The sequence below is a fragment of the Clostridium lapidicellarium genome, assembly GCF_041224415.1.
Taxonomy (GTDB): domain Bacteria; phylum Bacillota; class Clostridia; order Clostridiales; family Clostridiaceae; genus Clostridium_B; species Clostridium_B lapidicellarium.
This window is the reverse complement of sequence record NZ_JBGFFE010000001.1, coordinates 115344-173014: the sequence shown is the minus strand read 5'-3', so window position 1 is coordinate 173014 and position 57671 is coordinate 115344. Positions and strand designations below refer to the sequence as shown.

The window sequence follows — 57671 nt, the reverse complement described above, 5'->3', positions numbered from 1 at the left end:
GCCCTGTCATAATTAATTTTTCCTATCAGTGGCTTTTTGCTTCACTTATGGTACTGTACATGATCATTGACAGGCTAGTGGCCTATATTAAAGATAGGAACAAGCTGTTTACATTGATTTACAATATAGATATTGTATTTAAGAACAAATGTAAAACTGTTAGAGCTTTTCTGGACACCGGAAATGAACTTAGAGAACCAGTGACAAACCTTCCCGTAATAATAGTTGAAAGCTCCGTGTTTGAAAATATGGATTTGAAAGGGGAATCCAAGTTTTACATACCGTACAGGGTTATAAATGGCGGGATTGGAAAGCTTCAGGGATTTAAGGCAGATGTGGTGAGAATAGATTTTGGGAAGGAAATTAAATATAGGGAAGCTATAATAGCTATTTGTCAGGAAAAATTAAGTAAACTGGGTGATTATCATGCTCTTTTGTCAAGAGGGATAATTTAAATAATCACGCTTGTATAAATAGTAAAAAACATTTGATATAGTGGGGGATAATTATGCTTAACTTAAAAATATTATTAAATAGGATACTTGTAAAATTTAAATTTCTAATAAAAGATATATATTATATAGGTGGCAATGACGTCTTACCTCCGCCTCTTAGTAAAAAAGAAGAAGAGGAATTGGTCTCAAAACTGGTATCTGGAAATGAAAAGGTTAAATCTACCCTTATAGAAAGGAATTTACGACTTGTAGTCTACATAGCCAGAAAATTTGAAAATACGGGGGTAAATGTTGAAGATCTTGTATCTGTCGGGGCAATAGGGCTTATAAAGGCGGTGAATACCTTTAATCCTGAAAAAAAGATAAAATTGGCTACTTATGCTTCTCGATGTATAGAAAATGAAATACTTATGTATTTGAGAAGAAACAGCAAGGTGAAAGCGGAAATTTCTTTTTATGAGCCTTTAAATGTAGATTGGGATGGAAATGAACTGCTTCTTTCTGATATTCTGGGGACCGGCAATGACGTGGTTTATAATTTTATAGAGGATGAAGTGGATAAACAGCTTTTGGTTATTGCCATGAAAAAATTAAGCGACAGAGAAAAGGAAATAGTGAATTTGAGATTTGGGTTAAATGGCAAAAAGGAAAGGACTCAGAGAGAAGTGGCGGATTTGCTTGGAATATCTCAGTCGTATATATCCAGACTTGAAAAGAGAATAATAAAAAGGTTGAAAAAAGAAATAAATAAAATGTTATAGGGTTGTCTTTAGTATAAAATTTGGCCTCTTAGTAAATACTTAAAATGCTATATATTCTAAAGGGGCTGATTGCATGATGATTAATAAAGTTGAAATTTGCGGTGTAAATACATCAAAATTGCCGGTTTTGAAGGGAAAAGAAATGAAAGAACTCTTGATAAAGATGCAGCAGGGGGATGATAAAGCCAGAGAAAAATTTATAAAAGGCAATTTGAGGTTGGTATTGAGTGTAATACAGAGATTTAATAATAGGGGAGAAAATGTAGATGATTTATTTCAGGTAGGATGTATAGGACTTATGAAGGCCATTGATAACTTTGATTTGAGTCAAAATGTTAAATTCTCAACTTATGCAGTTCCCATGATTATAGGTGAAATACGAAGATATTTGAGGGACAACAATTCCATAAGGGTGAGTAGATCACTCAGAGACATTGCCTACAGGGCGCTTCAAGTCAGAGATAGATTGATAAGGGAGAATAACAAAGAGCCAACTATATCTCAAATAGCTAAAGAGCTGCAAATACCCAGGGAAGAAGTTGTTTTTGCATTGGATGCAATTCAGGATCCGGTTTCTCTGTTTGAGCCCATATACCACGATGACGGAGACGCCATTTATGTGATGGATCAAATAAGCGATACTAAAAATGCAGATGAAAATTGGCTTGAGAATATAGCTATAAAGGAAGCCATGAAAAAATTAAACGACAGGGAAAAACTGATATTGAATTTGAGGTTCTTTGATGGGAGAACTCAAATGGAAGTGGCAGATGAAATTGGGATATCTCAGGCTCAAGTATCCAGACTGGAAAAGACTGCATTGAGGCATATGAGAAATTATATATGATATCTATAATATAAATACAGCAATTTTATGGGGAATATAAATGGGGGGTGTACATAAATATGGAAGATGATCTGTTTTCCCTGGTTAATTTAAGGGATATGGAGGTTATAGACATAAATACCGGTACGAAATTGGGATTCATAAAGGATTTAAAAATAAATTGTGATGAACACAGGATAATATCGATTGTCTTGCCTTCTCAAACCACTAAAATGTCTCTGTTTAGCAAAAACGAAGATGTAGAAGTGCCCTGGGAAGATATAAAAAAGATAGGAGTGGATGTGATTTTAATAGATGGAAAAAAATTATCAGAGAAGGATTGAAAAAATAAGTTGAAAAATACCAGACGAAAAGGTGTATAATTGTTATAATATATTATACAAAGGACGTGAATTGAATTGAAATGCCCTTATTGTGGATACGGGGAAAGTAGGGTAGTAGACTCCAGAGCTACAGATGATAATATGGCCATAAGAAGGCGGAGAGAGTGTCTTAATTGCAATAAAAGGTATACAACTTATGAAAAGATTGAAAACGTACCTATACTTGTTATAAAGAAAAATATGAATAGAGAGTATTTTGACAGAAATAAAATATTGAACGGACTTATAAAAGCATGTCAAAAAAGACCGGTTTCTCGAAAACAGATTGAAGGCATAGCAGATGAAGTGGAAAAAAGGATAAACAATAAAATGGTCACGGAGATAAGATCTTCTGAAATAGGTGAAATGATAATGGAGCGTTTGAAAAAGGTGGATGAAGTGTCTTATGTTAGGTTTGCATCTGTTTACAGACAGTTCAAGGATATAAATACCTTTATGGAGGAGATAAAGAATCTTATTTCCCATAAGGGAGACAAGTAAGTCCATGTGATCAGTCAGAAATATTTATGAAAGGTTGCTCTAAGGTATATTTTAGAACAATCCTTTTTTTATGTCCATTTGGAAATGTTGACTTAGTGGTGTTTATTCGTGATATAATAACTTTGAGTGCTCTAAGAAAGGAGTAGTAATTAATATGAAAAAGCTTGCAATCGGGCCGTATGAATTTATAATTTTAGATCTTAAGGGAGCAAAGGCAGTATTTTCAACAGCTAAGGGAAATTTAAATTTTAATAAAGCAGAGGATGAAGGAAGAAAAAATATTAAAAACTTGAAAAAATGGTTTAAACTGAAAAATGTAGGATTTCTAAATCAGGTTCATGGATGTAGAATTGTCATGTATAATCCCGAGGATGAAATAAAAGACGGAGATGGGATAATTACGTATAGCCCCTGCACGGCTGTAGGTGTTTTTAATGCGGATTGTGTTCCTGTTCTTATATACGATGAAAGGGAAAAGGTAGTGGCTGCAGTTCACAGTGGATGGAGAGGTACACTTGCCTGTATAGTCTCTAAGGCTGTTGAAAAACTTGAAGAGGAATACAGCAGTAAACCGGAAAATTTGCATATATGTGTGGGACCTCATATTCACAGCTGTTGTTACGAAGTAGGGGAGGAACTTATGGATAAGTTTAAACACACACCTTTTTATAGAGACAAGGATATATTTAAAGGTAGAAACCTGGATTTAAAAAAATGTATACTGTATCAGCTGGAGGGGAAAAAAATAAAGAGGGAAAATATAAATTATTTAGATATTTGTACAGCATGTAATATGAAGTTTCAGTTGTATTCTTATAGAAGAGACAGGGGTACTGGAAGGATGTTTTCATTTATTTACTTGGATTAAACTTTAGTCTATAAGGAGGATAAATGTATGTTACAGAGAAAAATATTGATAGTAGATGATGAAGAGCATATCTGCGAACTTATTGGATTTAATCTTAGAAAAAGTGGATATAAGACCATTGCGGCAAATGACGGCTTAAGCGGGCTGAAAATAGCGAGAAGGGAAAAACCTGATCTCATACTGCTGGATGTCATGCTGCCCGAACTGGATGGTTATGAAGTCTGCAAGGAGATAAGAAAGGACAGCGAAATATCTTCTACTCCTGTGATAATGATAACCGCCAGGGGAGAAGAATTTGACAAGGTGCTGGGACTTGAGCTCGGGGCAGATGATTATATAACAAAGCCATTTTCCATAAGAGAAATGGTAGCCAGAGTAAAAGCTGTCTTGAGGCGTTTGGAAGAAAGAAGCACAAATAAGACCTACAGTTTCGGAGATATAAGTGTAGATTTTGACAAACATGAAGTGGTTAAAGATGGACATAAAATTGAACTTACGTTAAAGGAATTCGAACTTCTGAAAATACTCGTAGAAAACAGGGGCAGAGTTATGACTAGGGATTTTTTGTTGGATAAAGTATGGGGCTATGAATATGCCGGAGAAACAAGAACCATAGATGTACACATAAGACATTTGAGACAGAAGATAGAGGACGGTGACAAAGCTCCCAAATATATAGAAACCATAAGAGGAATTGGCTATAGATTCAATTCGGAAGAATAGTTGGTGATAAAATGAGAAAAAAATTGATGCTCTCTATGCTGGTTACTCTTGTATTCAGTATGCTCATAACCACTTTGCTGTTTGTAATTATTGAGAACCGCGAGTATATTGAAAACTTGAAACAGACTCTGAAATTAAATAACCAGATCATAATAGATGTGATTCAATACAGGCTTCCGGAAAATAAAGATGATTTTCCCATAAAGAAATTTAAAGACAATATTATAAGAGAAACTCTTATAGATAAGCACGGTAAAGTTCTCAGCGATTCTGTAGCTTCCAAGGAGAGTATGGGAAATCATAATTCCAGGAGGGAAGTAAAAGAAGCTAGGAAAAATAGAATGGGTTATGATATAAGGATCAGTGATACTACAGGTAAGAAAACGCTGTATTTTGCCACTGTATTTGGGGATGGGTATATAATGCGAAGTGCCCTTACCATGCAGACAATCAAAGGACTCGAGGGGAATTATCTTAAATATTATGTGCTTATAATGTTCTTTTCAGTTATGGTATCATTGATATTTGCTGAAAAGCTTTCAAAATCCATAGTCAGGCCTGTTGAAAAACTTCAAAATGTCACCTCTAGTATAGCGGGAGGAAATTTTAAAAACAGGGTGAGAATAAAATCCAGAGATGAAATAGGACAACTTGCTGCAAATTTCAATAATATGGCGGATAAACTGCAGGCTACATTTGAAGATTCCATGGATAAACGTAATAAATTGGAAGCTATATTAAAAAGTATGGATAACGGTGTGATTGCCGTGGATATGAATTACAAGATAATAATGGTAAACCCTTATGCAGAGAGAATATTTGGAATTCACAAGGACATAATAGGGAAGGATTTACTGGATGGAATAAGGGATTTTGAACTGGAAGATATATTCAAGGATGAAGAAGATAATTATAGAGAAATTAAAATACACTGGCCCAAAGAGAGAATTCTCAGGGTAAAAAGAGCATATATTATCAACGGCAGGGAAAAAATAGGTAAAGTAGCTGTGGTTCAGGATATAACGGATATAAAGAAATTGGAAAACATGAGATCCCAATTTGTTGCCAATGTCTCTCATGAATTGAAGACACCTCTTACGTCTATAATGGGTTTTGCCGAGACATTAAAATATGTGGAAGATGATAAGGATAAAAATAAATTTTTGAATATAATAAACGATGAGGCGACCAGGTTGACCAGATTGATAAATGATATTTTAACCTTATCTCATATAGAAAATGGCAAAATGGACAGATCTAAGAAAATAGATGCAAATCATATAATAGACGATATATGCTATTTAATGAAAAATTCAGCTGACAGAAAACAGATAACTATTAAAAAACAGCTCTGCGAAGCGCCGGAAATATGGGGCGATCCTGATAGGTTTAAACAGATGATCATAAATTTAGTAGACAATGCAATAAAATATACTGACAATGGTGGAAAAGTCAATGTCACTACGGATATTGAAGGTAATGACTATCTGGTTTCCGTAGAAGATAATGGAGTTGGAATTTCAAAAGTACACCAGAAAAAATTATTTGAAAGATTTTACAGGGTAGATAAAGCCAGATCTAGAAGTGCGGGAGGAACAGGACTTGGACTTGCTATAGTAAAGCATATAGTTTTGGCTTTTAATGGAACCATAGAACTTGAAAGTGAAGTTGGCAGGGGGAGCAAATTCACAGTTAGGATTCCCATAGATTTGAATAAAAATTTAGACGAATGATTCAATTTAGGCAGTGGTAATAAGGACTGCCTATTTTTTTATCTCGAATGTTAATTTTAATTAACAATCGTATAATAATATATTAACTTTAGTGGGATATTATAAACAATGTAGTAATAAATTTTGTAAATATTACATATGAATATTTTAAGGAGGTCTAGGGAGTTATGAAGAAAAAAGGTTTGAAAGGCCTTATGCTGATCATGTCTGTTGTTTTGGCAACAGGAGTTTTGGCAGGCTGCGGCGGAAGTAACAGTGGCAGTACAGGAAGCAATGCAAATGATACTAAGAAAGAGGAAGTTTCAGGTTCGATAACACTTGCAGGTTCCACAGCTCTTCAGCCGCTGGCAGAACAACTTGGAAAGACATTCACACAAAAAAATTCTAAAGCAACAGTTAATGTTCAGGGAGGCGGAAGCGGTACTGGATTGAATTTGGCTCTTCAGGGAACGGCGGATATAGGAAATTCTGATGTGACGGCGGAGTCAAAATTGGATGCAAGTAAGGCAAAGCAGCTGGTTGACCATAAAGTATGTGCCATAGGTTTTGCAGTGGTAGTAAATCCCAGCGTTAAAGTTGACAACCTGACTAAAGATCAGATACAGAAGATATTTACCGGAGAGATCACCAACTGGAAAGATGTAGGCGGAGATGATATGAAGATAAACATAATAAACAGAACTAAATCATCAGGAACAAGAGCTACATTTAAAGATACTGTAATGGGCGGTAAAGATGAAAAAGAAGGTCTCGGCACAACCCAGGATTCAAACGGTAATGTTGAAAATGCTATCAAGACCACTCAGGGATCAATAAGTTATCTTGCACTTTCATATTTGACAGATTCAGTCAAGGCAAATGTAAAACCTCTGAAAATAGAAGGAGTGGAAGCTACTTCTGAAAATATAATTGCAAAGAAATATCCATTCTGGTCCTATGAACACATGTATACAAAAGGAGAAGCAAAAGGTGTTGCAAAAGCCTTTATAGATTATACACTAAACAGTGAAAATAAAGATACGATAAAGAAACTTGGTTATATACCAATGGGTGATATGAAATAGAAATTACTTTAAATATTTTGCTGGTTGGCTTTAAGAGGTTGGCCAGCAAATTTAATGTTGAGGTTGGATTAGTATGGAAAAAAAATCATTTATGAATAAGCTTAAAGATGAATATATTGGGAGAGGGTTTGCAACATTCTGCGGTATTATGATCATAATTCTCACCCTTAGCATAATAATTTTTATATCTTCGAAGGGTTTGAATACATTTGTGAAGAGAGGATACCCTTTGATGCATTTTTTATTTACTTCAAACTGGTCTCCTGACGGTAATTCACCTGAACTCGGGGCCGCTATATTTTTTGTAGGTTCTACATTGGTTTCCATAGGAGCTGTCATAATAAGTGCACCTATAAGTATAGCACTTGCTGTGTTTATGAATTTTATTTCCCCTAAAATAGGCTCTAAAATATTACAGCCTTCTCTGGAATTATTCGTAGGTATACCATCGGTAGTATATGGCTGGGTTGGTTTTAGCGTACTTATTCCGTTTTTGAAGAGAAATTTTGGCGGCATAGGATTTAGCTTGCTCGCAGGCATATTGGTGCTGAGTGTTATGATACTGCCGACTATAGCAAGCATTTCAGCAGATGCACTGAGGACCACTCCAAAGGGCTATATGGAAGCTTCCTATGGATTGGGGGCAACTAGATGGCAGACTATATCCAGAGTGATAGTTCCCTCAGCTAAAAATGGGATACTCACAGGAGTTGTACTTGGACTTGCGAGAGCTTTTGGAGAGGCCCTTGCAGTACAGATGGTTATAGGAAATACAATAAAATTTCCTAAAAATCTTTTGAGCCCTACATCTACGCTTACCAGTATTTTAACTATGGATATGGGAAATACAGTATCTGGAACTGCATGGAATGATGCGCTCTGGTCTTTGGCACTGTTTCTCTTGATAGTTTCTTTTGTATTTATTTTGATAATAAGAGCAATAGGAAAGGGAAGTGAAATCAAATGATAGATGCCAAGACGAAGGATAAGATTTGGACGGGAATTTTTTATGCAGTTACGGCTTTTATAGTGATTCTTCTTGTTGCCCTGATAGGATATATATTGTTTAAAGGAATAGGCTTTTTTAAGCCGTCATTTTTGTTTGGAGATGCAAAATTCGGAGAGGCAGGAGGGGGCATCGGCCCTCAGCTTTTTAACTCCTTTTATCTGCTTGTAGTTTCACTTATTATAAGTGTACCCTTTGGAATAGGTGCAGGCATATATTTATCTGAATATGCTAAAAAAGGTTTCTTTTTAAATGCCATAAGGCTGTGTATAGAGACCATGGCTTCTCTTCCATCCATTGTAGTTGGACTGTTTGGACTTCTTATATTTGTAAATGCAACTCACTGGGGGTTCACACTTTTATCCGGAGCACTTGCCATATCGGTTTTGAATTTGCCCGCTTTAACTAGAGTAAGTGAAAATGCCATAACTGCAGCTGCAGCTCCTGTGAAAGAAGCAAGTCTTGGGCTTGGTGCAACTAGATGGCAGACTATATCCAGGGTTGTTCTTCCATCAGCTATACCCCAGATTTTAACAGGGGTTATACTTGCAGCAGGAAGAATATTTGGTGAGGCAGCGGCACTTTTGTATACTGCCGGAATGACTGCACCTAAATTGAATTTCTCATTTTTCAGTTTGACAAACAGCGGCTCGGCATTCAGTGTGATGAGGCCGGCGGAGAGTTTGGCAGTTTATATATGGAAACTCAATTCGGAAGGTATGGTACCTGATGCAGCAGAAATAGCCAATAAGGCATCTGCAGTTCTGGTAATTATGGTATTGTTATTTAACTTTTTAGCAAGAATAATAGGTAAGAAGATATATGAATCCTATACGGGTAAGAAATAGGGAGGGAAACTAATGTATATAATACAGACCGCAAATCTTGATTTATACTATGGAACTGTGCAGGCTCTTAAAAAAGTGAATTTGAAGGTGAAAAAAAATTCAGTTACAGCACTTATAGGTCCTTCTGGCTGTGGAAAGTCCACATTTTTAAGGACTTTAAACAGGATGAATGATCTTATAGATTCAGTTAAAATTGAAGGGGAAGTTTTATTTGAAGACAAGGACGTCTACAGTGATTATGATGTTATAGATTTGAGAAAGAGAATTGGAATGGTTTTTCAGGCACCCAATCCTTTCCCCATGTCCATATACAATAACGTAGCTTATGGACCCAGAATACATGGGGTAAAGAATAAGGGCAAACTGGATGAAATAGTTGAAAAAAGCTTGAAAGGCGCAGCTATATGGGATGAGGTAAAAGACAGACTTAACAGAAATGCACTGGGTCTCTCGGGAGGTCAGCAGCAGAGGCTCTGTATAGCCAGAACTCTTGCAGTTGAACCGGATGTACTTTTGATGGATGAACCCACTTCCGCCCTTGATCCGATATCAACTCTTAAAATAGAGGAACTTATGGACATATTAAAGAAAAAATATACTATAATAATAGTAACCCATAATATGCAGCAGGCCGGAAGAATCTCCGATTATACAGCTTTCTTTCTAAATGGCGAAGTTGTGGAAGACGGCAAAACCGAAAATATCTTCTATAAACCTAAGGACAAAAGAACGGAGGATTATATTACAGGAAGGTTTGGATAGAATTATGGGACAATCTAATATGATTAAATAATTTAAGAGGTGATAGATTATGACAAGGAGGGCATTTGACAGTGAATTAAAAGAGATTCACAATGATGTGCTCAGAATGGGCAGTATAGTTGAAAAGCAAATACATCAATGTGTAGATTCTCTGGTGAATCAGGATGTGGAGCTGGCGGAACAAACTATAGAAAATGATGACCTGGTAGACGACCTACAGAGGGAAATAGAGGATAAGTGCATAAAGATAACTGCAAAAGAACAGCCTCTTGCTATAGATTTAAGGACGATATTTACAAATTCCAAACTCGTAATGGATCTTGAAAGAATGGCAGATCATGCTGTGGATATTGCAAAAATAACTCTGAGGCTTAAGAATGAGAAATATATAAAAAGGCTTATAGATATACCTGAGATGTCGGATATAGTTAATGAAATGATAAAAGTATCCCTGGATTCATATGTGCAGAGGGATTTAGATAAAGCTTATCGGTGCTGTGAACTGGATGACAAAATAGATGCTTTGTTTAAAAGGGTTTTTACCGATATGATAAAGATTGCAGAAAAAGATGACAGCAAGGTAAACCAGATGATACAGCTGGTGCTTGTGTGCAAGTATCTGGAGAGAATAGCAGATCGTGCTACGAATATATGTGAAGGTACCATATACCTTGTTACAGGAGAACAGAAGGATTTAAACGAGTAAAAGTAAAATAAATATATAATTTTTTGAGTTTTGAGCAGTAATGTGCTTGAAACTTTTTTCATTTAATTTTTATTAATTTTATGTTATACTTTATTAGGTCGAAATTAACATTCTCAATAAGTAGGAGGTATATGATGTTTACTTTTACTCCCAAGGAAGATAAGTTTTATATATTTTTTACACAGACAGCTGATATTGCTTACAGGGCATCAAAGCTGTTGTGGAATTTCATGCATGATCTGAAAAATTCAGATGAAAATCTTAGAAAGATAAAGGAAGCGGAACATGAAGGAGATAAAAAACAACATGAAATATTGGAACAGCTAAATAAGACATTTATTACTCCTTTTGACAGAGAAGATATATATATCATAGCTAAGGATATGGATGATATTGTTGATTTAATAGAATCTACTGCCAGCAGGTTTGTTATGCTAAATGTAAATAAATGTACTGAAGAGGCTTTTCAGTTGGCTGATATGATAGTGGAGTCCTGTAAACAAATAATAGTGTTGATGGAAGAATTGAAAAATATGAAAACAAGTAAGAAACTTCCCCGTATTATAATAGATGTAAATAGGATAGAAGAACAAGGAGATGTACTTTCAAGAAAGGCTATTGGAGATATATTCAGATCAAATATGAAAGTTATAGATGTCATAAAGTGGAGAGAAATATATCAATATCTTGAAGATACATTGGATGCCTGTGAGGACTTGGCAAATGTTGTTGAAGGAGTAGTAATGAAAAATGCCTAGTTCTCTAATTTTAACTGTAACAATAGTTGTAGTTGCAATGATATTTGATACTATAAATGGCTTTCACGATAGTGCTAATGCCATAGCCTGCGTTGTGTCTACCAGAGTGATGACTATGAGAGAAGCTGTTGTAATGTCGGCTTCCTTAAATTTTGCAGGGGCTTTCATGAGTGTGAAAGTTGCCCAGACGGTGGGTAATGGCATAGTAAATCCGAATGATATTACACAAATTGTAATTATAGCTGCTTTGCTGGGAGCTATAATTTGGAATCTGATAACCTGGTATTTTGGCATACCGAGCAGTTCTTCTCATGCCCTCATAGGTGGGCTGGTGGGATCTGCTATTGTCTATAAAAGTTCATTTCTAATAGTCAATTGGTCAGGGCTTTTTTGGAAAGTTATACTCTGGCTAATATTGTCACCATTAATAGGATTTATAGCTGGGTTTGCATTTATGAGTTTCATGAATATGATACTTAGAAATACAAGACCGCATACAGTTACAAAAATTTTTTCTAAGGCCCAGATATTTTCAGCCATGTTGATAGCTTTAAACCACGGCGGCAATGATGCACAGAAGACCATGGGAATAATAACAATGACGCTGGTGAGTGCAGGATTTCTTCATGAATTTTCAGTGCCCTTGTGGGTGAAAATATGCTGTGCATTGTCCATGGCATTGGGTACAAGTCTCGGAGGGAAAAAAATAATAAAAACCATGGGAAGTAAAATGGCCAGAATGACTCCTGTAAATGGGTTCTCGGCGGAAATGGGGGCTTCGGCAGTTATATTTACAGCTACTATGTTTGATGCACCTGTCAGCACAACTCATATAATAACTACATCCATAATGGGAGTTGCATCTGCTAAAAGGTTTTCTGCAGTAAGGTGGGCCGTAGCCAAGGACATAGTTGTAACCTGGATATTCACTATACCCAGTTGTGCCGTTATTTCAGGAATCCTTATGTTTCTATTGAGTTTAGTTTAAAAATAGGAGTTTTATACATATGGAAAATAAAATTAAATCTGTAAGACCCGGAAGTATCGCAGAGGAAATGGGAATAGAAAGGGGAGATTGTCTTTTATCTGTCAATAGCATTGAAGTTAAGGATATTATAGATTATAAGTATTTGATGAGTAATGAATATGTGGAAGTGGAGATAGAGAAAAAGGGCAGGGAAATATGGAAACTTGAAATAGAAAAGGAATATGACGAGGATCTAGGAGTGGAGTTTGAAGAGGCTATTTTAGATAAGCCCAGGAATTGCCATAATAATTGTATTTTTTGTTTTATAGATCAACTTCCTCCGGGAATGAGAAAGACCCTCTATTTTAAGGACGATGATTCAAGACTGGCCTTTTTCCAGGGAAATTTTGTAACTCTTACCAATATGGCTGACGAAGATATAGATAGGATAATCAAGTATAGAATTAGCCCTATAAATGTGTCAGTACATACTACCAACCCTGAGCTGAGGGTAAAAATGCTCAACAATAAGTTTGCGGGAAATATATATAGTCGGCTGAAGAAACTTACTGAAAATGGAATAAAGATAAATTGTCAGATAGTACTGTGTCCCGGTATAAACGACGGACTGGAGTTTAAAAAGACCGTAGAGGATTTGTATAAGTTGTATCCGGGAATTGAGAATGTGGCAGTAGTGCCGCTGGGAGTTACAAAATACAGGAAGGGACTTTTTAAACTGAAACAATACGACAGTATTTCTGCAGGAAAGCAGCTGCAAATTGCGGAAAAACTTCAGCACAAATATCTATATGAAACAGGAGCCCCTTTTGTGAGGCTTTCCGACGAATTTTATCTTGTCTCAGGCAGCAAAATTCCAAATTCGAAATTTTATGAAGATTATAGTCAATTGGAAGACGGCGTGGGAGTAGTAAGGATTTTTAGGGATAATTTAGATAAAAATATCGATTATTTGAAAATGGATAGAAGAGGCTCTTTTACTTTTTTGACTGGGGATTTGGCTTACAGGGATGTAAAATTTGCTGCCGACAGAATATCAGAAAAAAATCCGGATATAGCAATTGAAGTAAAAAAGATAATAAATAATTTCTTTGGCAATACTATAACTGTAGCAGGACTTATTACGGCAGCAGATATAATAGACCAGGTTAAAGATGACAGCTTAGGAAAATATGTAATCATACCTGAATGTATGCTTAGGAAAGGATATGAGATTTCCAGGTCGAAAAAGAGAGCGTTTTTGGATGATGTTACTTTAGAGGATTTGGAGAAGGCTTTAGGAAGAGAAGTACTCGTATGTGATTATACAGGAAATGATCTAATAGATATTATAAATGAAAACAGTGAGGTGAAATGACTGATGGGAAAACCTATAGTAGCTATAGTTGGAAGGCCAAATGTTGGGAAATCCACTCTGTTTAACAAACTAGCCGGGAGAAGAATATCCATAGTGGGGGATACTCCCGGAGTCACCCGGGATAGAGTATATGCAGAAGCAGAGTGGTTAAAATATGATTTTACTATAATTGATACAGGAGGAATTGAACCAGAAGACGATGATATAATATCCCTTCAGATGAGAAGACAGGCGCAGATGGCAGTTGAAATTGCCGATGTTATAATACTCATAGTTGATGGGAAAGAAGGGCTTACCGCTTCAGACAAGGAGGTAGCCCAGATGATCAGAAAGAGCAAGAAACCAGTAGTACTTGTAGTCAATAAAATAGACAGCGTGAAACAGGAAGCTTCTGCCTATGAATTTTACAATCTGGGTATAGGTGATCCTATAGCTATTTCAGCTTCCCAGGGATTGGGCCTTGGCGATATGCTGGACAGGGTAGTTGAAAATTTTAAAAACGGCAGCGGAGAACATGAAGATGAAGATTATATAAAGATAGCTTTTATAGGTAAACCGAATGTTGGAAAATCATCCCTTGTAAATAAACTGCTCGGGGAAGAGAGAGTCATTGTAAGTGAAATTCCAGGAACTACAAGAGATGCTGTGGACAGTTATCTGGAAACGGAAGAGGGCAAATTTTTGCTTATAGATACTGCGGGTATAAGAAAAAAGAGCAAGGTTAAAAAAGAAGTTGAAAAGTACAGTGTTATAAGGACTTATGCTGCAGTGGAGAGGGCAGATGTATGCGTGCTCATGCTGGATGCCACCCAGGGTATAAGTGAACAGGATAAGAAAATAGTGGGGTATGCCCATGAACTGGGCAAGTCCATTCTGGTCATTGTAAATAAATGGGATCTTATAGATAAAGATACAAAAATTGTAAATACATTTAAGGACAATATAGAGAAAAATTTTTCATTTATGCCCTATGCACCTTACCTGTTCATCTCTGCAAAAACAGGACAGAGGGTACACAGAGTGCTTAAAACGGTGAAGTTGTGCTATGAAAATTATTGTAAAAAAATAAAAACGGGTGTACTAAATGATATCATAAGCAGGGCAGTTATGATGAAAGAACCGCCTATTGTGGGAAACAAGAGATTGAAAATATATTATGTTACCCAGATAGGAAATAAACCTCCTACTTTTGTATTTTTTGTAAATGATCCCCATTGTATTCATTTTTCTTATGAAAGATATATAGAAAACCAATTGAGAGACAGCTTTGATTTTGCAGGCACTGGGATAAAACTTGAATTTAGAGAAAGGAAGGGTTAGACATGTGCTTGTCTGTATCTTTTTTAGGAGGCGGAAGTTTTGGAACAGCTCTTTCTGTGATGCTTGCCAAGAAGGGAATTGAAGTGAACTTATGGGACAGGAAAGATTCCATAGTGCAGGATATAAATGTGAAAAGGGAAAATATTAAGTATCTTCCCGATGTGGTCATTCCCAATAATGTAAAGGCGTCTGTAGATGCCGGGAAGGTAATTGAAAGGGGAAGCGTTTTAGTTCTATCTGTACCCTCTCAGGCTGTAAGAGAAGTGTGCAGGAATTTTAGACAGTTTATAAAAAAAGATCAGATAATTGTAAATATAGCCAAGGGCATAGAAGAAAAAACGGGAAAGAGGCTTTCTGAAGTTATTGGAGAAGAACTGCCTGAAAACAAGGTAGTAGTACTTTCAGGACCAAGTCATGCGGAGGAAGTTGCCAGGGATATACCTACGACTGTAGTTGTAGCCTCGAAAGACATGAAATGCAGCAGAAAAATTCAGGATCTGTTTACCACAAATAAATTTAGAGTATATACCAATGAAGATATAGTAGGAGTTGAAATTGGAGGTGCCGTTAAGAATATAATTGCACTGGCGGCTGGAATCTCAGATGGGATAGGTTATGGAGACAACTCGAAGGCAGCTCTTATGACCCGAGGGATTGCGGAAATAGTGAGAATCGGCGAGAAGCTCGGAGGCAGGAAAGAGACATTTTCAGGACTTTCCGGGATAGGTGACCTCATAGTTACCTGTACCAGCATGCACAGCAGGAATAGAAGAGCCGGCATACTCATAGGCCAGGGTAAATCGATGAAAGAGGCTGTCAGAGAAGTAAATATGGTGGTTGAAGGGATATCAGCCTGCAGGGCTTTTTATAAGATGAAAAATAAATTGAATGTAGAAATGCCTATAACTGAAGCTCTTTACGGGATACTTTTCAAGGGGGAAAACCCCAGATATACTGTATATGAACTTATGACAAGGGATAAGAAAAATGAAATATAGTTGAAATTAATTTTAGATGTAAGCAAAATAATATGTATAAAATATCTCCAATGAAAATATATATATACTGTTAATATTAGATTATTGGAGGGTATATTTTTGGAAAACTTTAATATATACAAGGATATTGCAGAGAGAACTCAGGGAGACATATACGTGGGAGTTGTAGGCCCTGTCAGAACTGGAAAATCCACTTTTATAAAAAAATTCATGGAAATAATGGTACTTCCCAACATAAATAATTCTTATAAAAAGCAGAGAGCAAAAGATGAGCTGCCCCAAAGCTCTTCAGGAAAGTCAATTCATACTACAGAACCTAAATTTGTCCCCAATGAAGCCATAGAAATAAGTTTAAATGAAAATACCAAATTTAAAGTCAGAATGGTGGATTGTGTGGGATATATAGTTAAAAGTGCATTGGGGTATATGGAGGGAGAAGAGGCCAAAATGGTTACGACTCCCTGGTATGACTATGAAATACCCTTTGAGGAAGCTGCAGAGATTGGAACCAAAAAAGTGATAAATGAACATTCGACTATAGGATTTCTGGTAACTACAGATGGCTCCATAACCGATATAAGCAGAAATGATTATGTTGAAGCTGAAGAGAGAGTGGTAAATGAGCTCAAGTCGATAAACAAGCCTTTTATGGTGATCCTAAATTCACAGCATCCCTATGAACCCGATACTATGGATTTGAAGAAAGAACTGGAGAGTAAATATGATGTGCCCGTTCAATGCATGGATGTACTTAACATGAAGGAAGATGACATAACAAATGTATTTGAAAGAATACTTAAAGAATTCCCAATTAAGGAAATAAACATCAATATGCCGGATTGGATAGAAAAAATGGAACCATCTCACTGGTTGAAGACGGATTTTATAAATTTGGTGAAAGACATGTGTGAAAGCGTATATAAAATAAGGGACATAGTAAAAGCTGTAGATGGATTTTCGGATGTGGAGTTCGTGGGAGAATCCGGCATAAGGGAGATTAATATGGGTGAGGGCACTGCCAATATTGATCTAAAGCCCAAAAAAGATCTTTACTACAAGGTATTGGGTGAAATATGCGGGAAGGAAATTCAAGGGGAAAGTGATCTGTTAACTACGATTAAAGAGATGCACAGTGCAAAAGAAGAATATGACAAGATTTCAACGGCACTTAAAGATGTCAGGGAAACCGGTTATGGTTTGGTTGCCCCCCAGCTTTCGGAAATGAAACTTGAGGAACCTGAAATAGTAAAACAGGGCAATAAGTTCGGGGTAAAGCTAAAGGCCAGTGCACCCTCTTTGCATTTCATAAGGGCTGATATAGAAACAGAGATTTCACCCATCATGGGTACTGAAAGGGAAAGCGAGGAGATGGTCAAATCTCTTCTGGAACAATTTGAAAGTGATCCTTCTAAAATATGGCAGAGCAATATGTTTGGCAAGTCACTGGAGATATTGGTGAAGGAGGGACTTCAGAATAAACTCTATAAAATGCCGGAGGATATTCAGGTTAAAATACAGAAAACACTTCAGAAAATTATAAATGAAGGTAATGGCGGTTTGATTTGTATTATACTTTAGATTTATGGCTTCAGGTAATTGAATTTGATTGTCTGAAGCTTTAAATTTATTTATAAATGTGTCTATTGGAGGAATTTTATGATATAATCGTCTTAAACTATAATTTATAAAATTTATCTTGAAATCATTGTAGACATTTATGTATAATTAATTGTAGACTGGTTTGGTTTTGCGGAAGGATGAAATTATAATGATTAAAAGTATGACGGGATTTGGAAGGGGCTCAGTAGAATGTGACAGACAGAGCTTTACAGTGGAAGTAAAAAGTGTAAATCACAGGTATTGTGATTTAAGTATTAGGATGCCCAAAAGTCTTATGCCTTTGGAAGACAAAATAAGAAAAGTTGTTCAACAAAAAATAAATAGGGGTAAGGTAGATATATTTGTAACTCAGACGGACTTTGGCAATTGTACTACAAAAGCTGTGCTGAATGAAAAATTGGCAGATAGCTATGTAGAGTGTCTAAATAAAATCAAAGGAAAATACAATATAAAAACAGATATATCCCTTGATTTGATTGCCAAATTCCCAGATATAATAACCTTAAAAAAGGAAGAAGATGATCTTGAGAATATTTGGAAATATTTATTACAGGCTTTAAATGATGCTCTTTCCATGCTTATGGATATGAGAGAAAAGGAAGGAAAAAAATTAAAGGACAATATGATTGAGAAATGCGATCACATTCAAATCCTGATGAAAGACATAGAAAGCAAATCTTTTAAGATACCGGAAGAATACAGGGAAAAACTTTCAGAGAGATTAAAGAATTTACTGGGAGAATATCCTGTAGATGAAAATAGAATGGCAATGGAAATAGCGTTATTTGCCGACAAGTCATGTATTGATGAGGAAATTGTGAGGCTAAACAGCCATATAATTCAATTTAAGGGTACTTTAAATGTTGATGAGCCTGTAGGAAGGAAGCTTGATTTTATATTACAGGAGATGAACAGGGAGGCAAATACCATTGCTTCCAAGTCGACAAATTTAGAAATAACCAAATTGATACTAAGTGTGAAAAATGAAGTTGAAAAAATAAGAGAACAGATACAAAATGTGGAATAAACAGGAGGAAATATATGGGTATTAAGTTAATAAATATAGGCTTTGGAAATATTGTTTCGGCAAATAGGTTAGTGGCTATAGTGAGTCCGGAATCTGCGCCAATAAAGAGAATAATTCAGGAAGCAAGAGACAGGGGAATGCTCATCGATGCCACTTATGGAAGAAGGACTAGAGCTGTTATAATAACTGACAGCGATCATATAATACTTTCGGCGGTTCAGCCTGAAACGGTGGCACATAGGTTGTCCTCTAAGGATGAAGACGATGAAATCAGTGAGGTTGAGGAATAAATGCAAAAAAAAGGTCTTCTAATTGTAATATCAGGGCCCTCAGGTGCAGGAAAAAGTACGGTGTGCAAGGCCCTTGTGAAAGAGAATAAATTTTGGATTTCCACTTCAGCTACTACGAGATCTCCCCGGGAGGGCGAAGTGGATGGGATAAATTATTATTTTTTGAGTGAAGAAGATTTTAAGAATAAAATAAAAAAAGATGATTTTTTGGAGTATGCAAAAGTATATGGCAATTATTACGGAACGCCTAAATCACAGGCTTTAAAAGCTATAAAAGAGGGAAATGATGTTGTACTTGAAATTGACATTCAGGGTGCTCTTATGGTAAAAAAGGCTTATCCTGAGGGCGTGTTTATATTCATACTTCCCCCTTCAATGAAGGAGTTGAAGAAGAGGATTATAAACAGAGGCAGTGAAACACCTGAATCTTTTACAACTAGATTTAATTCGGCATATAAAGAAATAAATTATGTATCGAAATACAACTATGTGGTTATAAATGATACTGTAGGCAATGCTGTAAAAAATATAGAAAGTATAATTGCAGCGGAAAAATGTAGAGTGGATAGGGTTAAAGATGAGATATTAAATCCTAAGGAGGGAATTACATATGGACAACTCGATGATAAATCCATCTGTTGTAGATCTGCTAAAAATAGTAAACAATAGGTATGCTTTGATCACTATAGTGGCTAAAAGGGCAAGACAGTTAATTGATGGAGACGAACCCTTGGTGGATATAGATTCGACTAAACCTGTCACTATAGCCATTAACGAGGTATATCAAAAATTGATTTCTTATGAAACTTCAAAAGAGGGTATAAAGTAATGCTGAATACAGGTGAGGGGAAAAATGTAGTTATAGGAGTAACTGGAGGAATAGCGGCCTATAAGGCATTGGACGTGGTTAGCAGACTTAAGAAGAGGGGTTTTGACGTAAATGTCATAATGACCAGATCCGCAGTGAAGTTTGTTTCACCTCTTAGTTTTCAGACCATGAGCCAGAATATAGTGAATGTGGATATGTTTGATGAGCCAAAATCATGGGAAATACAGCATATCTCTCTTGCAAAGAAGGCGGATTTAATAGCGGTTGTTCCTGCAACTGCCAATATAATAGGAAAGGTATCAAATGGAATAGCGGACGATCTTTTGACTACTACAATTATGGCGAGCAGAGCTCCAGTGGTTTTTGCACCTGCTATGAATACCAACATGTATGAAAATCCTATTTTACAGGACAATATAAATAAACTCATGAAATTTGGATATGAATTCATAAAGCCTGCATCAGGAAGACTGGCATGTGGCGACAGCGGGGCAGGCAAGCTTCAGGATACAAATTTTATAACCCAGGTAATTGAGAGCATGCTCTATGATAAAAAGGATCTGAAGGGTAAGAAAGTGCTTGTTACTGCCGGCCCTACCATGGAGGATATAGATCCAGTAAGGTATATAACCAATAGATCCTCCGGCAAGATGGGATATTCTATAGCTGAGGAGGCGAGAGACAGGGGGGCAGAAGTTACCCTTGTTTCTGGACCGACGAGTTTGGAAATGCCATTTGGAGTACAGTTTGTCGGTGTGAGGACAAATGAGGAAATGTTAAATGCAGTACTTGAAAAATTTGATAAGCAGGATATAGTTATAAAGGCGGCTGCGGTTTCTGATTATAAACCCAAGGCCTATTCTCAAAAGAAGATAAAAAAGAATGAAGATGAGCTTTCACTTCCAATGATCAAGGATATTGACATACTTAAAGAGCTTGGAAAATTGAAGGACAATCAAATTTTGGTGGGCTTTGCTGCGGAAAGTAATGATCTTATAAAAAATGCCGCAAAAAAATTGGAAAATAAAAATTTAGACTATATAGTTGCCAATAATATAACGGGTGAAGATACCGGATTTGCCTCAGATAACAATAAAGTTACCATAATATTCAGGGATGGCGATAAAGTTGATTTGAATAAAATGACTAAGAGGGAAGTAGCACGTAAATTGTTTGATATATTGACATCTAGGTTATAAATTTTTTATATTTTTAAGAGGGGCTGAAAATTGAATGCCTCTCTTATTTAATTTAATGTTTATTGTAAAAGGGTGATCAGGTGTATACATATGCAGGAATTATCGTGAATAACAGTTCCGTGAAATTGGATAAGATTTTTACCTATAAAGTACCGGAAAAATTGAAAGATAAGATAAAAATAGGCTTCAGAGTTAAAGTTCCCTTTGGAAAGGGAAATAAAAAAGTGGACGGATTTATAGTAAGGCTTTATGAAAATATATTAAATGACAATAAAATCAAAGATATAATTGATTTTTGCGATGATTTCCCCCTTTTTACGTTAAAAGACTTAGAGCTTATAGAGGAAATGAGAAAGAGGTATCTGTGCACCTATCTGGACTGTATAAAGATGTTTGTACCGAGAGGTATTTTGAAGGGTATGAAGGACAAGGAAGAAAACTTGGTGTACACAGGCAGAGAGCCAGAAAAAAGATTTGCCAGGGATCCATATAGAAAAATATATAAATTGGTGGAAGATGAAAATGGAAAACATACCAAAAATTTTATAAGCGAAAAATATGATGTATCTCTGTCCTCCATAAATACTATGATAAAACACGGTTTTCTCATTACCGGAAAAAGCGTGGTTGGTAGATACGATGATAGAAAATACAGCAGATACTCCAAAAAAATATTGAATAGGGAACAGCAGCTGGCAGTAAATAAGATAATGAATTTAGATAAAAGCATGTTTTTAATTCACGGAGTTACGGGAAGCGGCAAGACTGAAATTTATATGCAGCTTGTGGAGAAGGCTATGAAAGACGGAATGGAATCCATTATATTAGTACCTGAAATTGCACTTACTCCCCAAATGGTAGAAAGGTTTAAGGGAAGATTTGGAAAGGACATAAGTGTATTTCACAGTAAATTATCCGACGGGGAAAGATATGACGAATGGATGAGGGTAAAAAGGGGTCAGGTAAAAGTTGCCATAGGAGCTAGATCGGCTATTTTTTTACCTTTTGAGAATCTGGGGTTTATAATAATAGATGAAGAACAGGAGTGGAGCTACAAATCAGACAGCAATCCCAAGTACAATGCCAGAGAAATAGGGGAGATGAAATGCAGACAATATGGCTGTAAAATGGTGTTGGGTTCAGCTACACCTTCTATAGAAACTTATTATAGATGTACCAGAGGTGAAATTGAGCTTGTGACTTTGAGAAACAGGGCCGATGGGGCAGCTATGCCTAAAATTAGGATTGTAGATATGAGAGAAGAGCTTGTGAATAACAATAAATCCATGTTCAGCAGGATTTTGTATAAATCCATTTGTGACAGATTGAATAGGGGAGAACAGGTAATATTGTTTTTAAATAGAAGGGGATATTCTACATTTGTATCCTGTAGAAAATGCGGCTATGTGTTTAAGTGTAATAACTGTGACATATCTTACACGTACCACCATGATATTGATAAACTCATATGTCATTACTGCGGAAGCAGGATTGACGTGCCCAAAGTTTGCCCCAAATGCGGGAGTAAATATGTAAAGTATTTTGGAGTCGGTACTGAGAAAATAGAAAAGTTGATAAAGGAAAAATTTCCCGGGGCAAAAGTACTCAGGATGGATTTTGATACTACAAGAAAGAAAAATTCCTATGAGAAAATATATAATACCTTTAAAGAGGGCAGAGCCGACATATTGGTGGGAACGCAGATGATAGCAAAAGGGCTGGATTTCAAAAATGTTACCCTGGTTGGAGTGATAGCGGCAGATCTGTCAATTAATCTTCCTGATTTTAGATCTGCAGAAAGAACCTATGAATTGATAACGCAGGTTTCTGGAAGGGCAGGTAGAGGTCAAAAACCGGGAGAAGTAATTGTACAGACCTACAGCCCTGAAAATTACAGCTTGAAATGTGCTGCAAAAAACAATTACAGAGATTTTTATAATAGGGAAATTGTAGTGAGAAAGAACATGAATTATCCGCCATTTTCAGATATTCTTCTTATAAATGTGAGCAGTAAGAATGAGGGCATATTAATAAAAAATATACAAAATGTTGGTATATTTTTGAGGAATATTCTTGAGAAAAATGATAAAATTAAAATGTTGGGTCCGTGCCCCTGTGAAATATCTAAGATAAAGGAATACTATAGGTGGAAGATAATGATAAAGGGAAAAATAAGTTTAAATATGGCACAAAATATAAGAAAAATAGTTTATGATCTGTTAAAAGATGTTTATAATGATATAAGGGTTAGTATAGATATAAATCCTACTAATATGATGTAATTTATAGTTTGGTTTGAGAGGAGAAACGCATAATATGGCTTTAAGAAATATTAGAAAATATGGTGACGATATACTGAGAAAAAAAAGCAGGAAAGTTGATGTTATAAATGATAGAATTAAGACACTGCTTGGAGACATGGTGGATACGCTGTATGAAGAAGACGGTATAGGTCTTGCAGCACCTCAAGTTGGTGTTTTAAAAAGGATTGTGGTAATTGACATAGGTGATGGTGTGTTATATAAACTTGTAAATCCGGAAATTATATATAGTGAAGGCAGTTATATAGATAGAGAGGGATGCCTGAGCATACCTGGAGTGGAAGGCGAAGTGGAAAGACCTCAGATAGTGAAAGTAAAGGCATTGAATGAAGAGGGTGAAAAGATAGTAGTGGAAGGAAAAGATTTGCTTGCCAGGGCATTTTGCCATGAGATAGATCATTTAAATGGTGTACTTTTTATAGATAAAATTGTAAAAAAAGAAGGTGAAGGTGGCAAATGAATATAGTTTTTATGGGAACTCCTGATTTTTCAGTACCATCTTTAAAAAGGCTGATAGAGGAATTCGATGTGGCGGCTGTATTTACACAACCTGATAGACCAAAGGGCAGAGGTAGAAAGATAGCTTTTTCTCCTGTCAAAGAAGAGGCTGTCAAACACAACATACCTGTCTATCAGCCCGTCAGTTTGAAAAAGGATGGCCGGGTATTAAGCGAGCTGAAAAAAATGAAACCGGATTTTATAGTAGTTGCAGCTTACGGCCAGATACTTACAGGGGAAGTGCTGAGTATACCTAAAAATGGATGCATTAATTTACATGCATCACTTTTGCCAAAATATAGGGGGGCAGCGCCTATAAACTGGTGTATTATAAAAGGTGAGAAAGAGACTGGAAATACTACCATGTTCATGGATACCGGGCTTGATACGGGAGATGTGCTTTTGAGAAGTACCGTTGAGATTTCAGAGGACATGACAGCAGGAGATCTTACAGATGTATTGAAAGAAGACGGAGCCAGTTTACTTGTAAAAACTCTTAAAGGGCTAAAAGCAGGTACAATTGAAAGAAAGAAGCAGGGGAAGACCACAACCGTCTATGCAAAAATGCTCTCGAGGAACATGGCAAAGATAAACTGGGATCTCAGCAGCATTGAGATAAAAAATTTTGTAAGGGGTTTAAATCCATGGCCTATTGCATATACTCAATATAAAGGGGAAAGCATGAAAGTATATCAGGTTAAAATATCGGATGAAACATCCCCTACAAAGGAAGCCGGACGTATACTTGAAGTTTCCAAACAGGGTATTAAAGTGGCCTGCGGCAGGGGTATCGTTGTAATAAAAAATATACAGTTTCCAGGCGGGAGGCCTATGGAAGTTAGTGAATATATAAAGGGGCATTTGATAGAACCAGGCATTGTACTAGGGAAATAGCTCATATGGAGGTGTAATTGATGTTTTATTTTGATAGCAGTATTATTATATTAATTCCAGCACTTTTAGTAGCAATCTGGGCTCAATACAAGGTATCTTCCACTTTCAATAAATATTCCAGATATGGCAGCCACAACGGATATACGGGTGCCCAGGTGGCCAGAATGCTTTTGGACGGCAGCGGCCTTTATGATGTACCTGTGGAATTGATACCCGGGAAATTAAGCGATCATTATGATCCGTCCAAGAGGGTCATGAGGCTCTCGCAGGATGTTTATTATGGGAATTCTGTAGCATCAATAGGGGTGGCGGCCCACGAAACCGGTCATGCTATTCAACATAAAAATGGATATGTTCCGCTTATTATAAGAAATTCCATTGTCCCTGTAGTGAATTTTGGTTCTAATGCCTCATGGATACTGCTTCTGGCTGGATTCATTCTAGGAATCAGAGGACTTGTGAATTTAGGAATAATTTTATTTACTTCAGTTGTATTGTTTCAGATAATAACTCTTCCGGTGGAATTAAATGCTTCAAAGAGAGCTTTAAGGATGCTGGAGGGAAAAAATATACTTTACTCAGGCGAGTTAAGCGGTGCAAGATCAGTTTTAAGTGCTGCTGCTATGACCTATGTGGCTGCCATATTGACTTCTATAGCAAACTTGCTGAGACTCATATATATAAGTAGAGATAGAAATTAGAGGTAAAAATATGACAAATTCCAGAAATACAGCAGTTAAAATACTTAAAAAGGTATTGCACAATAATGCATATTCCAATATAGTTTTAAGTGAGTACTTGAATAGAGAAAATTTGGATAGAAGGGACAGGGCATTTATTACAGAAATAGTATATGGAACTCTGAGGTACAAATATACGATTGACAGTATACTGAACAGTTTTTTGAAAAATGGCGTTGGCAAATTGGATGAAGACATATTGAACATACTTAGAATATCCATATTTCAACTGAGGTATTTAGACAAAGTACCTGAGTTTGCAGTGGTAAATGAAGCTGTAGAACTTTCAAAAAGGAAATCATTTAAATTGTCGAGACTGGTAAATGGTGTCCTGAGAAATTATTTAAGGAAGAGGAATATTGTGGGCTTTGGACAAAATGGTGACAAGATAGGAAGGTTATGTTTTAAGTATTCCTTTCCAAGATGGATGGTTGAACTTTTTATTTCCCAGTATGGCGAAGGTGTGGGTGAGACCATATTGAAAAACTCGAATATTGTTCCCAAAATTACAGTTAGAATAAATAGTTTAAAGGCAGATTACAAACAGGTTTGGAATAAGCTTGAAGAAAGTGGATACGACGTTGAGAGAGGTACTCTGTGCAGAGAGGCTTTGATTATAAAAAAAGGGAGCAGTATAGAGTCGAATTCGCTTTTTAAGAGGGGGTATATTACAGTTCAGGATGAAAGTTCAATGCTGGTAGCCCGTATTATGGATGTAAAAGAAAACATGACTGTGCTTGATCTCTGCAGTGCCCCGGGAGGTAAGTCCTGCCACATATCAGAATTGATGGGAGATACGGGAAAAGTATATGCCTGTGATTTACATGAAAATAAATTGGCACTTGTAAGGGAAAACGCAGATAGACTGGGAATCAAAAATATTATTTGTAATAAAATTGATGCTGAAGAATATGTGGAACAATTTCAGGGCATATCAGACAGAGTGCTCATTGACGTACCCTGTTCGGGGCTTGGAATAATCAGGAAGAAACCTGAAATCAAATGGACCAAGAATAAGAATTCTATAAATAATTTAATAAAAATACAGAGAAATATTATGATCAATGCCTCGAAATATGTAAAAAAAAGTGGAAAACTTATATATTCTACGTGTACATTAAATAAGATGGAGAATGATGAAAATATAAGATGGTTTATTGGGAAAAATCCTCAATTTAAATTGGAAAAAATAAACTGTGGAGATTTTGAAAATATAATATATAATAGAGGAGGATATATGACAATACTTCCCAGTGAAAATGTAGATGGGTTTTTTATTGCAAAAATGATAAAATATAGGTAGGTGCAATAAATGTATGTATAATATCTTTGACTTCAATATGGAAGACTTGAGAAGTTGGATGAAAAATAACGGCGAAAGCCAGTTTAGGGCAAATCAGGTAATGAACTGGCTTTACAAGAAAAACCAGTGGGATTTTGATTGTATGACCAACATTCCTAAATCCTTAATTGAGAAATTGAAAGAAAATTTTTATATAGAAATTCCAGAATTGATTAAAAGCTATCGTTCAAAATTAAAAGATACTGTTAAGTTTTTATATAAATATAGAGATGGAAATGTTATAGAAACAGTAGTTATGAAATATAAACACGGTAATTCCATATGTGTTTCAACGCAAATTGGATGTAGGATGGGCTGTAAATTTTGTGCATCTACTGTGGATGGTATGGTGAGAAATCTGAGCAGTGGAGAAATATTGGCCCAGGTTTTAAAATCTCAAAGTGAAATTGGAGAGAGAATATCAAATGTAGTGTTGATGGGAAGTGGAGAACCTCTTGACAATTATGACAATGTGCTAAAATTTTTAAATATGTTAAATTGCGATTACAGCCTCAATATAGGTCAAAGACACATAACTCTTTCTACCTGTGGTATAGTGCCTAGAATAAGGCAATTGGCAGATGAAAATCTACAGATCACGTTGGCTATATCTCTGCATTCAACAGATGATGTGACTAGAAGAAAGATCATGCCTATTGCAAATAGATATTCTATAGGGGAAATAATGGATTCATGCAGATATTATATAGACAAGACAGGCAGGAGAATATCTTTTGAATATGCTTTGGTAAGTGGTGTAAATGACAGCTTGCAATGTGCTGAAAATTTAATAGGGCTGTTAAAAGGTCTTCTGTGTCATGTAAATTTGATACCTGTAAATGAAGTTAGGGAAAATGATTTTAGAAAATCTTCTCTGAATAATATAAAAGATTTCTATGATAAACTTGTTGATAATAGAGTAGAAGTTACTATAAGAAGAGAAATGGGTTCGGATATAAACGCCGCTTGTGGGCAATTGAGAAGAAGTTATATAGAATCAAAAAGGTATAGAAAGGGTGTAGAAAATGGTGGGGATCTTATCAGATGTAGGCAAAGTAAGGAAGCTAAATGAAGATTTTGCAGATTTCTATAAGGGAAAGAATTTGAATCTATATGTGATAGCGGATGGAATGGGTGGACATAATGCAGGAGAAGTTGCAAGCAGAATTGCAGTTGAGACAACTATTTCCAATATAAAAGCTAGGGAAACGGTAGATATGAAAAAGGACCTTTTGGAAGCTATAAATCTGGCAAATGAAAAGATCTATAAATTGTCGAGAAGTAATGATGAATTTGTTGGGATGGGGACAACTATAACGGCCTGTTTAGTAAGAGATATGAAGATGGTAGTAGCTAATGTAGGCGACAGTGGATGTTATATTTTAAAGTACGACGGTGTAGTAAAAATCACTAAAGATCATTCTCTTGTGCAGCAGTTGGTTGATGAAGGCAGTATAACGGAGGAGGAAGCTGCAAGTCATCCTAACAAAAATATAATAACCAGAGCACTTGGAACCAATCTATCCGTAAAAATAGATACCTTTGAGGTTGATTTGAGGGACGTCAGCAGGGTAATGCTCTGTACTGACGGTTTGTCTAATGGGGTAAATACTGATGAAATGTTTGATATAATAATGAATAACAATAACGAGGATGCATGTAAACAGTTAATTGAACTCAGCAACCTTAGAGGCGGAAAAGATAATATATCAGTTATTGTATTTGAAGGAGAGGGTAAAGATGATAGGGACGATGCTAGGAAATAGATATGAACCGTTGGAAAAAATAGGGGAAGGTGGAATGGCAGTTGTCTATAAGGCTAAGGACCACCTGTTAAATAGAAATGTAGCTGTGAAAGTTCTTAAAGAACAATTTTCCAGCGATACGGAATTTGTTGAAAAATTTAAAAGGGAAGCTACGGCAGCAGCAAGCCTTTCGGACAATAATATAGTCAATATATATGACGTGGGCAGCCAGAATGATATAAATTATATTGTAATGGAATATGTCTCAGGGAAGACACTAAAACAGATAATAAAAGAAGAAGTCAGAATACCTCCGGAGAAAACAGTAGAAATAGCTATTCAGATAGCTAAAGCCCTCAGATGTGCACATAGGAATAATATTATACATAGGGATATAAAGCCTCATAATATTCTTGTAACGGAAGATGGAATAGTAAAGGTAACGGATTTTGGAATTGCAAAAGCTTCTAATTCAGTTACTATAACCAATTCAAATAAAATAATGGGTTCTGCACATTATTTTTCTCCTGAACAGGCAAGGGGCAGCTTTGTAGATTTTAGAACGGACATCTATTCTCTAGGAATAGTAATGTATGAAATGGTTACAGGTAAAGTACCCTATGATGCAGAGAGCCCGGTGTCCATAGCGTTAAAACATATACAGGAGCCAGTGGTTCCCCCCATCAAATTGAATGAAAACGTACCGGAAGGTCTAAATAAATTGATCTTGAAGGCCGTGGAAAAGGAACCTATAAAAAGGTATCAGACCATGGATGATATGCTTGTAGATTTAAAAAAAATAGAGAATAATCAAAAGCTTAATTTGGCAGAAGATGATTTGAATGACGATATGACGAGGATAATGGATCCTGTAGATGTAAATGACAATTATAAAAATGAAGACGAGGATTATGATGAAGATGAAGTTGAGCCGGAGAAGAAAAAAAACAAGTCACCTGCCCTTGATCCGAAAAAAAAGAAAACCATACTTATAATAGCATTGATTGTGTTGATAACAGTAATAGGTGCAGTTTCAGGATATTTTGCATTCAGCAGAAATTCTTCGGAAGTTTCAGTACCCAATATAGTGGGAATGAAACGGGATCAAGCTAAGAAGTTAGTGGAAAGTAAGAAACTCAATTTTGTAGTTGGGGCGAAACAAAAAAGTGATAAACCTGCAGGTACTGTACTGGAATGTTTTCCTAAATCAGGTACTAAAGTAAAAATACATTCAGATGTGAGGGTGATTATAAGTGGAGGCAGCGATACCATGGGCGTTCCAAATGTAGTGGGTATTGATTTGGGTACTGCCAAAAGTATTATCACCAGCAGTGGTCTTAGTGTGGGCAATATTTCCTACAGATACAGCGATAATGTATCTCAAGGTCAGGTTGTAAGCCAGGATCCGGAAGCTGACTCTAAAGTGAAGAATGGTACTAAGGTGAATCTTGTAGTGAGCAAGGGACCCGAATCAAAATATGTGACAGTTCCGGACGTCTCAGGCAAGAGTATAAGTGAAGCAAAAGCCATAATGCAGGGTGCAGGCCTGAAAGTTGTGGAAAATCCAGTGGAAACTTCCGATAGAAATCAGGAGAATATGGGAGTTACAAATCAGAGTGTAGGTGCTTCAAGGCAGGTTAAAGAAGGCACTTCCGTGACTTTGACTTATTATGTATATAAACAGCCTCAAGGTGAGCAGGGAATGAACAGCAATCAGGGTTCACAGGAAGGTAATACTGGAAGCAATACTGGCAGTAATACTGCAGGCAGCGGACAGCAGAGCAGCGGCGGAAATACAGGCAGCGGCCAGCAGAGCGGTGGCCAGCAGAGCGGCGGCAGTCAGCAGGGCGGTGGCCAGCAGGGTAATAATGGAAGCGGAAACAATTCCAATAACAGCAATACAGGCAACCGCAGTAACTCAAATTACAATTACAGTGATTACAATAATTCCAGAAGATAGAATAGGCGAGGTATAAAACAATATTGAACTAGATTAGGAGAAATTATGAAGGGAATTGTAGTAAAAGGCATAGGAGGATTTTATTATATAAAAACCAAAGACAGAACAATTGAATGTAAAGCCAGGGGGAAATTTAGATACAGCGGTCTTTCCCCCATGGTTGGAGATAACGTCGATATCAGTATTGAGAGGGACCAGGGAGTTATTGATAAAATTTATCCTAGAATAAGTCAGTTAAAGCGTCCTTTAGTTGCCAATGTAACTCAGGTATTGGTGATTTTTGCATTTAATCACCCTAAAATGAATGAAGATCTTTTAAATAGAATTCTCATAAATTGTGAATACAGTGGATTAAAGATAATTGTGTGTTTTAATAAGATGGATTTGCCCAAGAATAAAGTGGAGCTTGAGCTTGTAGACAGAATAAGAAGTGTGGGTTATGAAATACTGCAGCTTGGTGCAAAAAAAGGATATGGAATTGATGCTGTCAGGGAGAAATTAAGCGGAAATGTTACAGTTCTATGTGGACCTTCTGGGGTAGGAAAATCTACTATTTTAAATTTCCTTTGTGGAAAAGAACTTATGAAAACCGGTAAAGTGAGTGAAAAATTAAACAGGGGGAAACACACTACAAGGTACAGTCAGTTGATAGAAGTTGTTGAAAAGGGGTTTCTAGTGGATACCCCTGGTTTTTCTTCACTTGATACAACTGACATACCTCCAGAAGAACTTCAATACTGTTTTCCTGAATTTATGAAATCTATAGGAAAGTGTAAATTTGCAGGATGTTTTCATTATAAGGAACCTAAATGTGCTGTTAAAAGTTCTGTGGAAAGAGGAAGTATAAGCAGTGAAAGATACAATTTCTATATTAAAGTCCTAAAAGAAATTTTTTCACATGAGAGATATTGAGTTAAATACATTTATATTAAAAAGGAGATAATACGCAATGGTAAAAATAGCACCTTCCATATTGTCGGCAGACTTTTCCAAATTGGGAGAAGAAATAAGATCTTTGGACAGATGTGGGGCGGATTTAATTCACATAGATGTGATGGATGGAAGTTTTGTACCCAATATAAGCTTTGGAGTTCCCATAGTACAGAGCATAAGAAAATGTACCAGATTGCCCTTTGATGTACATTTGATGATACGGGAACCTTCTAGGTATGTAGAGAGTTTTGCAAAAGCAGGTGCGGATATCATAACGGTTCATTTTGAAGCCGACAGTCATTTGGATAGGACGTTGAATTACATAAGGAGTTTAGGTGTGAAGACGGCAGTGGCGTTGAATCCAGCTACATTGGTAGACAATTTAAAATATCTGGTGCCTTATCTGGATATGGTTCTCATAATGTCTGTGAACCCCGGATTCGGAGGACAAAAATACATAGATTACTGTTCTAGAAAAATAAGAGAAGTGAGGGATTTAAAAGATAGATATAACAAAAACTTGATGATAGAAGTTGACGGCGGTATCTCAAAATACAATATAGGAAATGTAGTGAAAAACGGTGCGGATGTAATAGTGGCAGGTTCCGCCGTATTTAAAAATGGGAGGATAAAAGACAATATAGAAATGCTGAGAGAGGGAATTTAACGTGAAAGTGGTTATAGTATCAGGAGGAAGTGCTCCTTCAAAAAAATTGCTTGAGAGAGAACTTAATAAAGATTCAATTTTAATATGTGCTGACAGCGGCGGAAATTGCCTTTATAGGTATAACATACTGCCCAAATATCTCATGGGAGATTTTGATTCCATAGATGGAGAAGTCTTAAATTTTTTTAAATACAAAGGTTGTATTATAGAAGAATATCCCAAGGTTAAGGACTGTACAGATACCGAAATTGTAATTGACAAAGCTCTTGGACTAAAACCAGATGAAATAGTGCTGCTTGGGGTTACAGGAAGCAGAGTGGACCACCTTTTGGGAAATCTGGGTATGCTTTTGAAATGCAATTTAAGTGGAGTTAAGGCTTATATAAAAGATGAACACAATACTATTGAGCTGGTTGACAAATCCACCAGAATAGAAGGTGAAGAGGGTGAAACTTTTTCACTGTATGCCTATTGTGATGTAGTTAAAAATTTAAGTATAATAGGTGCAAAGTACAAACTTGATAACTATGACTTGAAGTTGGGTGACGGCAGGACCATATCAAATGAATTTTTGAAGAAAAGTGCAGATATAGTATTTGACAGCGGGAGACTGCTTCTGATGAAAAGCAGAGACTGAATTCGATTGACAATTGACAGCTGACAATTGTCAATTGAAAATGTGGTAACAATAATGCTGTTTGGTGCATATAATAGTATAGAGCAATTTTTAAGGTATAATGATGTGAAAAAGAGGGGACTCAGAAGAAGAACAAAGAAAAAAATTGGATTAGTAGCTTTGTCCATAGGTGTGGGATTTTTGATGACAGTTATTATTCCCATATGGGGATGGATAATAGCTGCAGGTGCTGGATTGATTTATTGTGGATGGTATCTAATAGAACATCATAAATAAGGAGGTAATTTGATGAAAATTATTGCATTTAAACTTCCAGGTATCCTGTCTGCAATTATAAAATTTTTTACCAGGAGAAAATGATCTCGTATTTATAATAAACACAAGACGCAAAAAATGCAATTGTAACTAAACAACTGCATTTTTATTTTTATATGGCACGTTTAACCTTTCCTGAACGAAGACATCTCGAACAAACATGTATAGTTTTTGGTGTACCATTGACTATAGCTTTGATTTTTCTTATATTCGGAGACCAAGTTCTTTTGGATTGACGGTGTGAATGGCTGTATTGTACTCCAAACGCAACACCTTTACCACATATATCACATTTTCTTGACATTGTAAACACCTCCTTAAGAGTTTTACATGATTCAAACATAAATTATTTTACCACAGAACATGTGATACATGCAAGGGTTGGTTAAAGTTTAAGTATTGGCTTGAATAGTAAAATGCCTTTATGGTATTATAAAATATGATATTGAAAGAGGAGGTTTTTAAATGATAGGCAGTATCGATAAGGAAAATGGATATATAGATTATTCAGAAGAAGTAGTTGCCAATATAGTTGGATTATCCACCATGGAATGTTATGGTGTAGTGGGAATGGCTTCTAAAAGTGCTAAGGATGGTTTTTGGGAATTGATAAAAGGTGAAAATTTAAGTAAAGGGGTAAAAGTTCGCTCTAAAAATAATGAATTGATCATAGAACTGCATATAATTGTAGAGTATGGAACAAAGATATCTGTAATTGCAAATAACATAATACAAAAGGTAAAATACAACCTGGAGAACTATACAGGACTTAAGGTATCAACTATTACAGTGAATGTTCAAGGTGTTAGAGTCTAGGGAGGTAATTTGTAAAAATGGGATACTTAAATATAGATGGGCAGATTTTTTACAATATGGTTGTAAATGCCAGTAATAAACTAGAGGAAAAAAAGGATTTTGTGAATTCATTAAATGTATTTCCAGTACCTGACGGTGATACGGGTACGAATATGTCCATGACGCTTAGAAATGCGGTATTGGAAATAGCTGATGTAAATGAAAAATCCATAGATGTAATTGGAAAACAGCTGGCCAAAGGTGCACTCATGGGGGCCAGAGGAAATTCTGGAGTTATACTTTCTCAGATATTTAGGGGTATAGCTAAGGGTGTTGAAGGCAGTGCCCAGGTGGATTCCGCAGGATTTGCAAATGCGCTTGAGGAAGGGGCAAAATTTGCCTATAAGGCAGTTATGCGTCCTACGGAAGGTACTATATTGACTATCATAAGGGCTGCCGGCGAAAATGCAGTAAAATCAAATGAAAAGGATATAACTGTACTCTTGGAAAAAGTGTGTGATTACAGCAAGAATGTCCTTGATAAAACTCCGGATATGCTTCCAGTATTGAAAAAGGCAAAAGTGGTGGATTCCGGTGGCATGGGTCTTCTTATCATACTTCAGGGAATGTATGAAGCTTTGAAAAACCATATGAAAGGTCTTCATTTGAAGGAAATCAACGGTGCAAAGATTCAATCTGCGGCTAAAAATTTGGGCAAACAGGATATAAAATATGGGTATTGCACGGAATTTATCATACATTCTCGAAAATCAGACATAGATGATTTTAAGAATAAGCTGAAAAAAATTGGAGATTCTATGGTGGTGGTAAAAGATGATGACATAATAAAAGTTCATATTCACACCAACGATCCGGGATGGGTTTTGTCACAGTCAGTTAAATTAGGAGAATTGTCTAAAATAAAAATAGATAATATGAGAGAGCAGCATAGACATATTTTAAATATAGATGATTTTAGAGAAAATTCACCTGCGGAAAAAGAGCAGGGGGAGGAAGAGCATGAACAGAAAACTGAGCCCAAAAAATATGCATTTATTTCAGTGTCCGTAGGAGAGGGCATCAACGGCATATTCAAGGATTTGGGAGTCGACTACGTAATAGAAGGCGGTCAGACTATGAACCCGAGTACGGAAGATATATTAAATTGTATAAATGTGATAAACGCAAAGAATATATTTGTACTGCCTAATAATAAAAATGTAATTATGGCAGCTAACCAGGCCGCAAAGCTTTCGGATAAAACAGTAAGGGTAATATCTACTAAAACTATACCACAGGGAATTACTGCAATAACGGCTTTTAATTCGGATGTGGATTTGGATGAAAATGTAAATGCCATGGAAGAAGCAATGACTACGGTGACTACAGGTTCGGTGACTTTTGCAGTAAGAGATACAAATGTAGATGAAAAAGATATAAAGCAGGGAGATATACTGGGGCTTATTGAAGGTAAAATAAACAAAGTTGGGAAAGACAAATTTCAGGTATGCAGTGATATCATAGATGAAATGATAGGGGATGACAGCGAACTCATAAGTGTATACTATGGTGATAAATGCAATGGGGAGGAGGTAAATAATTTTGTCAAAAAACTTGAGAAAAAATATGAAGACATGGATATACAGTGTTACAACGGGAAACAGCCCCTTTATTATTTCATAGTATCTGTTGAATAAAAAAAGCCCTTGGGCTTTTTTTACTTTTAATTTATTAAAATGCAGTATAGGAAACAGGTGAATATTTTATGGATGTATACGATAATATAAAGAGTATAAAAGGGGTTGGAACTGTAACGGCTAGAAATTTAAACAGGTGTTTTATATTTAGCATATTGGATTTGCTTCTGTATTTTCCAAGGGATTACGAGACGATTTCCAGCTGCTCAAATTTGAAAAGTGGAAGTACTGGAAAAGTTATAGTAAACTGTAAAGTCAAAAATATATGTAGAAATATCAGGACTAGAACTGGAAAAATTATTTCCACGGTGATATTTCAAGGTGAGAATACGGTTTTTAAAGGAAGATGGTTTAACCAGCCGTATATGAAGAACAAATTTAAAATGGACGGCAGATACAGGGTAATGGGAAAAATTCAGAAATTTAAAGGACAGATTTATATGGAAAACCCTGTTCTTGTAAATGGCTGCAAGTCGAATGGTACGGAAGAGAAGATAATACCCATATACCCTTTAAAGTCGGGCATAAATAATAATACATTTATAAAACTTATATCTGAGGTACTCAGTCAAATAAGTATACAGGAAAACCTCCCAAGGTGGATAATTGACAAATATAGATTCTGCAGTTTGGATAGGGCGGTACGCATAATACATGCTCCTGCCGATTTGGAGCAGTTAAACCAGGGAAAGAAAAGGCTTAAGTTTCAGGAACTTTTTACATATTCCCTCAAAATATTGATGCTTAAATACAGCTTTATGAACAAAAGGGGAATAGCCTTTAAAATTTCCCCGGAATTGAAGGAATTGAAAAAAGAAATTCCCTATGAGCTAACTGATTCCCAAAATAAGGTCATAAGAGAAATATTGATTGATGAAAAAAGGCGGTTTCCCATGAACCGGCTTCTGCAGGGAGATGTAGGGAGCGGTAAAACCATAGTGGCCCTCATAGCTGTATTCAATGTGGTAAAAAACGGATATCAGGCGGTACTAATGGCTCCTACGGAGATATTGGCTAAGCAGCATTATACAAGTGCCAAAAAATTTTTGAAAAAATTCAGGGTAAATGTAAAGCTGCTTTGTGGAAGTACTGCCGCTAAAGACAAAGATGAGATAAAACATGAGTTGAAGCTGGGAAAAATAGATTTGCTGATAGGTACCCATGCGTTAATTCAGGAAGATGTGCAGTTTAAAAAGCTGGGAATGGTGGTTACGGATGAACAGCATAGATTTGGGGTTATGCAGAGGAGCAAACTTACCAACAAGGGGGAAAATGTAGATGTGCTCGTTATGACAGCCACACCTATTCCTAGAACTCTGAGCCTGTACTTATATGGAGATTTGAATGTATCCACCATAGATGAGCTACCTGCGGGAAGACAGAAGATAAATACCTATTATAGAGATAGGAATTCCAGAGATAAGGTGTATAGATTTGCCCTTGATGAGATAAAAAAAGGAAGGCAGGTATATGTAGTATGTCCATTGGTGGAGGAAAATGATCAGCTGGATTTGAGTTCGGTGGAAGATGTCTATGAAGAACTTAAAGAAAAATATTTTAAAAATATTCCGATGGATATATTATACGGAAAAATGTCCTCCAAGGACAAGGAAAATACTATGAATAGATTTAAAAAGGGTGAAATTAAGGTAATGGTGTCCACTACTGTCATAGAAGTGGGTATAAATGTGCCCAATGCGGCGGTGATGATAGTTGAAAATGCGGAGAGATTTGGTCTTGCACAACTTCACCAACTGAGAGGAAGAGTGGGCAGGGGAAAATATAAATCCTACTGTATATTGATTGCAGATATTAAAAATGACATAATAAGAAAAAGAATGGAAATAATGGAATCCAGCAATGATGGTTTTTTTATTTCAGAAGAGGATTTAAAATTAAGAGGGGCAGGAGAAATTTTTGGACTTAAACAGCATGGTGAAGATGAGCTGGTTTTATCAAATTTAGTGGATGATATAGATATATTTAGGAGGGCTAATTTAGAGGCTAAAAGACTTTTGAAAAGTTCAGATCCGGAAGATATAAGAATCAGGAATGAAATACAGAAAAAATTGAAGAGAACTTCAAGATTCATAAGTTTCAATTAACTTATATGAATATATAGGCAAATTTTGAATAATGCAAATATATATGTTAAAATGTTAGGGAATAAATAATATATATGGAAAAATCAAATAGGAGGAAGTTTTATGAGAATAATTTCAGGCCTTGCTAAAGGAAGAAAATTATTGTCTCCTGAAGGATACGATGTTACAAGACCTACTTTGGACAGAGTCAAAGAATCTATGTTTAATATAATTCAAAGTAGAGTTTACGGTTCTAATGTATTGGATTTGTTTGCAGGGACGGGAAGCCTTGGGCTTGAGGCTGTGAGCCGTGGAGCCAAAAAATGCTTTCTGGTTGACAGAGATAGGGATACATTTTCCTGCCTCCAAAAAAATATAGAAAATCTGGGATTTATGCCAAAATGCAGTGCTATGAATATGGATTCCTACAGGGCTCTTGAAAAATTAGGCAGGGCAGAAGAGGTATTTGATATAATATTTATTGATCCTCCTTATAAAAAGGAGATGATTCCACCAGCGGTGGAATCCATTGAAGAGAAAGGCCTATTGGCGCAGGATGGAATTATAGTTACTAAAATCAATACTGATGAAAAAATGTATGTGGGAACTGATGGCATAATTTTAACAGATCACAGAAAATATGGAAAAACTACCCTAGGTTTTTATGAATACGAGGAGGATTAATTTAACATGAACAAGGCAATATGTCCAGGAAGTTTTGATCCTATAACTAATGGACATTTAGATATAATAAACAGATCAGCTAGAGTATTTGATGAAGTGACAGTGGGAGTACTTATTAACCCTGAAAAGAAAGCACTGTTTAATGTGGATGAAAGAGTTAACCTGATTAAGAGGGTAGTAAAAAATATACCTAATGTGAAGGTTGAAAGCTTCAGCGGGTTGTTGATAGATTTTATGAAAGAGAAAAAAATTAAAGTTATAGTGAAGGGACTTAGAGCCGTATCGGATTTTGAATATGAATTTCAGATGTCACTTATGAACAAGAAACTCAATCCCGATATAGAGACCGTATTTATGATGTCAAGTGCCATGAATTCATTTTTAAGCTCTTCATCGGTGAAACAGGTGGCTATGTTTGGCGGATGCATAAGAGGCCTGGTTCCTGAAGAGATAATACCTGATATTGTTAAAAAAATAGATGAGGTGCATAAAAATTATTAATTGACTTTAGGGGGAGAAAATGATGGATGCTATTAAACTTTTGGAATACCTTCAAGAAATTATGGATACTTCTGCTAGGGTTCCTATGACGGGAAAGGTCATGGTAAATAAGAAAGAAATTCAGGAAGTATTGGATAAGATAGTCAACTGTCTTCCCAGTGAGTTAAAAAAAGCACAGTGGATAGTTGAGGAAAAGAATAAAATCTTGACTGAAGCCGTGCAAGAAGCGGATAATATAAAAAAAGAAAATCTGAATTTGTTGAGAAAGCAGATAGAAAATCATGATATTACCAAAGAAGCAAATATGAGGGCGCAGGAAATAATTTCATCTGCACAAAAAAATGCCAAAGCAATAAGGCTGGGAGCCAGGGATTATGCAGATGAAATGCTGAACCAGCTGGACGGAGAGATAACGGATAAAAGCAACGAATTTTTGACAAACTTGAAACTGGAATTCCAGAAGACATTAAATGATTTAGAGGGAAAGATAGATTTAAAGACCGATTCTATAAGGGAAAATATAAAGGAACTAAGGGATATGAAATAATTTCACCGCCTTAAATAGCAGCCAGGGCAATATGAGCAGGGCTAAAAGAACTATAAATATACTGCTTGGTCCTCCTGTAATTTTATAATAGGGCAAAAATGTTTCCTCTGACAATTTGCCGGAGAATAAAGTATAGATTGAGAAACTCAATATGGAACATATAATCCCCTGAAATATTTTACCAACAACATATTTTTTCATGGATATTTTAAATTTGTAAGTAAAAGAGTAGACCTGCGATACAATTGAAGCACCGCTGAAAGTAAATAAAAAGCTTACAATAATAATTTTTAAAGTGAGTGAAGCAGTGGAGGATGATATCAAATTGCATCCGTTGGTCATTTCTATCATTCCGAGAATTGATCCCTCTATTATATCACATGAAATTCCCGTAATTTTTGATATCTGCTGCATTAACAAGTTAAATAAAAAATTGTTTTTTAAAATGTTATTCACAACGGAAAATATAATTACAAATCCTCCTATGGACATGCAATTTTTTATTGCATTTTCAATGCTGCCTTTGAGTACTTTTCCGATATTTTGACTGGCATACACATGCTTTTTACCCTGAACGGGAACTCTGTACGGCTTTCTGGAAGGTATTAAAAATCCCATTATCAGGCATGAAAGCAGATTGGATAAAAGAAGTATATATCCTATGCTGGAATTATTAAGCATTGAAATACCAACGGAACCAAGTACAAATAAAGGACTGGCATTAGAAGCTATATTTAAAAGCCTTTCACAGGTAGGCAGATCTATTAGTTTTTTTTCATGCAGTTCACAGGCGTATTTTGCACCTAGAGGATATCCGCAGAGCATGCTTATTATCAATACGAAACTGCAGTTGACTGGAAGTTTTAAGGGCTTGCAGAGGAATTTTCCCATTACTCTGGAATATATGTACACTCCGTCATAGGATAAAATTATATTTGATACAACCAAAAATGAGAACAAAGATGGGAATACCTTATAGAAAAATAGGAGAGCACCGGTTATCACACCATCTATGCATATTTTGGGAGTTAATATAATCTGCCCTATTAAAATAGTACATAATATAGTTATGAGAATGTTTACGTTCTTTATGCAGAAACATAAAATAAGTACTATGGCGAATATTAAAAGATAAAATAAAATAATCAATGACAGCTACCTACTTTCTAAAAACTTTTGACTAACATATATGCCTTAATAAATTATATTTATAAAGTGGGAGGCTTATTCTAAATTTTATATTATGATTGGGCTTTTGATATAATCGTAGTTGAAAGGTATATTTTTATTTAAGAGACTGTAGGCATTGGTGGCTAGAGTGTCCATTTTCAAGATTTGGCCTGCTCTTTGCGGCATTTTTGTATAGATGGGAAGATGGGAATTCTCTTTAATGGCTCTTAAAATTTTTTTGCCACTGCTGTTGAAACCAAGTACTCTAATATAAGGACATGTATTTTTTCTCAAACTGTCCGTGTCAAAGTGGTCAAACCCTAGAAAAAATTGACACAATATTCTGCTTATTCTGCTGTAGGTGTATCTTTTGGTTTTGGATGATTCTATGATGCCTTTATAGGAATGATTATTTTTTATTGCATTGAAAATTCTATTTTCAATGCCTTCTGATACATCTGGAAGTTTTTTTAAACTTTCTCCATTAAAAAAGTATTTGTATTTTAAATAAGGTACCATAAAGTCTTCAAAAGTAAAGTCATATCCTGAGCAATTCATTCTTTTTAAGGTTGAAAATACACTGCAGGGCAAATTGTTTCTTAAATCATCAAAATTACCTTTTTCCCTTATGAAATTTCTAATGGAAGATGAACTGGAGAAATTATCCTCAATATTTAGGCTGTTGTAAGAACTTCCAATTCTTTTAATACAGACGGGAGTAATATTGCTTTTAAGTCTTGCCAGACTTTTGCAGTATTCAATTGCGAGAATATTGTTGGGTGAGGAAAGTATTTTTTCCAGGCTGCACTTCCCAGATTCAAGATTGTTTCTACTGTGGAAAAATTCAATCAGCGCATTGCTTCTGGCCTGGGGGAAAGATATGCCTGAAGATAAGTTTTTCTTTAAAGTATACCTGAATTCTTCTGGTTCCGAAGATAGTATCTTACCTATTGATTTTAAAAGTTGAATGTCATCACATTCGCTTCCAAAACACAGATTTTTAACTATGCCTAGGTTCTCCAGGAGACTGACAGCGCCAAATGCAAAAAATTCTGCAGAAGACAGACTGTAGAGTACAGGAAGTTCTATAACCAGGTCAATTCCGTTTAAAAGTGCCAGCCTGGTTTTTGCCCATTTATCTATAATGGATGGGATACCTCTCTGGACAAAATTTCCACTTATTACTGCAATTATACCATCACATCCAGTTATGGATTTTGATTTTTCAATATGGTACCTGTGCCCATTGTGAAGGGGATTGTATTCTGCTATTATTCCTGTAATATTCATTGAAGTTTCCTTTCTATTATAGTATTCTATTTATTGAAATATAAAGACTATCATACTAATACATTATAATCCATTAAAGAAATTTTACATATGTATTTATCAAAAAGTTTTATTAAAAGTTTTAAATTTGATAATTTTTAATTGAAAAATACAGTTAAAAAGGATTATAGTATAATTGTATCTAGTCTTATATTACATAATCAATTTTGAAGGGAGAGTCAAAGATGAAATTAATGGATCAAATATGGAATATGGCAAGGGCCAACAAAAAAAAGATTGTACTTGCAGAAGGTGAGGAGGAAAGAACTCTCAAGGCTTGTAAAAAAATAATAGGTAACGGTATTGCCAATATAGTTTTAGTAGGAAATGAAAATACTATAAGGGAAAAAGCATCAAAACTAGGAGTGAATTTAGATGGGATTGAAATAGCGGATCCACAGACTTCAAACAAACTTCAAACTTATGTTAATGAATTTTATGAGTTGAGAAAGAAAAAGGGAATAACGCTGGAAAAGGCGGACAAAATAGTAAGAGATCCCATATATTTTGCTACAATGATGGTTAAACTTGGAGATGCAGATGGACTTGTTTCAGGTGCCGTACATACTACCGGAGATCTTTTGAGACCCGGCCTTCAGATAGTTAAAACGGCTCCAGGGGTACCTATAGTTTCAAGTGTTTTTATAATGGGAGTTCCAAATTGTAAGTACGGCGATAATGGACTGCTTTTATTTGCTGATTGTGCAGTAAATCCATGCCCGGATGAAAACCAATTGGCTTCCATTGCAGTGAGCACGGCAGAGACGGCAAAAAAATTATGCGGGATGGATCCAAAGGTTGCAATGCTTTCATTCTCAACTAAAGGAAGTGCAAAACACGATTTAGTTGATAAAGTGGTAAATGCTACTAAAATAGCCCAGAAAGCTAGACCTGATTTAAAAATAGATGGAGAATTGCAGCTGGATGCAGCTATAGTGCGGGATGTCGCAAATTTGAAAGCACCTGGCAGCGATGTTGCCGGAAAGGCAAATGTACTTGTGTTCCCGGATATTCAAGCAGGAAATATAGGATATAAACTTGTGCAGAGATTTGCCAAGGCTGAAGCAATAGGACCTATAACTCAGGGATTTGCAAAACCAATAAATGATTTGTCCAGGGGATGCAGTTTTGAAGATATAGTAAATGTTGTAGCAGTGACAGCCGTTCAGGCTCAGGGTTAGAAAACTTATCTGGCGAGAAATAATTGATTTTAATTTAGCTATATATTAGGAGGATGTTTGAAATGAAGATATTAGTAATGAACTGTGGAAGTTCATCATTAAAATATCAGCTCATAGACATGAAAGATGAAAAAGTTCTGGCAAAGGGACTTGTAGAGAGGATCGGAATAGATGGCTCTATTTTAACTCATAAGGTCAATGACCAGAAACATATCGTAAAACAGCCTATGAAAGATCATAAAATTGCAGTGAAATTGGTTCTTGACGCCCTTGTAGATAAGAAATACGGTGTTATAGGCAGTATGTCAGAGATATCTGCAGTGGGGCATAGAATTGTTCATGGCGGTGAGAAATATGCAAGATCCGTACTTATAGATGAAAAAGTTATGAAAGCCATTGAGGATTGCATACCACTGGCACCATTACATAATCCACCCAACATAGTAGGGATAAATGCCTGCAGGGAATTGATGCCAAATACGCCTATGGTTGGTGTATTTGATACCGCTTTTCACCAGACAATGCCAAATTATGCTTACATTTATCCGCTTCCCTACGAACTGTATAAAGAATATAAAATTAGAAAGTATGGATTTCACGGTACTTCTCATAGATTTGTTTCCATGGAAGCTGCCAAGCTGATGGGAAGAGACATAAAAGATCTCAAGATCATAACTTGTCATCTCGGAAATGGAGCCAGCATATGTGCAGTGGATAAGGGCAAATCGGTTGATACCAGCATGGGATTCACACCGCTTGCAGGACTTGCAATGGGAACTAGATGTGGAGACATAGATCCAGCTGTAATACCGTATTTAGTAAATACGGCGGATATGTCTATAAACGATATAGATGTTCTCATGAACAAGAAATCCGGAATATTGGGAGTATCGGGAGTTAGCAGTGATTTCAGGGATGTGGAGAGTGCAGCTAATTCTGGAAATGAAAGGGCAAATCTGGCGTTAAATTTATACTACCACAGAGTTAAGTCCTTCATAGGAGCTTATGCCGCAGTCCTAAATGGTGTAGATGCCCTGGTATTTACAGCTGGACTTGGAGAAAATTCAGCTACCAGCAGAGCTGCCATCTGCAGCGGGCTTAGCTATCTTGGGATTAAGATAGATTCAGAGAAGAACAACATAAGAGGAAAGGCACAGGAAATAAGCACTCCTGATTCAAAGGTTAAGGTATTTGTAATACCTACAAATGAGGAACTTATGATAGCTAGGGATACAAAAGAAATAGTGGAAAATAGTAGAAAATAAAAACTTGACTTTTAATGCTCATCTCTATATAATAAATTGTGGCTAATGTGTAGAGGTGAGTATTATGGAATTAAATATATCAGAATTACTTGACAGAGATGTATTGTCAAGAGAACTTGAACTTAAAGTAGAAGAGAAGGGTTTTTACTACGGCGGCGAGTACATAGGATTATTAAAACCTATGGATTTGAAAGGAACTTTAAGCAAAGAGGGAGATATTTTTATATTAGCCGGGAAATTGCAGTGTTTGCTGCAGCTCACTTGTTCCAGGTGTTTCGAAAAATTTCCATATGCTGTAAACATACCGATTTTCGAGAAATTTGCCAATAATTCAGGTGGAGATGAGGAAATCATCCTCCTAGATGGCGGTGTCATAGATATTACAGAGGTATTGGAAAACAATATTATATTGAACCTGCCAATTAAAAGGCTTTGCAAAGAAGATTGCAAGGGTTTGTGTCAAAAATGTGGTACCAATTTGAATTATTCTGAGTGTCATTGCAGAGATGACGATATTGATCCACGATTGGCGAAATTAAAAGACGTTTTTACAAAAGCTTAGCAGGAGGCCAGTCAGCTTCAGCAGTGGGATGAATATTTATTTTGGCACTTTGGCTATTTAGTTATGTTAAGTTTCAGTGATTAAGGAGGTGTTTACTGTGGGAAATCCAGCTAGAAAAACTTCAAAAGCAAGAAAACATTCTAGAAGAGCACAGACTTTTAAATTGAATTTACCTAATTTGGTTGAGTGCCCTCAATGTCATGAAATGAAACTTGCCCATAGAGTATGTAAAAATTGTGGATATTATAAGGGTAAAGAAGTTATTTCAACTGAAAATTAGTAGAGTGATTCCCAAGTTCAGATGTCAGATAAACATGGGAATAACTTATCCGAATTTGATATATAATTTGATATATTTAATGTGTATATTGTGAATTGAATTTAGCTTTTAACAGCCTTCGGATAAAAGAAAGTCTTGAGGCTTTCTTTTTTTATATAATAGTAGATTGTCGATGGCATAGGAGGTAAAGTGTATGGTAATTGCTGTAGATGGGATGGGGGGAGATTTTGCACCTTCAGCTGTAGTTAAGGGAGTGGTTGGAGCTGTCAAGGAAGAAAATATAGATGTAATAATAACTGGTAAAGAACAAAAAATCAGGGAGGAATTATCCAAATACAGTTATCCTGAAGGCAAGATAAGTATTTTAGACACTCCTGAAATTATAACTACTGAAGAAGCACCTGTTATGGCAGTTAGAAGAAAAAAGAATTCGAGTTTAGTTAAAGCGCTGACTCTTGTAAAGGAACATAAGGCAGATGCTGTTGTATCTGCAGGGAGCACGGGAGCGTTCATGGCAGGTGCTACCTTGATTGTAGGGAGAATTAGAGGAATTGACAGGGTGGCTCTGGCACCTATTGTACCAGGTAAAAATGGAAGCTTTATGATTATAGATGCAGGGGCCAATGTGGACTGCAAGCCTCAGTATTTACTGCAGTTTTCACTTATGGGTAAAATATATCTGGAAAATGTTTTGAAAAGAAAAAACCCGTCTATAGGACTTGTAAATATAGGGGTGGAAGAAGAAAAAGGGAATGAACTGACTAAAAATGCCTATGGTATTTTAAAAAAAATGGATTTCAATTTTGTTGGCAATGTGGAGCCAAGAGACATTCCAACGGGGAATGTAGATATATTGGTCTGTGATGGAATGATTGGAAATACTGTTTTAAAAATGTATGAGGGTGTAGCTGTAAATTTATTTGCCATGTTGAAAGATGGGATCATGAAATCCTTTAAGAATAAAGTGGGAGGTCTTATATTAAGACCGGTTTTCAGTGAAATCAAAAATAAGATGGACTATTCCGAATATGGAGGTACTGCATTTCTGGGTTCAAAAGGTATATGTATAAAGGCTCACGGAAGCTCCAGCGGAAAAGCATTTAAAAATGCTATAAAGAGAGCGCTTGATTGTTATTATAATAATGTTGTGGATAAGATAAAATCTGAAGTGGAGAAAATACCTAAAATTGAAGGCAATAATATAAAGAAGTGAAGTTTACAGCTGTTTATTGTTGACGATACATAAGTTATGTAATATTATTTAGGTATAAAAATTTTTGGAGGTGGAATTATGGTTTTTGAAAAAATACAAAAAATAATATCTGAACAACTTGGAATAGATCCGCAGGAAGTAAAATTGGAATCATCTTTTGTTGACGATTTAGGTGCCGATTCACTTGATGTGGTTGAACTCATCATGGCTTTGGAAACAGAATTTGACTTGGAAATACCTGATGAAGAGGCTGAAAAAGTTAAAACTGTGGGAAATGTAGTTGATTACATAAAAGCTCATACTGATGAGGAATAGAGCAAGTGTTTTTAAAGTCCCGTTTAGCATACGGGACTTTAAGTTTCAAGAGAAGCAGCAAAAGGAGAAATATAAATGGGTGAAAAAGTAGATTATATTGAAAGTGTAGAAAGAAAATTAGATATACATTTTAAAAATAGGGAATTGATTGAAATAGCATTAACCCATAGTTCTTATGCCAATGGTAGAAAAGATATAAAATTTAATGAAAGACTGGAATTTTTGGGGGATTCCGTACTACAGCTTTGCATATCGGAATATTTGTTTTTAATGTATAAGGATAAACCTGAAGGAGAACTTACCAAAAAGAGATCTCTTATAGTCTGTGAAAATTCCCTCTATGAGGTAGCCAAAAGGTGGGATATAGGGAGATATATAAGGATGAGTAAAGGTGAAGAGATCACAGGAGGTAGGGAGAGAACTTCTATACTGGCAGATTGCGTGGAGGCCATTATTGCGGCGGTTCATGTGGAGTTTGGATACGAAGTGGCTAGAAAATTTATCATTGATAATTTTAAGGATGTTATAAAAAAGGCTATGGAAAATAAAATAATATTGGATTATAAAACAAAACTTCAGGAAATTCTTCAAAAAAATGGGGATGTATCCATAGATTATATACTTGTGAAATTTGACGGCCCACCTCACAGGAGAAAATTTTATACTGAAGTGTGTATAGATAATAAAGATGTGTTAGGCAAAGGTGTAGGTTATAGTAAAAAAGAATCGGAGCAGAATGCCGCCCATAATGCTTTGAGCAATCTGCAGCTGAAAAGTTAATTATAGATACAGAAATTTTCACGACTTCGGATAGAAATATATTATAAGGAGAGTGGATATTATGAAAAAAAAGACCAGGGATAGAATGACTAGGGCACTTGTGGTTTTTGTAGTGTTTATATTTATACTGGGATTATTGCCGATGCTTTTTAGATAGGGAGTGTCTATTTTATGTTTTTAAAGACTATTGGTATGAAAGGCTTTAAATCCTTTGCGGATAAGACAGAACTGGTGTTTAACGATGGAATTACTTCTATTGTAGGTCCAAATGGAAGCGGAAAAAGTAATATTTCGGATGCAGTCAAGTGGGTGCTTGGGGAACAGAGCATAAAAAATTTGAGAGGGGGAAAGATGGAGGATGTGATTTTTGCCGGAACTCAATTTAGGAAACCGGTGGGATTGTGTCAAGTTTATCTTACCCTTGATAATACTGATAGGAAACTTCCTATAGATTATTCTGATGTCACTATTTCAAGAAGACTTTATAGATCTGGAGAGAGCGAATACTATATAAATAATACACAGTGCAGGCTAAAGGATATAAATGAACTTTTTATGGACACAGGTATAGGGAAAGAGGGCTATTCCATAATAGGGCAGGGTAATATAGAGTCTATTTTAAACGGCAGGCCGGAGTACAGGAGATATGTTTTGGAGGAAGCAGCTGGGATTGTAAAATTTCGCTGGAGAAAAGAGGAATCAGAAAAAAAACTGGAAAGCACTCATGAGAATTTGTTGAGGATAGGAGATATTTTAGAAAGTTATGAGGAAAGACTGGAACCTCTCAAAAATGAAAGGGAAAAGGCAAATGAATTTTTGAGACTTTCTGGGAAACTGAAAGAAATGAGAATAAACCTTCTGGTTCATTCTATTGAAAAGTTAAGGGAAAAAATAAATAGAATAAAAGAATCCACAGACCATACCAAACGTGACACCGGCAAGTTAAATTCAGAATTTGCCGAGTTAAAGTTAAAAGTGACACGATGGAATGAACAAATGGAAAACTTTAACAGGGAAAATTCTACTTATAGAAAAAATTATTATAAAAATAAAGAGTGTGTTCAGAAAATAGACAGCAGTATAAAATTGTTGGCACAGCAAAAAAATAACATAGAAAAAACTTTGGAGAAGGCTGTGCTGGAGCTGGATAAGATAAAAAGTAAGCAAACTGAAAATATAAACCAGAGCAGTATACAGGCTGCTGATATTTCTAAGCTAAAATTGGACGAAAAGGAAATAGACACAGAACTAAAAGAACATTATGATATTGTAAAAAAAATTGAAAAAAATATAGTTGAAAGAGAGAAAAAATATAGAGCCCTGAAGGAAAATGAAATAGAACATTTGAGAAATATATCTGGATTGAAAAATAATATAATTTCAATTGAAAAAGATATAGGCGATATGGGAGAAAAGATTCAAAATATAAGGAATTCCTGTAAAAGTTATGGCGATTCTGTAAAAATTAATTCCAGTACGAAAGATATTATGCTTTCCAAAATAGAGGATATAAAAGGTAATATTAAAAAATATAAAACTGCTGTTGATGAAAGCAGAAGAAAAAATATCAAATTAAATAAAATTTTTTTATCTCAACAGAAAAACCTGAGTGAATTAAATACAACTTATAGTAAGTTGGAGGCAAACTATGCCATGCTTGTCAATTTTGAAGAACACTATGAGGGTTATAATAGAACTGCAAGATCGCTTATGATGGAAATAAAAAAAGGTAAATTAGATGTTGGTGAAAATGATTGTTTCCTGGTGGGTGAAGTCATAAATCTACAAAAAAAATTTGAAATATGTATAGAGATTGCCCTTGGAGGTGCCATATCCAATATAATAACTAAAAATGAAAATATGGCCAAATTTCTTATAAATTATTTGAAAAAAAACAGGCTGGGCAGGGCCACATTTTTGCCTCTTACTACAATCAAGGGCAGAAAGATATTGAATACAGACAGGTTTAAAAATATAAAGGGATATGTAGGTATTGCCAGCGAACTTTTAGAATGCAGAAGTGGATTTAGAGCTGTTATGGATTATATGTTGGGAAGGACGATAATTTGCACTGACATGAACAGTGCTCTTGGGATAGCTAAATCGTGTGGATACAGGTTTAAGATAGTGACTCTTTTGGGGGATGTTGTAAACCCTGGAGGTTCTCTTACAGGCGGCAGTATCAAAAGGAGAAGTAATAACATAATAGGAAGGAAAAGAGAGACAGCTGAAATTTCTGAAAATATGAAAGATATACGTGCTAAGATTGAGAATTTAAATGATAAGATGGAAGATAATAAAAAAGTAATTGATGGGAATAATAAAAATATTTTGACTTTGAAAGATAAAATTTATGATGAAAATATAGAGATGACTAAGATGCAGGGCAAGCTGGATGGCATAAAAAGGGAAAATTCAAAATTACTTGAGAATGTAAAGATATCCAATAGGGAAGTCGATAGAATTTCTAAAGATATTGATACCAATAAAGGCAAATTACAGAAAGAGAAAATGAATTTGGAAATGCTTTACAAAAAACAGGCAGAGGATAATAAAAATATTTCGCAAATAGAAGGGGAATTGGAGAAGAATAAGAAAGACTCTCAAGATAAGATGGGAAAACTTACCCAGCTAAAAATAAAAAAGGCAAAGATTGATGAGAATATTTTAAATAGATCACAGGAGCTGAAAAGACTGGCAGGTGAAAGAGACGAACTGGAATTAAAAAAATCAGGCATAGGAAAAGAAATTGAAAATTGTAGAAAAAATATACATATTTGTGAATTAAAGAAGGCTGACAATTTAAAGAATATAGATAGTGTGAAGCTGAAAATAGAGAAGATCAAAGACTCTGTAAAATCAAACAGTTTGGAGATTACAAGATTAAGGAACAGTGTAAAAAAGCACAATGATAAATTGGAAGATCTGGCACTTGTGATAAATAAGAAAGAACAGGGAATTCACAGAATGCAATTATCTCTTGCTAAGCTTTCGGAAGAAGAAAGAAATATGAGTTTAAAGTTGAAAGATGATCTGGAAATTACCTATGAAGATGCCCTGAAGTATAAGAAGGATATAGACAATTTGAACAGGTATAACAGGGAAATACTGGATTTAAAAAATGCTGTTTCAGGACTTGGAACAGTCAATTTGGGAGCTATAGAGGAATATGATTCTCTGAAGGAAAAAACAACATTTTTGAGTTCTCAAAGGAATGATCTCGTAAAGTCAAAAGGTGAACTTGAAGATGTGATAGACATGATGACTAAAAAAATGAAGGCTCTTTTTAAAGAAAATTTTAGTAAACTGAGGAAAAATTTCAATTTCATTTTTAGAGAACTATTTGATGGTGGAAGTGCGGATCTGGTGCTTGTAGATGGTGATGAACTCACTTCAGACATAGATATAACGGTCCAGCCCCCGGGAAAAAAACTTCAGAATATAAATCTTTTGTCAGGAGGTGAAAAAGGATTATCTGCCATAGCGCTGCTGTTTGCAATACTCAAGCTCAAGCCAACCCCCTTTTGCATATTGGATGAAATAGAGGCGGCACTGGACGAGGCAAATGTAGTTAGATATGCAAAATTTCTTAAAAAATTCTCTGAGGATACTCAATTTATTGTGATAACCCATAGAAAGGCCACTATGGAGGTAAGTGATGTCATGTATGGAGTTACTATGGAGGAAAAGGGAGTTTCAAAGATAGTTTCTGTGGATTTGGAAAATGCCTGTTAAAGTTGGCGGCTGGAAATCAAATATATGTATAAGAGGAAGGTAATTGAAGAATGTTTAAGGGATTTTTTGATAAATTAAAAAACGGCCTTGAAAAGACTAAAAGCAATTTGACTGGAAAGATAACGGATATGCTGAGCGGAGCAGTTACTATAGATGACGATCTCTATGATAAACTTGAGGAAATACTTATAACTGCTGATATAGGTGTAGAAACTACGATGTACATCATAGACAGGCTGAAGGAAAAAATAAAGGAAGAAAAAATAAAGGATCCTAATTTGTTAAACGGCTGCCTTAAAGAGATTATCATGGATATATTAGGTGATGAGAAGAACAGCATAATACCTGAGAAGACTCCGGAGATAATTTTGGTAATAGGTGTAAATGGAGTAGGTAAAACCACTTCCATAGGTAAAATATGTTATAAGCTGAAAAACAAAGGTTATAAGGTGATTATGGCGGCGGCGGATACTTTCAGGGCTGCGGCTATAGATCAGCTGGAAGTATGGAGTAAAAGAACCGGTGTTGAGATAGTAAAACATCAGGAAGGTTCCGATCCTGCAGCAGTTATATTTGATGCAATTCAAGCATCAAAAGCTAGAAAAGCGGACGTCTTGATATGCGATACGGCTGGAAGGCTCCATAATAAGAAGAATCTGATGAAGGAACTTGAAAAGATAGATAAGGTAATAAAAAGAGAGTATGAGGAAGCTTTTAAACAGACACTTTTGGTACTGGATGCCACTACGGGCCAGAATGCAGTTCAACAGGCAAAAGAATTTACAAAGGTGTGTCCTGTAGACGGAATAATACTCACGAAACTAGATGGAAGTGCTAAGGGCGGGATTGTAATATCCATAAAGCACAGCTTGAATATACCGGTGAAATTAGTTGGAATTGGTGAAGATATCGACGATTTACAGGAATTTAGGAGCAGGGATTTTGTTGAAGCATTATTTTAGGACACTGTTAAGTAAAAATACTTGACAGCATTTATTAATTTTGATATTATTTATTTTGTTGATAAAATATTTTTTGCTTCATCGAGTAAAAGAGATGGTATTGTGGAAAAAAGAGTGCGGCTTTCCATGCTGCTTGATATATATGGTGAGCTCTTGACAAAAAAACAAAAGGACATAATGGAACTCTATTATAACGAAGACTTGTCTCTAAAAGAGATAGCAGAGCACACCAATACGAGCAGACAGGCAGTGTATGATATTATAAAAAGATGTCATAAGCTTTTAATGCAATATGAAAATAAACTTCATGTATTGAAGAAGAAAAAGTCAATTCTGAAATTTATAGATTCCCTTTGCTGTAGTGAGAATAAGGAAACTTTAGACAAAATAAAAAATTATATAGTGGATAATGTTTAATTTAGGAGGATTAAAATGGCTTTTGAAGGATTGGCATCTAAGCTTCAGGAGACATTAAAAAAGCTTAGAGGTAAAGGTAAACTTTCTGAAAAGGATATAAAAGATGCTATGAGAGAAGTAAAACTGGCACTTTTGGAGGCAGATGTTAATTATAAAGTAGTAAAAAATTTCATAAAGAGTGTCAGTGAAAAATGTCTGGGTGAAGAGGTACTGAAAAGCCTGACTCCAGCACAACAGGTTGTAAAAATAGTAAATGAAGAACTTACAGCTTTGATGGGAAACAGCCAGAGTTCTATTGAGTATAATCCAAAGGGACTGACCACAATAATGCTGATAGGCCTGCAGGGTGCGGGTAAAACTACTATGTGTGGCAAATTGGCGTTGAAGTTGAGGAAGAAAAACAAAAGACCACTTTTGGTAGCCTGTGATATATATAGGCCGGCTGCAATAAAACAGCTTCAGGTAGTTGGAAAGGAAATAAACATACCCGTGTTTTCCATGGGAGATAAAAAAGCGGCGGTAGACATATGCAGGGGTGCTGTAGAGTATGCCAAAAATAATGGTTTTAATATACTTATAATAGACACGGCAGGCAGGCTTGAAATGGATGAGGAATTGATGGATGAGTTAAAGCAGATCAAGGAGGAAGTAAGTCCCAATGAGATACTGCTGGTAGTAGATGCCATGACAGGTCAAGATGCAGTTAATGTGGCTTCAAGTTTTAATGAAAAGCTTGATATAAGTGGGGTCATACTTACAAAATTGGACGGAGATACAAGAGGCGGGGCTGCACTTTCTATAAAAGCCATGACCGGGAAGCCAATAAAATTTATTGGTATGGGAGAAAAAATGAATGATCTTGAAGTATTTTATCCGGACAGGATGGCGTCGAGAATACTGGGCATGGGAGATGTACTGTCTCTTATAGAAAAAGCACAGCAGTCCATTGACCGGGAAGAGGCTGAAAAACTTGGAAGCAAGATGCTTACAAAGGAATTTAACTTTGAGGATTTTTTGTCCATGATGCAGCAGGCTAAAAAATTGGGACCTTTGAATAAACTTATGGAAATGGTGCCTGGGGCAAATATGAAACAGCTGCGCGGAGTTGACTTTTCAAAAGGAGAAAAGGAACTGGTGAAAATTGAAGCAGTCATTAATTCTATGACTTTAAAGGAAAGAAGAAATCCATCTATTATAAATTCTTCCTCTTCCCGTAAAAAGAGAATAGCACGCGGCTCCGGTACTACAATACAGACTGTGAACAAACTGCTTAAGGAATTTACGCGAATGAAAAAAATGATGAAACAGTTTGGTGGAATGAAAAAAGGCTTTAAAAAGGGGACATTTGGGAAGTTTCCTTTTTAAATATATAATCAGTTTTGTTATAAATATATGAGATTTTTATTCTAAGGAGGTGATATGAGTGGCTGTAAAGATAAGGTTAAGAAGAATGGGTGCAAAAAAGGCTCCCTTTTATAGAATAGTTGTGGCAGATTCGAGATTCCCAAGAGATGGTAGATTTATAGAAGAAATTGGTTATTATAATCCTACGACTGATCCAAATACTGTTAAATTTGATGAAGAGAAAGCTTTAAAATGGATAAAAAATGGTGCTCAACCCACTGAAGTAGTTAAAAAAATTTTTGATAAGTGTGGATTGAAAGATAAACTTGCTAGGTAGTTAACTGGGGGTGTATTAAGTGAAAGAGCTAGTAGAAATGATTGCTAAAGCGTTAGTGGATAACCCAGAGATGGTTCAAGTAAATGAAATTGAAGGTGAGCAATCTGTAATTCTTGAATTAAAAGTTGCACAGGAAGATATGGGAAAAGTAATAGGCAAGCAGGGAAGAATAGCAAAGGCTATAAGGACTGTCGTAAAGGCAGCGGCTATAAAGGAAAATAAGAGAGTGGTTGTGGAGATTATATAGAAATATAAGAGTTAGGCTATCTAACTCTTATATTTCTATCTCGGAACACGGCCTATATATTGACAATTTTAAATTATACTATATGTTATATAAGCTGGGAAAGAGGTGTATTATATCACCCTATGAAAGAATTTATAACCATAGGAAAAATAATAAATACCCATGGAATAAAAGGGGAATTGAAAATATACCCGCTAACTGATGATCCCAAGAGGTTCAATAAATTAGATCTTGTCTATATAGATGGAACACCTAAGAGGGTACTTGAATGTAAATTTCAGTCCAAAAGGGTCATACTTAAGATTCAGGGTGTGGATTCAATAGAGGAAGCCACTTCATATAAGGGAAAATATCTGGAGATTTCAAGAAAAGATGCAGTTGATCTTAATGAGGGAACATATTTTATTGCAGATATAATAGGCTGTTCTGTTGTGGATGAAGATGGGATGTTCTATGGTAAAATAGGAGAGGTACTTCATACCCACAACAATGACGTGTATTGGATAAAGGGAAAAAATGAACTGCTTATTCCAGCTATAAAAGATGTGATAGTTGATATAGATGTGGAAAAGGAAAAAATAGTTATAAAGCCGGTGAAAACATGGATGTGAAGATAGACATACTTACTCTTTTCCCTCAAATGTTTGATGTATTTAATTATAGTATAATAGGAAGGGCACTTAAAAATAATATTTTAAGTATAAATACCGTTGATATAAGGGAATTTACCAGGGATAAGCACAGAAAAGTGGATGACTATCCCTACGGCGGCGGAGCCGGAATGATTATGGCGGCACAGCCTATAGTGGATTGTATAAAAGAAGTGAGAACTAGAAACAGCGGTAAGGTTATTTATCTTGGACCGAGAGGTGAAACTTTCAATCAGTCCATTGCAAAAAAACTTTCAAGAGAAAATGAGCTGATATTTTTGTGCGGACATTATGAAGGTATAGATGAAAGGGTCTATAAGTATATAGACATGGAAATATCCGTTGGAGATTTTGTAGTCACCGGCGGGGAAATGGCCTGTATACCAATTGTGGACAGTATATGCAGAATGATACCAAATGTGCTGTCAAATAGGGAAAGTTGTGTGGAAGAATCCTTTTACAATGGGCTGCTGGAATATCCACAATATACTAGACCGGAATGTTTTAGGGGAGATAGTGTACCTGAAGTACTCTTGTCCGGCCACCATGAGAATATAAGAAAGTGGAGGAGGACGAAATCTCTTGTAATGACTAGAGATAAAAGGCCGGATTTGTTTAAGAAAATATCCTTATCTGAAGAAGACAGAGAACTTATAAAGTTTTATGATGGAAGATAATATTTTTGAAATCAGTTGAAAATAAAATGTATATGTGATAAAATTTTTTTGTGCTGCACGGACGTTCCGCTGTCTGCGATATGAATGTGCTGGATAAGAGCGTTGAATAATTATTAGGAGGTAATGCGCAGTGTTAGATATAATAAAACAGATAGAAAGTAAACAAATCAGAACAGATTTACCAGATTTCAATGTGGGAGATACAGTGAAAGTTCATGTGAAGATTAAAGAGGGAAACAGAGAGAGAATACAGGTATTTGAAGGTGTAGTTTTAAAGAGACAAAATGGCGGAATAAGAGAAACTTTTACAGTTAGAAGAGTTGCTTATGGTGTAGGAGTTGAAAGGACATTTCCAGTCAACTCTCCCATAATAGATAAAATAGAGGTAGTTAGAAAGGGTAAAGTGAGGAGAGCAAAGCTATACTACTTGAGAAATAGAGTGGGCAAGGCAGCTAAGGTAAAAGAAGCATTGAAATAAAAAAAGGGGCTTTATAAAGTCCCTTTTTTGGATATTAAGGTGGTGTAAAATTTTAATGAAGGAATTGATAGAAATAGGCAAGTCCATATTAATAGCGATTATAGCGGCATTTCTGATTATAACTTTTATTTTTGAAACTGTAAGTGTAGATGGACATTCCATGGATCCTACCTTAAGTAATGGAGATAGGCTTATTGTGGAAAAAGTAAGCTATTACTTTAGAGCTCCTAAACCCGGTGACATAGTGGTGATAAAATATCCTGCAAATCCTAAAGAAAAATTTATCAAAAGGGTAATAGGTGTTGGAGGGGACAGAATAAAAGTTGAAAATGGAAAGTTATATGTGAATGATGTGGTAAAAAATGAACCTTATATATTGGAAACTATGACTTCGGATTTTAATGAAGTTACGGTACCTCAAAATACCGTATTTGTAATGGGTGATAATAGAAATAACAGTAGAGACAGCAGATTCCCTGATGTAGGATTTGTAAACTATAAAATGGTAGTTGGAAGGGCGGCACTTAGAATATATCCTTTTAGCAGAATGGGTAGACTGAGTACATTTCAAAATTAGGAGGGAAATGGCTTTATGACTATAAATTGGTTTCCTGGACATATGGCTAAAACCAGAAGAGAGATAAAGGAAAATCTCAGATTAGTAGATGTTGTTATAGAGATGAGAGACGCGAGAATAATAAGATCCAGCAGGAATCCTGATGTAGAAGACATATGCGGTGTTAAACCGAGGATCATACTTTTAAATAAAAGTGATTTGGCAGAAGAGAATATAACTGCATTGTGGATAAAATATCTTTCTGTGGATAATATACGTGTACTGCCGGTAAACTGCCATACGGGTCAGGGCCTAAAGAATATAAAAACTGAAATGAACCGTCTTTTGAAGGAAAAACACGATAGAATGAAAAAAAAGGGAATTTCCAAAATAACCGACAGGGCCATGGTGATTGGCGTACCTAATGTGGGAAAATCCTCACTTATAAACAAACTGGCTAAAAATAAAATAGCTAAAGTAGGGGATAGACCTGGAGTCACTAAGAGTAAGCAATGGATTAAAACCAAATTGGGGATAGAACTTATGGATACTCCAGGTATATTGTGGCCCAAACTGGAAAGCAGAGAGACTAGATTAAATTTAGCCTATACAGGGGCAATAAAGGATGAAATTGTAGACATGGAGGAGCTGGCCTTAAACCTTGTAAAATTTTTAAAAAAATATTATCCAGACAGGCTTGAGAAAAGGTATAAACTTGATAAATTAAGTGAAAATCCTGCGGACAATATTGAAAATATAGCCAGAAAAAGAGGGGCTATAATATCTGGCGGCAG

The 57671-nt window shown here is 35.8% G+C and carries 64 protein-coding genes (2 of these 64 cut by a window edge); 61 read left to right on the top strand and 3 right to left on the bottom strand.

Translation table 11 applies throughout. The features are described 5' to 3' along the window. From spoIIGA to AB8S09_RS00695, 36 genes are all read left to right on the top strand, one after another. Positions 1–455, top strand: partial view of a sigma-E processing peptidase SpoIIGA gene (gene spoIIGA, locus AB8S09_RS00870; protein WP_369868323.1) — the 3' portion only. 343 nt of this gene lie to the left of the window's left edge; 455 of the gene's 798 nt are visible here — the last part of the coding sequence; its start codon lies beyond the left edge, outside the window; it ends in the stop codon at positions 453–455. 53 nt (positions 456–508) lie between these two features. Further along, positions 509–1216, top strand: coding sequence for an RNA polymerase sporulation sigma factor SigE (sigE, locus tag AB8S09_RS00865; RefSeq protein ID WP_294180360.1), 708 nt, complete (start codon positions 509–511; stop codon positions 1214–1216). Positions 1217–1289: 73 nt separating this feature from the next. Then, complete coding sequence (gene sigG / locus AB8S09_RS00860; RefSeq protein WP_294180361.1) at positions 1290–2063, top strand: RNA polymerase sporulation sigma factor SigG; 774 nt, start codon at positions 1290–1292, stop codon at positions 2061–2063. A gap of 59 nt (positions 2064–2122) precedes the next feature. Beyond that, positions 2123–2386 (top strand): YlmC/YmxH family sporulation protein, encoded by a 264-nt coding sequence (locus AB8S09_RS00855; RefSeq protein WP_294180363.1) that lies wholly within the window; start codon positions 2123–2125, stop codon positions 2384–2386. 75 nt (positions 2387–2461) lie between these two features. Further along, entirely contained in the window at positions 2462–2926 is a 465-nt protein-coding gene (nrdR, locus tag AB8S09_RS00850) for a transcriptional regulator NrdR (RefSeq protein WP_294180364.1), read from the top strand. A gap of 154 nt (positions 2927–3080) precedes the next feature. Continuing rightward, entirely contained in the window at positions 3081–3794 is a 714-nt protein-coding gene (pgeF, locus tag AB8S09_RS00845; RefSeq protein WP_294180366.1) for a peptidoglycan editing factor PgeF, read from the top strand. Between the two features lie 27 nt (positions 3795–3821). Then, on the top strand, positions 3822–4517 hold the full coding sequence (locus tag AB8S09_RS00840) for a response regulator transcription factor (RefSeq protein WP_369868321.1): 696 nt from the start codon (positions 3822–3824) through the stop codon (positions 4515–4517). Between the two features lie 11 nt (positions 4518–4528). Next, a complete protein-coding gene (gene pnpS, locus AB8S09_RS00835; RefSeq protein ID WP_294180372.1) occupies positions 4529–6250 on the top strand; it encodes a two-component system histidine kinase PnpS in 1722 nt (573 codons plus the stop codon). Positions 6251–6417: 167 nt separating this feature from the next. Continuing rightward, positions 6418–7314 (top strand): phosphate ABC transporter substrate-binding protein, encoded by an 897-nt coding sequence (locus AB8S09_RS00830; RefSeq protein WP_294180376.1) that lies wholly within the window; start codon positions 6418–6420, stop codon positions 7312–7314. Positions 7315–7387: 73 nt separating this feature from the next. Next, on the top strand, positions 7388–8281 hold the full coding sequence (pstC, locus tag AB8S09_RS00825; protein WP_294180377.1) for a phosphate ABC transporter permease subunit PstC: 894 nt from the start codon (positions 7388–7390) through the stop codon (positions 8279–8281). Beyond that, a complete protein-coding gene (gene pstA, locus AB8S09_RS00820) occupies positions 8278–9168 on the top strand; it encodes a phosphate ABC transporter permease PstA (protein WP_369868320.1) in 891 nt (296 codons plus the stop codon). Before pstC ends, pstA begins: the two co-directional genes overlap by 4 nt. Positions 9169–9180: 12 nt before the next feature. After that, entirely contained in the window at positions 9181–9930 is a 750-nt protein-coding gene (gene pstB, locus AB8S09_RS00815; RefSeq protein WP_294180379.1) for a phosphate ABC transporter ATP-binding protein PstB, read from the top strand. A 49-nt stretch (positions 9931–9979) separates the two neighbouring features. Next, a complete protein-coding gene (gene phoU / locus AB8S09_RS00810; RefSeq protein WP_294180381.1) occupies positions 9980–10636 on the top strand; it encodes a phosphate signaling complex protein PhoU in 657 nt (218 codons plus the stop codon). 134 nt (positions 10637–10770) lie between these two features. Next, a complete protein-coding gene (locus AB8S09_RS00805) occupies positions 10771–11394 on the top strand; it encodes a DUF47 domain-containing protein (protein ID WP_294180653.1) in 624 nt (207 codons plus the stop codon). Beyond that, on the top strand, positions 11387–12382 hold the full coding sequence (locus AB8S09_RS00800) for an inorganic phosphate transporter (RefSeq protein WP_294180382.1): 996 nt from the start codon (positions 11387–11389) through the stop codon (positions 12380–12382). The genes AB8S09_RS00805 and AB8S09_RS00800 overlap by 8 nt, the downstream gene beginning before the upstream one ends. A gap of 19 nt (positions 12383–12401) precedes the next feature. Then, on the top strand, positions 12402–13736 hold the full coding sequence (locus tag AB8S09_RS00795; RefSeq protein WP_294180383.1) for a DUF512 domain-containing protein: 1335 nt from the start codon (positions 12402–12404) through the stop codon (positions 13734–13736). Between the two features lie 3 nt (positions 13737–13739). Beyond that, complete coding sequence (der, locus tag AB8S09_RS00790) at positions 13740–15056, top strand: ribosome biogenesis GTPase Der (RefSeq protein WP_294180385.1); 1317 nt, start codon at positions 13740–13742, stop codon at positions 15054–15056. Positions 15057–15058: 2 nt separating this feature from the next. Further along, positions 15059–16054, top strand: coding sequence for an NAD(P)H-dependent glycerol-3-phosphate dehydrogenase (locus AB8S09_RS00785; protein WP_294180386.1), 996 nt, complete (start codon positions 15059–15061; stop codon positions 16052–16054). A gap of 99 nt (positions 16055–16153) precedes the next feature. Next, positions 16154–17632: a stage IV sporulation protein A gene (gene spoIVA, locus AB8S09_RS00780; RefSeq protein WP_294180387.1), complete on the top strand. Its 1479-nt coding sequence runs from the start codon at positions 16154–16156 to the stop codon at positions 17630–17632. 190 nt (positions 17633–17822) lie between these two features. Beyond that, complete coding sequence (locus tag AB8S09_RS00775; protein ID WP_294180388.1) at positions 17823–18701, top strand: YicC/YloC family endoribonuclease; 879 nt, start codon at positions 17823–17825, stop codon at positions 18699–18701. Positions 18702–18715: 14 nt separating this feature from the next. Next, positions 18716–18991, top strand: a complete 276-nt coding sequence (gene remA / locus AB8S09_RS00770) for an extracellular matrix/biofilm regulator RemA (RefSeq protein ID WP_294180389.1) — start codon at positions 18716–18718, stop codon at positions 18989–18991. Further along, the gene (gene gmk, locus AB8S09_RS00765; protein ID WP_294180391.1) at positions 18992–19660 is read left to right on the top strand and encodes a guanylate kinase; all 669 of its coding nucleotides are present in this window, start codon (positions 18992–18994) and stop codon (positions 19658–19660) included. Continuing rightward, on the top strand, positions 19602–19820 hold the full coding sequence (rpoZ, locus tag AB8S09_RS00760) for a DNA-directed RNA polymerase subunit omega (RefSeq protein ID WP_294180393.1): 219 nt from the start codon (positions 19602–19604) through the stop codon (positions 19818–19820). Before gmk ends, rpoZ begins: the two co-directional genes overlap by 59 nt. Further along, positions 19820–21019 (top strand): bifunctional phosphopantothenoylcysteine decarboxylase/phosphopantothenate--cysteine ligase CoaBC, encoded by a 1200-nt coding sequence (gene coaBC / locus AB8S09_RS00755; protein WP_369868319.1) that lies wholly within the window; start codon positions 19820–19822, stop codon positions 21017–21019. The genes rpoZ and coaBC overlap by 1 nt, the downstream gene beginning before the upstream one ends. An 80-nt stretch (positions 21020–21099) precedes the next feature. Beyond that, positions 21100–23301 (top strand): primosomal protein N', encoded by a 2202-nt coding sequence (gene priA / locus AB8S09_RS00750; RefSeq protein WP_369868318.1) that lies wholly within the window; start codon positions 21100–21102, stop codon positions 23299–23301. A 34-nt stretch (positions 23302–23335) separates the two neighbouring features. Next, positions 23336–23800 carry a peptide deformylase gene (gene def, locus AB8S09_RS00745; RefSeq protein ID WP_294180399.1) on the top strand — a complete coding sequence of 155 codons (465 nt, stop codon included), beginning with the start codon at positions 23336–23338 and terminating at the stop codon, positions 23798–23800. Further along, on the top strand, positions 23797–24732 hold the full coding sequence (fmt, locus tag AB8S09_RS00740; protein ID WP_294180401.1) for a methionyl-tRNA formyltransferase: 936 nt from the start codon (positions 23797–23799) through the stop codon (positions 24730–24732). The genes def and fmt overlap by 4 nt, the downstream gene beginning before the upstream one ends. Before the next feature lie 20 nt (positions 24733–24752). After that, entirely contained in the window at positions 24753–25433 is a 681-nt protein-coding gene (locus tag AB8S09_RS00735; protein ID WP_294180403.1) for a zinc metallopeptidase, read from the top strand. A gap of 10 nt (positions 25434–25443) precedes the next feature. Then, a complete protein-coding gene (gene rsmB, locus AB8S09_RS00730) occupies positions 25444–26775 on the top strand; it encodes a 16S rRNA (cytosine(967)-C(5))-methyltransferase RsmB (RefSeq protein WP_369868316.1) in 1332 nt (443 codons plus the stop codon). Positions 26776–26788: 13 nt separating this feature from the next. Next, entirely contained in the window at positions 26789–27886 is a 1098-nt protein-coding gene (gene rlmN, locus AB8S09_RS00725; RefSeq protein ID WP_294180407.1) for a dual-specificity RNA methyltransferase RlmN, read from the top strand. Beyond that, a complete protein-coding gene (locus AB8S09_RS00720) occupies positions 27840–28580 on the top strand; it encodes a Stp1/IreP family PP2C-type Ser/Thr phosphatase (RefSeq protein ID WP_294180409.1) in 741 nt (246 codons plus the stop codon). The genes rlmN and AB8S09_RS00720 overlap by 47 nt, the downstream gene beginning before the upstream one ends. Further along, on the top strand, positions 28555–30519 hold the full coding sequence (gene pknB, locus AB8S09_RS00715; RefSeq protein ID WP_369868315.1) for a Stk1 family PASTA domain-containing Ser/Thr kinase: 1965 nt from the start codon (positions 28555–28557) through the stop codon (positions 30517–30519). Before AB8S09_RS00720 ends, pknB begins: the two co-directional genes overlap by 26 nt. 45 nt (positions 30520–30564) lie before the next feature. After that, complete coding sequence (gene rsgA, locus AB8S09_RS00710) at positions 30565–31431, top strand: ribosome small subunit-dependent GTPase A (RefSeq protein WP_369868314.1); 867 nt, start codon at positions 30565–30567, stop codon at positions 31429–31431. A 37-nt stretch (positions 31432–31468) separates the two neighbouring features. Continuing rightward, positions 31469–32119, top strand: a complete 651-nt coding sequence (rpe, locus tag AB8S09_RS00705) for a ribulose-phosphate 3-epimerase (RefSeq protein WP_294180416.1) — start codon at positions 31469–31471, stop codon at positions 32117–32119. Position 32120: 1 nt separating this feature from the next. Beyond that, positions 32121–32756: a thiamine diphosphokinase gene (locus tag AB8S09_RS00700; protein WP_294180417.1), complete on the top strand. Its 636-nt coding sequence runs from the start codon at positions 32121–32123 to the stop codon at positions 32754–32756. Positions 32757–32783: 27 nt separating this feature from the next. Beyond that, the gene (locus tag AB8S09_RS00695) at positions 32784–33032 is read left to right on the top strand and encodes a hypothetical protein (protein ID WP_294180662.1); all 249 of its coding nucleotides are present in this window, start codon (positions 32784–32786) and stop codon (positions 33030–33032) included. Between the two features lie 151 nt (positions 33033–33183). Here AB8S09_RS00695 and rpmB read toward each other — a convergent pair whose 3' ends face one another. Continuing rightward, positions 33184–33375, bottom strand: a complete 192-nt coding sequence (gene rpmB / locus AB8S09_RS00690) for a 50S ribosomal protein L28 (RefSeq protein ID WP_294180419.1) — start codon at positions 33373–33375, stop codon at positions 33184–33186. 161 nt (positions 33376–33536) lie between these two features. On the opposite strand from rpmB, the gene AB8S09_RS00685 reads away from it, so the two are divergent. The 6 genes from AB8S09_RS00685 (at position 33537) to AB8S09_RS00660 (ending at position 39379) form a co-directional block, all read left to right on the top strand. Further along, positions 33537–33887, top strand: a complete 351-nt coding sequence (locus tag AB8S09_RS00685) for an Asp23/Gls24 family envelope stress response protein (protein WP_294180421.1) — start codon at positions 33537–33539, stop codon at positions 33885–33887. Positions 33888–33904: 17 nt separating this feature from the next. Continuing rightward, positions 33905–35563, top strand: coding sequence for a DAK2 domain-containing protein (locus tag AB8S09_RS00680; RefSeq protein ID WP_294180424.1), 1659 nt, complete (start codon positions 33905–33907; stop codon positions 35561–35563). A 68-nt stretch (positions 35564–35631) separates the two neighbouring features. Beyond that, complete coding sequence (gene recG / locus AB8S09_RS00675; protein WP_294180426.1) at positions 35632–37668, top strand: ATP-dependent DNA helicase RecG; 2037 nt, start codon at positions 35632–35634, stop codon at positions 37666–37668. Between the two features lie 102 nt (positions 37669–37770). Then, the gene (rsmD, locus tag AB8S09_RS00670) at positions 37771–38331 is read left to right on the top strand and encodes a 16S rRNA (guanine(966)-N(2))-methyltransferase RsmD (RefSeq protein ID WP_294180427.1); all 561 of its coding nucleotides are present in this window, start codon (positions 37771–37773) and stop codon (positions 38329–38331) included. 6 nt (positions 38332–38337) lie between these two features. Beyond that, positions 38338–38832, top strand: coding sequence for a pantetheine-phosphate adenylyltransferase (coaD, locus tag AB8S09_RS00665; RefSeq protein WP_294180429.1), 495 nt, complete (start codon positions 38338–38340; stop codon positions 38830–38832). A 22-nt stretch (positions 38833–38854) separates the two neighbouring features. Continuing rightward, positions 38855–39379, top strand: a complete 525-nt coding sequence (locus AB8S09_RS00660) for an ATPase (RefSeq protein ID WP_294180655.1) — start codon at positions 38855–38857, stop codon at positions 39377–39379. Here AB8S09_RS00660 and spoVV read toward each other — a convergent pair. Continuing rightward, positions 39362–40528 carry a dipicolinic acid transporter SpoVV gene (gene spoVV, locus AB8S09_RS00655; protein ID WP_369868312.1) on the bottom strand — a complete coding sequence of 389 codons (1167 nt, stop codon included), beginning with the start codon at positions 40526–40528 and terminating at the stop codon, positions 39362–39364. The genes AB8S09_RS00660 and spoVV overlap by 18 nt on opposite strands. An 87-nt stretch (positions 40529–40615) precedes the next feature. After that, on the bottom strand, positions 40616–41839 hold the full coding sequence (locus tag AB8S09_RS00650; RefSeq protein ID WP_294180431.1) for a nucleotidyltransferase: 1224 nt from the start codon (positions 41837–41839) through the stop codon (positions 40616–40618). A gap of 224 nt (positions 41840–42063) precedes the next feature. On the opposite strand from AB8S09_RS00650, the gene pta reads away from it, so the two are divergent. The 19 genes from pta to ylqF form a co-directional block, all read left to right on the top strand. Next, complete coding sequence (gene pta, locus AB8S09_RS00645; protein WP_369868311.1) at positions 42064–43059, top strand: phosphate acetyltransferase; 996 nt, start codon at positions 42064–42066, stop codon at positions 43057–43059. Positions 43060–43121: 62 nt separating this feature from the next. Next, a complete protein-coding gene (locus tag AB8S09_RS00640) occupies positions 43122–44324 on the top strand; it encodes an acetate kinase (protein WP_369868310.1) in 1203 nt (400 codons plus the stop codon). A 64-nt stretch (positions 44325–44388) separates the two neighbouring features. Next, positions 44389–44886, top strand: a complete 498-nt coding sequence (locus AB8S09_RS00635) for a YceD family protein (RefSeq protein ID WP_294180436.1) — start codon at positions 44389–44391, stop codon at positions 44884–44886. A gap of 97 nt (positions 44887–44983) precedes the next feature. After that, positions 44984–45166, top strand: coding sequence for a 50S ribosomal protein L32 (gene rpmF / locus AB8S09_RS00630; protein ID WP_294180437.1), 183 nt, complete (start codon positions 44984–44986; stop codon positions 45164–45166). Positions 45167–45359: 193 nt separating this feature from the next. Then, positions 45360–46379 (top strand): phosphate acyltransferase PlsX, encoded by a 1020-nt coding sequence (plsX, locus tag AB8S09_RS00625; RefSeq protein WP_294180440.1) that lies wholly within the window; start codon positions 45360–45362, stop codon positions 46377–46379. Positions 46380–46457: 78 nt separating this feature from the next. Continuing rightward, a complete protein-coding gene (acpP, locus tag AB8S09_RS00620) occupies positions 46458–46694 on the top strand; it encodes an acyl carrier protein (protein ID WP_294180442.1) in 237 nt (78 codons plus the stop codon). 75 nt (positions 46695–46769) lie between these two features. Further along, positions 46770–47474 carry a ribonuclease III gene (gene rnc / locus AB8S09_RS00615; protein ID WP_294180444.1) on the top strand — a complete coding sequence of 235 codons (705 nt, stop codon included), beginning with the start codon at positions 46770–46772 and terminating at the stop codon, positions 47472–47474. A 61-nt stretch (positions 47475–47535) separates the two neighbouring features. After that, a complete protein-coding gene (locus AB8S09_RS00610; RefSeq protein WP_294180446.1) occupies positions 47536–47631 on the top strand; it encodes a DUF4044 domain-containing protein in 96 nt (31 codons plus the stop codon). A gap of 14 nt (positions 47632–47645) precedes the next feature. Then, positions 47646–51209 (top strand): chromosome segregation protein SMC, encoded by a 3564-nt coding sequence (gene smc / locus AB8S09_RS00605; protein WP_294180448.1) that lies wholly within the window; start codon positions 47646–47648, stop codon positions 51207–51209. 50 nt (positions 51210–51259) lie between these two features. Continuing rightward, positions 51260–52171, top strand: coding sequence for a signal recognition particle-docking protein FtsY (gene ftsY / locus AB8S09_RS00600; protein ID WP_294180451.1), 912 nt, complete (start codon positions 51260–51262; stop codon positions 52169–52171). 102 nt (positions 52172–52273) lie between these two features. After that, entirely contained in the window at positions 52274–52588 is a 315-nt protein-coding gene (locus tag AB8S09_RS00595; protein WP_294180452.1) for a putative DNA-binding protein, read from the top strand. A gap of 15 nt (positions 52589–52603) precedes the next feature. Then, positions 52604–53953, top strand: a complete 1350-nt coding sequence (gene ffh / locus AB8S09_RS00590; protein WP_294180454.1) for a signal recognition particle protein — start codon at positions 52604–52606, stop codon at positions 53951–53953. A 58-nt stretch (positions 53954–54011) separates the two neighbouring features. Next, positions 54012–54269, top strand: coding sequence for a 30S ribosomal protein S16 (rpsP, locus tag AB8S09_RS00585; protein ID WP_294180455.1), 258 nt, complete (start codon positions 54012–54014; stop codon positions 54267–54269). Positions 54270–54288: 19 nt separating this feature from the next. Further along, the gene (locus AB8S09_RS00580; RefSeq protein WP_294180457.1) at positions 54289–54516 is read left to right on the top strand and encodes a KH domain-containing protein; all 228 of its coding nucleotides are present in this window, start codon (positions 54289–54291) and stop codon (positions 54514–54516) included. A gap of 122 nt (positions 54517–54638) precedes the next feature. Next, the gene (rimM, locus tag AB8S09_RS00575; protein WP_294180459.1) at positions 54639–55127 is read left to right on the top strand and encodes a ribosome maturation factor RimM; all 489 of its coding nucleotides are present in this window, start codon (positions 54639–54641) and stop codon (positions 55125–55127) included. Beyond that, positions 55118–55843: a tRNA (guanosine(37)-N1)-methyltransferase TrmD gene (gene trmD, locus AB8S09_RS00570; RefSeq protein ID WP_294180460.1), complete on the top strand. Its 726-nt coding sequence runs from the start codon at positions 55118–55120 to the stop codon at positions 55841–55843. The genes rimM and trmD overlap by 10 nt, the downstream gene beginning before the upstream one ends. A 130-nt stretch (positions 55844–55973) precedes the next feature. Next, positions 55974–56321, top strand: a complete 348-nt coding sequence (rplS, locus tag AB8S09_RS00565; RefSeq protein ID WP_294180463.1) for a 50S ribosomal protein L19 — start codon at positions 55974–55976, stop codon at positions 56319–56321. 55 nt (positions 56322–56376) lie between these two features. Beyond that, positions 56377–56898 (top strand): signal peptidase I, encoded by a 522-nt coding sequence (gene lepB, locus AB8S09_RS00560; protein WP_294180465.1) that lies wholly within the window; start codon positions 56377–56379, stop codon positions 56896–56898. A 15-nt stretch (positions 56899–56913) separates the two neighbouring features. Further along, positions 56914–57671: the 5' portion of a ribosome biogenesis GTPase YlqF gene (ylqF, locus tag AB8S09_RS00555; RefSeq protein ID WP_294180468.1), read on the top strand. 85 nt of this gene lie beyond the right edge of the window; 758 of the gene's 843 nt are visible here — the first part of the coding sequence; its start codon is at positions 56914–56916; its stop codon lies beyond the right edge, outside the window.

What these genes read in the sequence shown, in the direction of transcription:
- rimM (WP_294180459.1), top strand. Translation starts at nt 54,639, where the DNA reads ATGAAAGAATTTATAACCATAGGAAAAATAATAAATACCCATGGAATA.
- AB8S09_RS00660 (WP_294180655.1), top strand. Translation starts at nt 38,855, where the DNA reads ATGGATGCTATTAAACTTTTGGAATACCTTCAAGAAATTATGGATACT.
- AB8S09_RS00720 (WP_294180409.1), top strand. Translation starts at nt 27,840, where the DNA reads ATGGTGGGGATCTTATCAGATGTAGGCAAAGTAAGGAAGCTAAATGAA.
- gmk (WP_294180391.1), top strand. Translation starts at nt 18,992, where the DNA reads ATGCAAAAAAAAGGTCTTCTAATTGTAATATCAGGGCCCTCAGGTGCA.
- pta (WP_369868311.1), top strand. Translation starts at nt 42,064, where the DNA reads ATGAAATTAATGGATCAAATATGGAATATGGCAAGGGCCAACAAAAAA.
- rpoZ (WP_294180393.1), top strand. Translation starts at nt 19,602, where the DNA reads ATGGACAACTCGATGATAAATCCATCTGTTGTAGATCTGCTAAAAATA.
- trmD (WP_294180460.1), top strand. Translation starts at nt 55,118, where the DNA reads ATGGATGTGAAGATAGACATACTTACTCTTTTCCCTCAAATGTTTGAT.
- remA (WP_294180389.1), top strand. Translation starts at nt 18,716, where the DNA reads ATGGGTATTAAGTTAATAAATATAGGCTTTGGAAATATTGTTTCGGCA.
- coaBC (WP_369868319.1), top strand. Translation starts at nt 19,820, where the DNA reads ATGCTGAATACAGGTGAGGGGAAAAATGTAGTTATAGGAGTAACTGGA.
- ftsY (WP_294180451.1), top strand. Translation starts at nt 51,260, where the DNA reads ATGTTTAAGGGATTTTTTGATAAATTAAAAAACGGCCTTGAAAAGACT.
- AB8S09_RS00775 (WP_294180388.1), top strand. Translation starts at nt 17,823, where the DNA reads ATGATTAAAAGTATGACGGGATTTGGAAGGGGCTCAGTAGAATGTGAC.
- lepB (WP_294180465.1), top strand. Translation starts at nt 56,377, where the DNA reads ATGAAGGAATTGATAGAAATAGGCAAGTCCATATTAATAGCGATTATA.
- ffh (WP_294180454.1), top strand. Translation starts at nt 52,604, where the DNA reads ATGGCTTTTGAAGGATTGGCATCTAAGCTTCAGGAGACATTAAAAAAG.
- AB8S09_RS00830 (WP_294180376.1), top strand. Translation starts at nt 6,418, where the DNA reads ATGAAGAAAAAAGGTTTGAAAGGCCTTATGCTGATCATGTCTGTTGTT.
- pstB (WP_294180379.1), top strand. Translation starts at nt 9,181, where the DNA reads ATGTATATAATACAGACCGCAAATCTTGATTTATACTATGGAACTGTG.
- acpP (WP_294180442.1), top strand. Translation starts at nt 46,458, where the DNA reads ATGGTTTTTGAAAAAATACAAAAAATAATATCTGAACAACTTGGAATA.
- AB8S09_RS00610 (WP_294180446.1), top strand. Translation starts at nt 47,536, where the DNA reads ATGAAAAAAAAGACCAGGGATAGAATGACTAGGGCACTTGTGGTTTTT.
- phoU (WP_294180381.1), top strand. Translation starts at nt 9,980, where the DNA reads ATGACAAGGAGGGCATTTGACAGTGAATTAAAAGAGATTCACAATGAT.
- rpe (WP_294180416.1), top strand. Translation starts at nt 31,469, where the DNA reads ATGGTAAAAATAGCACCTTCCATATTGTCGGCAGACTTTTCCAAATTG.
- AB8S09_RS00640 (WP_369868310.1), top strand. Translation starts at nt 43,122, where the DNA reads ATGAAGATATTAGTAATGAACTGTGGAAGTTCATCATTAAAATATCAG.
- AB8S09_RS00650 (WP_294180431.1), bottom strand. Translation starts at nt 41,839, where the DNA reads ATGAATATTACAGGAATAATAGCAGAATACAATCCCCTTCACAATGGG.
- pnpS (WP_294180372.1), top strand. Translation starts at nt 4,529, where the DNA reads ATGAGAAAAAAATTGATGCTCTCTATGCTGGTTACTCTTGTATTCAGT.
- pgeF (WP_294180366.1), top strand. Translation starts at nt 3,081, where the DNA reads ATGAAAAAGCTTGCAATCGGGCCGTATGAATTTATAATTTTAGATCTT.
- rsmB (WP_369868316.1), top strand. Translation starts at nt 25,444, where the DNA reads ATGACAAATTCCAGAAATACAGCAGTTAAAATACTTAAAAAGGTATTG.
- sigG (WP_294180361.1), top strand. Translation starts at nt 1,290, where the DNA reads ATGATGATTAATAAAGTTGAAATTTGCGGTGTAAATACATCAAAATTG.
- AB8S09_RS00680 (WP_294180424.1), top strand. Translation starts at nt 33,905, where the DNA reads ATGGGATACTTAAATATAGATGGGCAGATTTTTTACAATATGGTTGTA.
- AB8S09_RS00840 (WP_369868321.1), top strand. Translation starts at nt 3,822, where the DNA reads ATGTTACAGAGAAAAATATTGATAGTAGATGATGAAGAGCATATCTGC.
- AB8S09_RS00685 (WP_294180421.1), top strand. Translation starts at nt 33,537, where the DNA reads ATGATAGGCAGTATCGATAAGGAAAATGGATATATAGATTATTCAGAA.
- AB8S09_RS00805 (WP_294180653.1), top strand. Translation starts at nt 10,771, where the DNA reads ATGTTTACTTTTACTCCCAAGGAAGATAAGTTTTATATATTTTTTACA.
- AB8S09_RS00735 (WP_294180403.1), top strand. Translation starts at nt 24,753, where the DNA reads ATGTTTTATTTTGATAGCAGTATTATTATATTAATTCCAGCACTTTTA.
- AB8S09_RS00635 (WP_294180436.1), top strand. Translation starts at nt 44,389, where the DNA reads ATGGAATTAAATATATCAGAATTACTTGACAGAGATGTATTGTCAAGA.
- rsgA (WP_369868314.1), top strand. Translation starts at nt 30,565, where the DNA reads ATGAAGGGAATTGTAGTAAAAGGCATAGGAGGATTTTATTATATAAAA.
- AB8S09_RS00800 (WP_294180382.1), top strand. Translation starts at nt 11,387, where the DNA reads ATGCCTAGTTCTCTAATTTTAACTGTAACAATAGTTGTAGTTGCAATG.
- rnc (WP_294180444.1), top strand. Translation starts at nt 46,770, where the DNA reads ATGGGTGAAAAAGTAGATTATATTGAAAGTGTAGAAAGAAAATTAGAT.
- rpmB (WP_294180419.1), bottom strand. Translation starts at nt 33,375, where the DNA reads ATGTCAAGAAAATGTGATATATGTGGTAAAGGTGTTGCGTTTGGAGTA.
- AB8S09_RS00785 (WP_294180386.1), top strand. Translation starts at nt 15,059, where the DNA reads ATGTGCTTGTCTGTATCTTTTTTAGGAGGCGGAAGTTTTGGAACAGCT.
- rlmN (WP_294180407.1), top strand. Translation starts at nt 26,789, where the DNA reads ATGTATAATATCTTTGACTTCAATATGGAAGACTTGAGAAGTTGGATG.
- AB8S09_RS00795 (WP_294180383.1), top strand. Translation starts at nt 12,402, where the DNA reads ATGGAAAATAAAATTAAATCTGTAAGACCCGGAAGTATCGCAGAGGAA.
- smc (WP_294180448.1), top strand. Translation starts at nt 47,646, where the DNA reads ATGTTTTTAAAGACTATTGGTATGAAAGGCTTTAAATCCTTTGCGGAT.
- der (WP_294180385.1), top strand. Translation starts at nt 13,740, where the DNA reads ATGGGAAAACCTATAGTAGCTATAGTTGGAAGGCCAAATGTTGGGAAA.
- coaD (WP_294180429.1), top strand. Translation starts at nt 38,338, where the DNA reads ATGAACAAGGCAATATGTCCAGGAAGTTTTGATCCTATAACTAATGGA.
- rsmD (WP_294180427.1), top strand. Translation starts at nt 37,771, where the DNA reads ATGAGAATAATTTCAGGCCTTGCTAAAGGAAGAAAATTATTGTCTCCT.
- recG (WP_294180426.1), top strand. Translation starts at nt 35,632, where the DNA reads ATGGATGTATACGATAATATAAAGAGTATAAAAGGGGTTGGAACTGTA.
- pstC (WP_294180377.1), top strand. Translation starts at nt 7,388, where the DNA reads ATGGAAAAAAAATCATTTATGAATAAGCTTAAAGATGAATATATTGGG.
- def (WP_294180399.1), top strand. Translation starts at nt 23,336, where the DNA reads ATGGCTTTAAGAAATATTAGAAAATATGGTGACGATATACTGAGAAAA.
- pstA (WP_369868320.1), top strand. Translation starts at nt 8,278, where the DNA reads ATGATAGATGCCAAGACGAAGGATAAGATTTGGACGGGAATTTTTTAT.
- sigE (WP_294180360.1), top strand. Translation starts at nt 509, where the DNA reads ATGCTTAACTTAAAAATATTATTAAATAGGATACTTGTAAAATTTAAA.
- AB8S09_RS00855 (WP_294180363.1), top strand. Translation starts at nt 2,123, where the DNA reads ATGGAAGATGATCTGTTTTCCCTGGTTAATTTAAGGGATATGGAGGTT.
- fmt (WP_294180401.1), top strand. Translation starts at nt 23,797, where the DNA reads ATGAATATAGTTTTTATGGGAACTCCTGATTTTTCAGTACCATCTTTA.
- pknB (WP_369868315.1), top strand. Translation starts at nt 28,555, where the DNA reads ATGATAGGGACGATGCTAGGAAATAGATATGAACCGTTGGAAAAAATA.
- plsX (WP_294180440.1), top strand. Translation starts at nt 45,360, where the DNA reads ATGGTAATTGCTGTAGATGGGATGGGGGGAGATTTTGCACCTTCAGCT.